This is a genomic window from Haladaptatus rarus (assembly GCF_054177585.1).
Genome location: NZ_JBPEHG010000022.1, coordinates 1 through 57,671 on the forward strand (window position 1 = coordinate 1; position 57,671 = coordinate 57,671).

Genomic DNA, 57,671 nt, shown 5'->3' on the forward strand with positions numbered 1-57,671 from the left:
AGACCGTATTCGCCAACGAGGGAACTCCGGTAAGCAATATACGGCGGGAGGACGCTTAAACTGTACGGCGCGTATCCCCGCCCTGAAGGGCGAGGCTTTGCGCCTGTTCCTACGTAAAACGAGGCGATGCGAGTTCGGTCGAGCAGAAGGTCGCCGGTATCCGGTCGGCACTCGCGGACACATTCGATAACGGGTATCCAGTCTGCCGTGACGAACTCATCGCTGCCGTGACGACATAGCCGCAGACAACGACGAAAAAGACGGCTCTGTTGAAAACCCTCAACCGGTGATAGGTTTCAGCGGTCGTGCTGCATACAGGGCGCAAATGCAGCACGCCTCTGATCTCGACCAAGGGGGGGTTGGGTTGCTCAGTGCGAGAAAACCTGTTTCAGATTCCAGCTGAATTGGTCGTTCAACAGTTCTCACGTCCATTATATCAATATATCATATTATTCATTTGAGTGTGGTGCTCACAGCAATTGACGACTGCAATTACACTCCATAGAATGTGAAAACGGCTCTTGCACGCCAAGAACGTGAGATAGAAGGACTTTATTCGTTCAAGCGTCGCTTGAGTGCGGCTGCACCCCCAATGCTGACGAGTGCTGCAATCACCCCGAATCCCGGTTGGTTCGTTTCCGTCGTGGTAGACTGAGCAGTCGACTCATCGTCTTCGCCGGCCACGAAACTATCGCTCGGTTGTGTTGTTTGGGTGCCGCCACCGCCGCTGGTCGCCCGCGACGTATCAGTGGTCATAATCGTGGTTGTCGACGTCGATGAGGCGGTCACGCCGAGATCGGCAAGCGCGGTGCGGAGCGTGACGATGTCGATGTTTCGGTCTTTGGCCATCTGAATCGCCATCCGGATTCGCTCCGGCGGGAGCCGTTCTTGCCACCAGCTGTGCCCACCCAGAATGCCGAGCGTGTCGGCAGCGGCGACCTCGTCGAGGAACGAACCGAGTTCGGGTTTCGTCATCTTCCCGCGGCGGAACATCGCCCTCGAGAGGTGGGGAAGCTGAATCTCGTTGGCATGGTGAATCTGGGCTCGCCCACCAATCGCGAGCCCGCCGTTCGCAACCGCAGTGTAGTACTCGCCCGCGAGTTCTTGGGTACGTCCCCCGTAGCCCCCATACGGCATGACGATGTTCGTAACAGTCACGCCGTGTTGTTCGAGTTGCTGTTTCGACTCGCCGAGTGCATAACGTAGTATGTCGTCCGTGTAACGTTCGGTGACACCGTCGCTGGCGGTGAACGCCTGCCCGACCGGTGAGTCGAGTTTCACGAACTCACCTCGTCCGTCGGAGCCTTTCCCAGCCACCGTGACGGTCGTTGAGTCAGATCCATCGCTGACGACGAGCGTATCGTCCGGAATTTTCCCGTGGAGATTGGTCTTCACGTAGAGTTTTTGATCATCTGGGTCGATGTCGCGCGTTACTTCGATATCTCCCAGTGCGCGGTGCTTGACTGAGTGGGACATGATTTCCCAGCCCGCGTCCTCAAGGGTTCGGAGTTGGGTGGCACTGAGATTATCGCTATTCCCGACACTGGCCGCTGGCACGGCTGAACAGCCAGGTACGCCTTCTTTGCGGTGGGCTTTCTGATATGTGTGCGTGAAGTCCTTGACGGGGCCATCGTCGTATGTGAACACCAGTTTGCCGTTCGTTTTGGCAGCAGTGACCGGCGTCCCAGCGACCAGTGTGGTGCCGGCGATGGCCATGCCGCTCCGGAGAACAGCGCGACGTGTCGTCACTGATGTGTTCTCACTCACTCGCGCTCACCCCGGTGAGTGCCGGTGCCCGCTAGCGAGCGGAGCGCTCGGACAACGCGCGTTTGCTCGGCGACCTGGCCACCCGTCAGTTGGATGGTGTGGACGCCGCTCGCCAGTGCTTTACCGGTTTCCGCAGCGAAATCCCAACTCGGTCGCTCGACGCGTTGGAAGTGGGTTGTCGACCAACGGCTGGGATGTGCGAGCAGATATACAGCCGGACAGTCGCCAGACTCGAGTGCGTGTCTCACATCGTCAGTCGAGTGGATTGCACCGAAGCCAGGGACGGACGCGTCCCAGTCGCGACCAGTATCAGAGAAGTACACCCGATCGCTGGTACCGTCGGCGGCGGCCTCGATATCGTAAGCTTTCCCAAGAAGGTCGTAATCGGCTGGCGTCCGGGCGTCCTTCCACATATCCGTATTCAGGTGTGGGGAGAGCGGGCTCCCATGCGAACAGACGGTGTCGATGGTAACGTGTTGGCGGAACGAGACGAGGTTGGCCGCGAACCGGGCGTGGGCCCGGTTCATGTCACCACGAGCTTTTGCCAAGTCCTCGTAATGATACCCAACTTCATGACCCGCCGTTTCCATTCTGCGCGCGATTGTGGGGTCGAACGTGCTCGTCCGGAAGTAGTACGTTGCATCGATGCCCAGTTCGGTTTCGAGTCCGGCCATCGCTACCGCATTCCCGATGCGCCGATCCACATCGTGGCGGAGCACGATCGACGGGGTTTCGATGGAGTCCGCGGTGAAGAACTCGGCCACGGTGTAGAAGTTGTAGTTCTGGTCGAGGGCCGTTTCTAGCAGGTGCCTATAGTCTGACAGGCTGAATCCGGCTAATTGCATGGGTACATGCCGAAATATTAGTGAAGGCTTATTTGTTATGTGGTAGGTACTAACGAAATAAGCGTGGCCTTCTCGCCATGTACCATTTCTTACAAGCTGCAACTAACTGTATAGGGACAGTCTTCCTCGCTCAATTCATTCTTTCAAACGTCAAACATTCGTATGTTTTCTTTCTACGGTCGCTCAGTCAGTTCTTGCAACCGATGGCTAACCAGGTAGGCTTTCCATTCTCTTCGAGATTAGGTTCGAAAACGGGAGACTGAACTCGGGCCAGTGAACTACCCCGCTCTACTGCGCTACTCGACCTTCGGCCTGCGTTGCTCCTTGAAGACGGAGGCTTAGCGCCTGCATTCAGCTAAAACACTGGGTGTACGAAAATGTCGGCAGGTGCTCATTCAAGAACCTTCCCAGAAGTGGCATTTGATCCGTTGGGAGAGGAACTCGAGTTGCCTCCTCTTGGACACAGAATTCTCATTTTGTAGTCAGAGAGGGCTTCTTCTGTTTGATAGCCGTGCGCTTCTGGTCGAGATGGGTCTGTCGCCAGAGTTCGATCGTCGTGAGAGCCGAGATAATCTGCATGTTATCAGTCTTCCCGCTCAGATGGGCCTGCTGGATGTCACGAATTGCGTCCGCGTCGAATAAACGCCGGTCACAAGCCGCTTCCAAGAGGTCGTTAATGAACTTCTTCATCTCCGGGTGTTGCCGATACCATTCTCCCTGCATGGTGTCCCGTGACTTGGTGAACCGGTTTTTCAGATGCGTTACGACGAACCCTGCCGCCTGCAATGGCAACGAGTACGTTGGTGGCAACCCAGTCCGGTCATACGGAATATGATTGACGTCTCCCCCGACTTCGCGCATGACCTGGAGTTTGAGAGGGGCGACACTGTACGGCGCCTTTCCGTTCGTAAACGGGAGCGTTCGCTGTCGATATGCATTCAGCGGCATCTTCGCAATGTGATCGAGGAACGCTCCATCAACAAACGGTACTCGCGTTCCGGTTTGACTACGATAGAGTTTGTTGCCTCGGAAGTGGCCATTGGCGATAATCCGCCAGTTCGCATCCAGTGTCTTGTACTCAGGGTTGTCGTATGGGCTGGTTTCTAAGACTCTCCTGAAAGATGCTTTCGGGGTTATATCTTCGGTGATGAGTGCCTTGACATCGTCCGCCGAGACCATACGCTTGAGCTCGTACACTGCCTCTACCGGGGTCTTTTTCCGAAGATAGTGGAGGTTCATCACGTCACCGAAGAACTCTCCTTGCCCGCTCGCTTCGAGTAACACATCGATGTGGGCTGGGATATCGTTCAATGCAGCAGGGAGGTTCACGTAGAACGACCACTGGTTCATTCCGTCCATGAGATCAACACCCTTCTTGATTGCGTCGAGGCAGCCTGACGCCGTGTACTCACAGATCTGATGGTCGATATCGAGAGCATCAGCAACGTTCGCTGCACCTTCACAGTCGTTCCCCCAATGTGAGGCGTATGTATACGCGTTGAATGAGTCGACTTCGTCGTTGAGGACTGCTGCCATGGTTCGGCTATCGAGACCACTCGAAAGCCAGAGTCCGACTTGTCCGCTGACGGAATCTACAGCGTTCGCTAGCGCGTCGCGGTATCGGTCAACTGCTTGCTCAACGTAATCGCTTTCAGACGCCAATCCAAAGCTGGGACTCCAGTACCGCTTGCGTGAGACAGTTCCATTAGCGTACTTGACATATGTTCCGGGGGCGAGCGAATGAACGTCCGTAAGAAGTGTCTTTTGCCCGATGACGTACCCCATCAACAGTACGTCGCTGACCGCTTGCCTGTCTAACTGCGGGTCATCGAGTTGGGTGAGGAGGGCTTTGAGTTCGGTTCCAAAGAAGAATCCATTCGCAATTGTGTAGTAACACGGGCGTGATGCGAGTTTGTCAGTCGCCACGACGAACGACCCGGTTTGATCGGCGCACGCCAGCACGAAGGGGCCATCGAGTTTCGGGAGCACGGTAGCCGGACGGTCGAGGACTGCTCGAACGATCTCGCCCATATCCATTCCAAGGTTGGCTTTGTTCGAAATCACCCCATGCAGCATGCCCATCCGTCTGCGACCTCGCCAGACGGTATGGCCAGCAGGATCTTTTTCACCATGATTGATGCTAGTTAGACCGTACCTTCGTCCAACGAGGGTCTCTTGCTGGTACCAGTCTTCGTGCTGCATCGACTCCGCCATCGCGTCGAGAGAGCGACTATCAACCGTACCGCCGGTTAATCCTGGCATGAACCGAAAATACATAGCTGCCTATATTGTTATGCATAAATTGAATGAATATTAGGATCCGGTTGTAGCATTCGATAGGCAAGAATTAATCAGGAGATAGCTGAAACAACAGACCTGATATCGAGAAGACCACTCGCCGTTACCAACCCTCCCCAGACAACCACCCCGAGCACAACAACCCCGGCAAGTGAGAGGATTCCCGAGATGTACTGGGTGGCAATCACGACCGCGATACTCATGCCAACGGTAACCGCGCTAATAGAGCTGATCGGGTGTAGGAGGCGACCGACGGTAAGTGACACTTCGCGATGCATGATGTAGAGGTTCGCCAACGTATAGATGCTAAACGTAGCGACGGTGGCCATGGCGGCGCCCGCCACTCCAAATTCTGGAATGAGCAGCACGTTCAACCCGCAATTGGCGATGGCCGTGGCCATTTTCGCAATTGCCCGTGAGCGTGCCCGTCCGAGATAGTCGAGCGCGTCCGTCGTGATGCTGTTGAGAGCCTGTAAGACGATGTACGCACTGAAGATTTGGAGGACAGGAACGGCGCCGAGATATGCCTGGCCAAAAATAAAGCGAACGGCAGGTTCGGCAACAAGAATGATTCCAGTTGCGGCAGGCAGATACAGGACGAGCATGTGCTGGAGAGTCGTTTCGTACAGGCGAGCTGCCTGCTCGAGTTGGTCATTGGCTTTCTGTTTTCCGTACGTTGGTGAGATGGTGAATCCCAGCGATCCCGCAGGAACGAGCATCGTCATCGAAATTTGCTTTGCCAAGGTGTAGTAGCCGACAGCGATCGGATTGAGGAAAAATCCGATAAGAAGAGTGTCAACCCTGTACGTGAGAATGTTTGCGCTCCGGGTCACTGTGAGCGGGATGCTGTATTCAAAAATTTTGCGGGGGAGGCTTGGTTCAAGGGACTCGGTTTTCTCGAACGTAGTGTAAAATCGCGTATACAGGATGAAGAATGCGGTGGCCGTGGCAAGGGCCGCAGCTACCGTATATCCTACCAGGACGCCGATGCCGCCCAGTCCAAAGCCAAGAACGAAGATGAGGGCAAAAATAATTCGACTCACATGTTGGACAGTCTGTGTGCCGGCACTCCAGACAACGCGGTCGAACCCCTGGAAGAGAACGCTACTAAACGCGGTGAACGAGTGGAAACCCATGTAGAGAACGCCGAGTAGGAGGAACGGCGTCAGGGCGGGGTTGTCGAAAAACGATGCGATGTGGGTGTGCATTAGGAGAAGGCCGATGCCAACGATGGTGAACAGAATCAGGCGATATTTGAGCGCGGTTCGAAGAATATGCGGAATTTGTGTGGGGTCTGATTCCTTGAATTCGGTGATGTAGCGCGCAGCGGATTTTGCGAGACCCAAGTCACAGAACAATTGAAACACACCGAGAATGGCGAGCGCAAGAAAGAGGAGGCCATACTCAGCCGGTTGCAGGAGAAACTGTGTCAAAAGAACCATCAGCAGTCCATTGGCGACGATGCGCACGACACGCGCCACGAACGTCATTTTTAGACCTATCCCGATATGATCCTGAAGCGTCATTTTATGGATTAGTGATATACTGGTTTATTTGTCTGGTCTCAGTATGGCCTGCGGCGCAGAGACGCCGATGTGGAGGTTCCATGATCTGCTGGAGGTAACTCGGCACAGTTCCTCTGGGAAGGGGGCTTGGGACAAGTATCGAATCGGGGGGTGACCGTGCGTTCAAAAGCCAGTGTTCGTCTACCAGGAATTAGCTGGACGCTGGTTCGTTGCATCATCTCAAGTAGTATAGTAATGACTTCTTAGTTTGTTATGTGGTTCCTACGCTCTGGTCAGCACCACATGACGGGTTCTCGTACGGTAACGGAGGTTACCTCCTCCGAATCGTCTCGCGTCCACGGGCTGTATACGCTCGTCTTCTGGGAAAATCGGACGAGTGCTATCGATGGGTTTCCGGAGCAATTCGCCGTGGTTGTGGTGGAGTCGCACGGCGAGAACAACATCATCTAGTGGGCGACCGCCAACTGTGCCGGGTCGGCTGTCACTGGACTGTGAGTCTTAGTGCCTACCTGCGCGACATCGGAGGTGTCCACGCCGGGTATTCGTGCCAATAGGACGGTGAACTGAAATTTGAAGGAACAAACTTCTCGCGCCTGAAAGCAATTCGTGGTGGTTCTGAGTCCAGAACGGGGGAGCTAGTAAATGTACGCTCTCTATTCAGCACGACGTTTGTGACAGCGACTGGGTAAGTCATCGCACTCGTGCTGAATACAAAGCGCAAGTCGGTCACTTCGATACTGTCAGGATTCGAGTGATTGGGTCGGTGGAGGGAAGCATCTTGACATCCTCCCCGCCCTGAAGGGCGAGGATTCCTCTCGTTGAAGTCTCAGTCGTCCTGAGATTCCACGGAGGCAACTTTCCCGCTCATAGCGGTACTCTGGTTTGTGTACTCCTCGTTGGTCGTTGTCTCCACCGCGATGGAGGGCGGGCTATGGTGTTCCCGCCAGTTGTGATTGTTCCACTTGAGGTACACGGGCCGTGCCATCGACCCAACCGCGTTGTTCTGCCGTCTCAGGAACGATTCCGACGCCACGAGATCCGCGTGCCCCTCGAACCCGCACGGACACGTCAGCGTGTCTTTATGGCGAACAGTCTCATCGCGCTTTCCACACTTGGGACACGTCTGACTCGTCCACGCTTCGGACGCTTCTTCGACCATGATACCGTACTCTTCGAACACGCTTTCGAGGCGATTGATGAACCGGCGGTACGCCCAGAAGTTGTGCGTCTTCTCGTTCACGCGAGGCGACCAGTGCGACGAGAGAACACCTTTGATGTCTCCGACGTACAGCATCGAAACCCCATCGTCATAGAGTTGTTCCACGAGGTCGCGCACAAGGCTGTCTTGAGCGTTATTTCGGCGGTTTGTTCGTTTTCGGTACAATCGGTCGATGCGCTTGCTGGACTTGCGCTGGTCTTCGAGGAGCGACTGGTAGTGTGCGATTCGTTCCGTGGTTTTGCGGAACTCTTCGAACAGGTCGCGTCCTTCATACAGGTATTGAGAGCCGGTCGATACTGTGCAGGCGACGAGGTTGTTCGCGCCAACGTCCAGAGCGGCTGAATGGTCAGCCAGTGGTGAGTCCAGTCGAGAATCAGGGACGGTGACTGGTTGGAAAGCCCTGAACGTATCTGCGAGTTCGTCGTACACAAGTTCGAGTCGACCCTGCTCGCCGTTCCACTTGGGGTTGCCTGCGACTTCGAGGCGAAGTCGTTCTCTGTACCCGAAGCCATATTCTTCTTTGAGTTCGGAGCCAATCGGGACTTCAAGTCGGGAACGCCTTCCGAACTTGATGGTATACTGGTCGTTGCGAACGTAGGTGCGAAGCACCCGTCCATCTTCCTCGCTGCCCCAGTATCCCGGTGGCGACGGTCGCTCTTCGAGTTTCCCGGCGTGATATTTCTCGTTGAGTTTGAAGAACGATCGCCACGATTCCGAATTTTTCCGAATGATTTGCTGGGCGACCGAACTGCTGAGAACGCCCTTGTACTTGCCTTCGAGACTGCCAGTATCGGCGTCCCAAACGCTTTCGTCATCTTCGAGGAAGGCTTGGCGGCGAGCGTAGTTCGTCTCGTTCCAGAGACTCGCAGAAGCGTCCAACCAGCGAACGAACACCTCACGCTCCTTGTTGGAGCGAGGGCGAACGTTGAACTGGTTGGCTCGCTTCATCACCAGTTCCTACGAAATGTTCGGTTGTAAAGGCATGGATTAGCGTGGGAGACTCGGCCCTGTCACCGTCCGGTTGATTGTGGAGAATATTGTCGGATTCATCCCCGCCCTGAAGGGCGGAGATTTCTCCTTGATTCTCCGTAACCGACGGAGACCGAAATTGCGCCGGTCTGTAGGATTCTCCACGAAAGCCCAGCAACAGATGTACTGCTTATTTGAGCGGTCCAGCGAGAGGTGCACCAATGACTGACGCGTTCGCAGACAGAACTCTCGCTGAGCACCGACGCGTTTTCGAGAGGATATGGTGGCAAAACCCCGAGCGACAGAACGAGATGTCCTCGTCCTGGTGGTTTTTCATCCTGTTTCCAGAGGGAGAGGAGGGCTACGGGCCGAAACAGCTCATGTTCTCGATAGCTGCCTGTGTGGGCGACGAGAGCCGTGTGAACGACCTCCCGCCTCAGGGAATGGACGCTAACCGCCCCGTCGTCGACGGTGTGGACAGATTCAACGCGACGACGGTCGGCTGGACCGGCGACGACGAAGTGGTCCACGACCACGTCGTCAGGCAACCAGCCGAAGCGGTGCTCTCTCGCAAGGACCAGCGTCTCGAAGCCTGGGCAGACCGCGAGGACGGCACCAGACGCGGAAGCGAAGTGGCAGCGCTCTCGGACCGCCTCCTCGGTCTGAGAGCCCACGTCGTCGGTGATGACGTCGAGGCGGAGTTCGAGGCGTGGGGCGACCTCGACTCGAAGATGACCTCACCACACCACTCACTGGATATCGACACACCGCTGGGTGGCGCCGAGGTTGTGGCCTGGCGCCGGATGGAGTTCGAAGGGGAGTTCGACCTGCCCGACGGCCCCGAGACGCTCTCCGGGTCGTGTTACTTCCAGCACGTGTGTTTCGACATGCCGCTGTTACCCTGGAAGTGGGTATGGGCGATCTTCCCGGATGGGACCTCGTTTTCGGTGTTGATCCCGTTTATCGGGCCACAACTGTTCCGACGGGGGTACAAGTTCTTCTCCTCGAACAGACTCGAACGCCTGACGATACCCCTTCGACAAGACGGATTCTGGAACTGGGGCTCGAAAGATGGGCACGTCGAGTTTGATACGGCTACTGTCGAACCACTCCTGGGCACTGGCGAGCACCCTGACTTCGACGTTCGCGTCGAGAATGAGGCGGGCGATTATGTGCGGTTCGTTGCCCGAACCTATGGCCATGCTCGAAACTGGCTCGATCGTCCGAGAGTCGGTGGTCGGCTTGCGTCTCACTGGAGTTACAACGAGTTCATGTTCCGGATGACCGGACTCACCGGACACGTCGGCGGCACGTCGATCGACGCCGAGTCGATGGGTACCGGATTCGGAACGTTGGAATATAGTACCGGGCTGGGACTGTGAACCACCGATCATTCCACAAGTTCGACAAGAGGTTTCGATATCCGTGCAAGATACAGAGCGCGTATCGGGTACTGACCACCTGCCAACTGGGAAGGGGTCTGTTCGACCGACACAGAGCGTGCGTGAATTGCCCTACTCTTCGGCCTGTCCAGCGGGTGTTGCCGTCACGTCGGTGTCGGTATTCCCGCCTCGATGCGTATGGTGCGCCTCAGTCGGTGGCGTCCCGGTTCGTTCGACGCGGACAACGAACCCTCGCAGGAACGCATCATCCTGCATCGAGGGATGCGCGATTCCTTGTCTCCAAGCCGTTCGATGACTTGCGCTCCGTGGCGAACTTTCGCCTTCCCAATACTCTTGCGAAGTTGCTTGTACTGTTCTCGAACGTCTCGAACACGCTTCCCGTGGAATTGCGTATCACGATCGGATAAGAACGTGCTGACAGCAATCCACTTCGACCCCATATCAACGGCGAGCACATCGTCGTATGCCTCGCTCACGGCCACAGACCGCGTACAAACGAGGTGGACGTACCAGTTGCCGTCGTCTCGGACGAGTTCGGAATCGCTGATGTACTCGTCTCTCATCAACGATTCGTCTTTTTCTGGGACGATAGCGGGACACCAAATCGAGTTCCCGTGACCTCGGTCAGGGTCGTAAATGGGAACTTTAAACCACCAATCAGACAGAATGGTATCGTCGTCCCGTTCGATGGTGATGCAGTCGTTGCGAAGGACAACTGGTTGGATGGAGTCCTTGCGTGGATTCTTGGTTGTGCGAACCTTGTCGGCTTGTTGAGCGGTCGCCGAATAGAGGTCGACGTCCTCGTCGCCGTGAACTGCGTGTTGGAACGCGGTCTGTTCACGGGTGAGGAGGTGCTCTTTCCGGTGCGTGAGCGAGTGGAGGCGAACACGGACGGTGGTCGTGACCGCTCGATACATCGGTTCGCTGTACTTCGATTAAGAGGATGAACGCCCATAAATTCACGGTGTGAGCAACCGGTGTTCCTATTGTCGTCGGTGGATTTTGTCGTGAGTTGTCGGATTCATCCCACGGCTAAAGCCGTGGGCTTTCTCCTTGAATCTCTGTAAGCGAACAGCGACCGTTCAATTAGACGAGAATCGACAACTCACATACACAGAATATGGGTGTGCAGATGGAATGCCAGTCGTCTTTCTCCATGGCACGCCCGGATCTCGCCGACTCGGAGAGCTTTTCGACACAGCGGCCCAGGAGCACGGAATTCGATTACTCGCGCCCGACAGGCCTGGTTATGGCCATTCCTCGCCGTGGCCAGCTCGCTCGGTACGTGACGCTGAAACGTTCGTCAGTACCGTCCTCGACGACGCCGACGTCCAGACCGCTGGTCTCATTGCATTCTCCGGTGGCGGGCCACACGCACTTGCGACAGCAGCGACACACACGGATCGGATCAACCGCGTCGATATCATCGGCGGTGCAACATCACCCGACGTTAGCGAGGAAACGCCCATGATACAGCAGCTTCTCGCGGGATTGGCGTCGAAAACGCCATTCGTCCTTCGGGGACTCTTCCGAGGACAGGCGTGGCTCGCAGATTACCTTGGCCCATCGTTCGTCGTCGCGCAATACACTGCAGAAGACACCGCCGAGTCGGTGCCCGACGATGCCGCAGAAATCGTCAAGGCGGATTTCATCGAGGCATTCACCCACCATCGCCGTGGCGCAGTCACTGAACTTCGTAATATAGCAACTGATTGGAACTTCCCGTTCGATGAAATCGGCACGGAGGTGTGTTTCTGGCACGGTGACAACGATACGAACGTACCAATCGCTAACGTTCGACGCCTCACAGCGCAGATGCCCACCGCCCAGTTACGCGTATTGGATGATGCGGATCACCTGCAGACGCTCCTTCGAAGTGTTCCGGACGTGCTGGAGGGGCACCGATAAACTGACGAAACGAACACCTTGGGCGTTCACGACGAGCATGCTGTTTTTCTGTCCCACTCGGTAACTGGGTGGTAGTCGGCGACAATGACGTAAATTATTTTATCTACGGAAAGATTATGACTCGCGAGAGTGTAGGAGTGTGTATGACCAAGTCACCAACTGATGGAGAAACCGGTTCAGAGCTGGCGTATGTCGAGCGGTGGAAGGAGCACACGACTAGCTTTGATCGAGTACGGTCGGTTGCGTTCGCACTGCAAGAACCACGGACAGCGGGGTGGATCGCCGACGAAGCACATGTTTCAGAGCCTACTACACGCGATCATCTTTCTCGTCTCGTGGATCTCGGGATTCTCGTCACCGACGATACGAGTGGCGGGCGAACGTACTACCCGGATCCGATTTACTCGCGGCTAACGGCACTCCGCGAACTCGTGGATGCGAATACAGCGGCCGAACTCGCTGAACAAGCCGCTGCAATACAGGGCGACATTGAGGCGTGGCAAGACGAGTACGGAGTGAGTGATCCGTCTAGCCTCCGAGCAACAGTTGCAGGTGAGGAACTCTCTGCTGACGAGGCTCGCACTCGACTCCGCCGAGCAGATGATTGGGCATCCGCGAAGTATCATCTCTCCCTGCTTCGAGATGCGATCGACCACTACGACACCTATACTGCTCGTCCCTCTGCCTCCGCATGACTGACCCGTTTGAATGGCCGGTTCTATCAACGTACCGAAGATCAGGACGCGATGCGAGAACGAGGGGCTCACTGTTGCGTCTTCGCCCGGATGGTGGGCCACCCACCCCAAACGAGTCGGCTGAGAAGCGCCATCGCATTCTTCGAGCACTGCGAGAACAACTTGACCGCCACCCGGCAATCACGAACGCATACGGCATTCCAGACGGGTATTATGCCGAAGTTCGGGCCACAATTGATCCCGAGTACTTTGGACGCGACGCTGACCAAGCGATGTTGCGGGTGTCATGGCAGCCGAATCCGACATTTCCACCGGGGACTGGGTTGGAAGACCGTAAACGGACGTCACTGAGCGCCAACTTTGCCTTCCATTACAGCGAATCTTCGGGGTTTGACTGTGGGTGGCATCTCGAACCGAACCCACACGTCAGTGGCCATCTCCACACTCAAGAACGAGAAACGCCAGATGAAAACTACGCATATTATGAGTTCACGCTTAACGCGACCTCGGCAGTCGGCGTGCTCTGGGAAGTACTCGACGCACTCGAAGCCCGTCTGCGAGAGAAGGAGAAATCGTAGAAGAGACCTATTTGACTAGCAGTGAACGCAAATATCTGAACTCCCGGTTGAATTATTGTACTTAATGACCATAAGAGGAGTGTGACATCCTCCCACGACTGAAGTCGTGGGCTTCCCACGCCCGGTTGCGTTGGTTTGGGAACCTCGGGTTTCCGACCCGACGCGCCGATGGGAGTGCCACGCCCCCGTTACTCCTATCCTGGGAAGGACTCAGAGGTACCTGCTTGTTTTGTGTCGGTCTGCGTGTCCGAGGGCTTACTTATTTGGTAAGGCAAACACCGAGTCAACTGCCAGTTTTCGGACTGTCAGAATCCGATGGGAAACCATCGAATCGACAAACCCAGATGCGTGGTGAGGGCACTCAAATCTATTGGTTTCAGTGTTTGAAACCGATGACGGCGATTCATCCCACGACTGAAGTCGTGGGTTTTCTCGCCTGCAACTCTATAACTGACGCACCGGGAACCGACGTGTGGGGGGAGAAAATACGAGTGCGTTCGACCGTGTTCGCTCGATCGCCCTGACGCTCTCGAAACCACGAACCGCCGACTGGATTGCCGATGAAGCCCTCGTCGCTAGAAACACTACCCGCGCCCATCTTCAGCGACTCGTCGAGATGAACGTTCTCCAGACTGTTTCGGGTGAGCAAGCAACGCTCTCTCAGCCTGACCCGCTCTACACGTGGATGCGAGCACTCCGTGACTTGCTGGACGACCGCGACCGCGATGAGCTTATCCAGTTGCGGACTGCTCTGCAAGAGCAGATTGAGTGACACCCAGTTTGACAACCCACCCACTAACGCACCCCCGGTCGAAAAATCTCCGAACGGCACACTCGGACACATCCAAATCGGCCACAGTGTCCCTGATGAGGCAATCACCAACGTTACATTCCAGTTCCGACTCTCAAAGGATCGCCTCAACAACCGGGGTATCAGCGCCTCTGATGTTGTGCTCTACCGATACCACGATGGAGAGTGGACCGCGTTAGCGACGACGGTCGCCGGGCAGACGGAGACGGGCATTCTCTTCCGAGCCGAGTCACCAGGGTTGTCTATCTTCGCCATCGGTACCCACCAGCCTACCGCCGAGATTCGAGTCGCCGATGCCACCCTTTCGACGACGGAAATCATGGCTGGCGAACAGATTACCGTGACCGTGGTCATCGAGAACCAAGGGAATGACACCGGCGAATTCACCGTCGATCTCTTCATCGATGATCAACGCGAGGACACGGTTCAGGTCACGGTCTCGCCCGGCAACACACAGACAGTCACCTTCCGCCCGCAGTTTGAGACGGCTGGCGAGTATGCACTCCGAGTAAACGATGTAGATGCTGGGCGACTGCAGGTCACACGAGAGACATCGTCTTCTAGCACCACAACCACTACTACCTCAAAAGGGACTGCGACGCCCTCCCCGAGTAGTGATACGAGCTCAATCCCGCTCACACAGGTCGGGATCGCTGGCACGCTGCTGGCTGTGATTGCTGGTGGGGCGTACGTGCTCCGGACACGTCGATGATGCAGTGAATCTCTTCAAATTCGACTATGACTTTCTATCTCTGATGAAGGTCGAAAGACAAGAGCAGACAGGGTTGAGTTCCCTCCAGCAGGCGGGACGTCAAATCGGCGATGTAACAAAAGCACTCGATGCACACCTTGCGGAGAGGAAGCCGACAACCACTGCATCAAAATGGAACCCGGCTGAAAACCCGTCTTACGGGGGTCAGCGGGCAACTGGGTGAGCGGTGGGTTTCTCGCTTTGCCCAGCCCCGTCAGCCGGAACGTACCCACGTGCCGGTCCGAATCGGCAGACCGGCGCATCAAAATCGGAGAAACACTGATACGATGCGATGACATGTGCCCTAAACTCGACAACCAAGGTGTGTGGCAGCATTTCTCCCCACTAAAGAGTAGGAAAGCGTCATTTATCACCATGTCGGGTCAGAACCTTCTTTCTCCGCTCTGCTCTGTATTGCTCACCGCGAGTCTCGCAGATCGAAATGCTGTCTGCAAAAAATCGGCCCGTTGGTCGGGAATAAGCACTTCCGGGGCTCAGTTATTCTCGCCGCAATTCACCCTCGGGATGACGTCAACGCCGGAGACGGTCGTCCCAGCCAATAGGTGACCGGTGAGCTGGCCGGCCACGGGGGCCGTCCGTGCACGAGAAGCCCGCATCGCGAATCCGGAACGTGACCAGCAAAACGCAGGGTAGTTCCCAGCGTGAGTGGCCACTACTTGGCATAGCGGATTCAGACATCCGCAGAGCGAATGGTTCGATTGTGTTGACATCCACCCACGACTGAAGTCGTGGGCTTTCTCCTCGATTCTCTGTAATTACACCTGCTGAGAACGTCAAATTCCCGGAAAGTTTTTATAAATATTGGTTGATTATGTGGATTGATGCCACACAACAAACCCACTAACCAGGGTTCGGATGAGCAAACTGGATCTACACTGGGATCGGGCAGACGACGGCCACTACTCAAGACACTCGGTGGATCCAGTCTCACGCTGCTCGCTGGCTGTCTCGGCGGGGGCTTCGGTGGTGGCGGTGACGATGGGCCAATCACGATTGGCTCGCTACAACCGCTTTCCGGGAATTTTTCACCCTGGGGAGAGGCACACTCCGCAGGCCTGCAATTCGCTATCGACGAGGTGAACGCCGATGGCGGAGTGTTAGGCCGCGATGTCAAGATTGTCGAAGCGGACACGAAGAGTGATCCTGCAGAAGGAGATTCGCTGTTCCGGCGCTTTGTAGAGCAAGACGGTGCCGTCGCGATGACCGGCCCGGTATCGAGCGACCTGGGAATCCGGACGGCACGGACGGCCGAGCAACTCGAAGTCCCGATCGTCTTTCACATGGCTGGCAGCCACAAAGCGCTTCGCAAGAGCTCACGGTACACGTTCCGCGCTGGGAGCCTCACAGCGATGATGGACATGCAAAACCAGATAAACCTCATCAAAGACCGAGGCTTCCAGAAGGTCGGAGCCATCATGGCCGATTACGCATGGGGTCAATCTGTCAATGAACAGATCAAAGAGCGCATGCCCAACAATATCGACCTGCACAGTACCGTCACGCCGCTCGGAGAGAGCAATTTCGGCACGTTCATCCGCGATATGCCGAAGGATCTCGAGATGATGATTGCGTCGGGCAATCCACCGGGACAAATAGCCATCCACAACCAATTGCGTGAACTCGGCTATAACCCAAAATTGACGACCGGTGCGGGCTTTCCACCATCGGTTCTGTTCGGCGGATTGGGGGCACAGAACGCAAAAACGTTCGGTCACATCCATATCGTCGACCCGTACGGCGATCAGTTCAAACAGGTGGCGACGCGGTTTGCCAACCAAAAGAACAAACGGATGGATACCCACGTCGGGCTGGGCTACGTTGCCGGGGAGTTGATCACAACAGCGATTAAAAACGCAGGAGAAGCCGACCCAGCGAAGATTGCGACCGAGATACGGAACATCGAACTGGATACGATACTCGCAGCCCCACTCAAGTACACCAAGTGGGGAGAGATTGACGATGTCGTCGCGATGATTAGCACCTTCGAGAAAGGCGGCCCGGACTATTACTCGGATGGTAAATTCAGCCTCGTCGAATACTCTCGCAGCGAGCCACTGAGTGCAGATATTGTGAAACCATATATCAAGAAAGATTGGTGATATCTCGCCGACCACCGTCGGTGCTTCTCCGCGAATCACTGAGAACGCCTCTCGAGTGTTTCCTCTCGATGGTCAACTCCGGAGGTACGACTGCTTGATACGGTCACTCGCCAGCAGTTCGTCTGCAGAATCCTCAGCAGCAACTCGGCCGTTCTCGAGGAGATACGCACGGTCAGCAAGGTTGAGGGCTTCGTGAACGTGTTGTTCAGTCAAAAGAACTGTCACCTCCTCGCTGATCGCTTCGACCTTGTCGAAGACTCGCCGTGCTAGCTTCGGTGCAAGCCCAACGGAGAGTTCATCCAGGGCAAGCACCTTGGGCTGTGCCATTAGCCCGCGAGCGATTGCGAGCATCTGTTGCTCACCGCCGCTCAGGGTGCCAGCGTTCTGCGTTCGACGCTCCGCAAGGACGGGAAACAGATCGAACACCTCCTCACGCGTCGTCTCGAATTGATCCCGGTGGCGGTACGCCCCCATTTCTAAGTTCTCCTCGACGGTGAGGTCATGGAACAGGTTTCGGGCTTCGGAAACGTGGACGAATCCTAACTCGACAATTTCGTCGGGGGTGAGCGTTGCTGTGTCTTGTCCAAACAACTCGATGGAGCCGTCATCGACCGCCAGCAGTCCAGACATCGTCTTCAGGAGCGTCGTCTTACCGGCCCCGTTCGGCCCGACGAGGGCAACGATTTGATCGTCGGTCGTAATCTCAATCGAGACGTCCCAGAGCACCTGTAACTCCTCATATGATACGTCGATATCGTCCACGTAGATCATGTGACCCCACCCAGATATGCCTGGACGACGCGCTCGTCGTCTCGTATCTCGTCAGGGGTTCCTTCTGCGATGAGCTGTCCCTCGTTGAGAACGAGGACGCGATCGGTACTGCCGAGGATGGCGTCCATGACGTGCTCGATCCAAAAGACCGAGATGTCGAGTTCGTCTCGGATTCGTTCGATTGTCTCGGTCAGTTCGCTGAGTTCTGCTGGTGTTAATCCCGAGCCGATTTCATCGAGCATCATTAACTTCGGTTCACATGCCAGCCCCCGAGCTAGCTCGATATGTTTCTTGTCGGCGATTGTTAGTTCACTAGCTTTGGTCTGTGCTTTGTCTTCCATCCCGACAAAGGAAATCGAACGATGTGCGAGTTCGTGTGCGTCAGCGAGGGATCGTTTCTCACCAGAGCCGAAGACCGCACCCGTCAGCACGTTCTCGAACACGGTCGACTCATTAAACGTCCGGACAACTTGGAACGTCCGGACGACGCCTCGGTGACAGATCTCGTTCGGCCGTTTCCCGGTGAGAGTCTCCCCACTGAGGACGACCTCGCCACCGTCGGGGTGGAGAATACCGGTGATCGTGTTGAAGAGTGTCGTTTTACCGGCTCCATTTGGGCCAATGAGTCCAACGATCTCCCCAGTATCAATGGTGAAACTGACGTCGTCTACCGCAATCAGCCCACCGAAGGACTTCCGTATACGGGAGACTTCAATCATTAATCAGGAATTGACCCTATCCGGTTTATAATTTTCCCTGCTATTGAATGTTGTAGGGACACAAACGGTGTTGAAGACGGCAAATACCGGGGGAAAATTTAAGAGTTGTAGAATACATGATTATTCAGGCACGTCCAACAGGGATGTCGAGGCAACCGATGGCGCTTTCAACACTACTCGAAATCACGATAGACGGGGTCGCACGCGGGATGCTATACGCGTTACTTGGGGCCGGTATAACGCTCGTCTTCGGCCTCGGGAGCGTGCTCAATCTAGCACTGGGTGTTTTTGCAATCATTGCGGTCATTACCAGTGTCGCCGTCCTTCCGACAGTCTCTCATCCGTTAGTGGCGGCGTTCGTCGGTATCGCCGCGGTCGGTGTTCTGAGCACGGTCGTCGACAAGGCGCTCCTCACGAGCGTGTACCGATCGGTAGGCGAAGAACGCGTTGTCGTCGGCATCTTCACGATGCTCGGGCTTGAAATCCTGTTGAGCGGCATTCTCTATGTCTACTACCCAGGGACGTACGCGCTCCCGTTCAATAGCGTCCAGATCCCAATTGGCGGCATCGAGGTACGGAGTTCGACCCTCCTCATCATCGCGGTCGCAGGGGCAATTCTGCTTACGCTCTTTCTATTTTTGCGTCGAACGTACCTTGGAAAAGCGACTCGAACTGTATTTCAAGACGAGACCGGTGCGTTGCTCTGTGGTATCGACCCGAGATCGATTCGCAGCCTGATTTTCGTACTCAGCGCGGTCCTGGCAGCCACTGCCGGCATTCTCTGGAGTCTCCAATCGACGGTAACCGTCTCTGCTGCATTCGAAATCACAATCTTCGCAATCATCGTCTCCATCGTTGGCGGCGTTCGGAATATCAAAGGAACCGTCGCTGCCGGTATCGTGCTTGGGCTTGTTGCCACGTACGCGAATTACTTCATCGGGTCGTATTTCTCGAGTGTGATTTTGTTCTCTGTCGCGGTCGCCGTTCTCATCGCTCGCCCGGAGGAAATAGCATGAGCAATCAAACCGCTGTCGACGAGGAACGACTGAGTGGGTCAACCGAGTTCCGGACAGTTGTGGCCATCGTGGCCATCCTCGCACTGCTTCCGGTCGCCTTCGATATGACTGCGACCTATATCGCACGGCTGCTCGTCCGATTCCTGATATTCGCATCGTTCGCGGTCGCACTCAATATCGTCTTCGGACACACCAATCAGTTGTTCCTGTTCGTCGGAGCCATAGCTGGTGTCGGGGCGTACACGACCGCGATTCTTGCCGACATCGCCGGTGTCTCGCCCTGGCTGGTTTTTCCAGTGGCGGGAATCGTCGCCGGAACAATCGGCTTGCTCGTGAGCTACGTCGCCGCTCGCCGGAAGATGACGGTGATCGTCATCGCGATTCTTACATTAAGCATTCAGATGGCCTTGAGCGAGATTTTCATCGGTGCAAGAGACATCACCGGCGGGAGTACTGGCATTCCCTTCAACGGGTTAGAGGTGCCGTTCATCGTAGACGCGCTTGGCGTGAGTCAAGAAGTCGTAACATACTACATGATGTTCGTGTTCCTCACCGGAATTCTCGTGCTCTACTGGTGGCTCCGGAACTCGAAATACGGACTGGCGTTCAAGGCGATTCGTCAGGATGAGATCGCCTCTGAGGCTGCCGGAATCAACGTCATCAAGTACAAAGTCATCGCCGGGGTCATCGGCGCGACGATAATTGGACTCGTCGGGCCACTGTACGCCTATTCAGGACAGTATATCCTCCCGTCGATGTTCTCGTTTCAAACCGTCGACGTCATCGTCCTGATCATGCTTGTCCTCGGCGGGATGCGGACACTCCTCGGGCCTCTGCTCGGTGCTGGACTCATCATCTATATCAACGAACTGCTCCAAGATGCCGGACAGTGGCGGACAGCCGTCCTCGGGGGCCTTCTAATCGTGCTCTTTGTTTTCTTCCGTGAAGGCATCGTTCCGAAAGCCCGAACCGCGTGGGACAGCAAATCCGTAAAATCCGTCGTCGCAACCGTTAGTGACCGTCGTGCGAATCGGTAACATCCTCTCCCGCGACCAATACCGGACCTTAGTGACAGCAGGTTACCATCAATCCTGACAAAAACGTTATTCTATTGCAAGGGTGTGAGTAGAGTACACATATGTCACAATCTAGTCGGCGTGGCTCGACAGCAGGAGCGATTCGATGAGCGAGATTTTCGAGGCGGTCGTCGAGTATCCGGATCGGATCCTCTACGACGGGACGATACGCACAGTTGACGCGGAGGATAGTGTGGTTGAAGCGGTTGCCATTCGAGACGGCCGATTCCTTGCTGTCGGTGACACCGCAGATATTCGCACGCTCGCAGGCCCCAACACCGTCGAACGCGACCTCGACGGACGAACCGTCATCCCGGGGCTCATCGACTCACACATCCACCTCCGACAAGTTGGGATGGATCTCGACCGAGTGACGCTCTTCGATGCGCGACGTATCGACGATGTCCTCGACGCGATTGGAGCGGAAGCCGATTCCCTACCCGACGGCGAGTGGGTACTTGCTGGATGGGGCTGGCACGAAAGTCAACTCGAAGAGAATCGGTTGCCGACGCGCTCACAGCTCGATAAGGTTGCTCCCGACAACCCCGTGTTCATCCCTCGCGGTGCTCACGTCGCGGTCGTGAATAGCGCCGGACTCGACCGGGCAGGAATCGATGCGACGACCCACGATCCGGACGGAGGCACCATCGTTCGCGACCCAGACACCGACGAGCCAAACGGCGTCGTCTTGGAAACCGCTCGGACGGAGTTGGTTGAGCCAGTACTGCCAGACCACGAGTACCAGGATTACATCGCCGATATCGAGCGAGCAATGGCTGAGTTAAACGCTCGCGGTGTCACCGCAGCACTTGAGCCAGGACTCGAGCGTGAGGAACTACGGGCCTTCCAGCAAGTTGCTGTCGAAGGTAACGCGACGGTGCGGACGGATGCACTGGTGCGGGTATACAGTGCCAAAGATGTGCGGGATGCTGGGAGCTACTTTTATCGGGGGTTTGGTGATGACCTGCTGAAGGTCGGTGGCGTGAAATACATGCTTGATGGCGGCGTTGAGGGTGCTCGTCTCTCCGAACCGTACCGCGTTGTCGAGAACGTCCAGGAACAAGACGATTATCACGGCCACTTCCTCTTGCCCGAGGGGGGAATCGACGAACTCCACGAGATGTACCGACTCGCTGCTGAGCGTGGCCACCAAGTACAGACACACGTCGTCGGTGATGCGGCTATCGACACGCTACTCAGCGCGTATGAAGCCGCAAGTGAGGTTCGAGATCTCACTTCCCTTCGGTGGACTGCGATGCATGTGTTCCTGCCGAAAGACGAACACGTCGAACGGATGGATGATCTTGGAGTGCTCCCGACCGTCCAGAACCATTCGACATATCTCGGTCGGAATATGGAACTGCTGTGGGGAGAAGAGCGGGCCGCTGCTGCGATTCCGATTCGGACACTGTTGGACAAGGGTAAGCGAGTCGGTGGGGGGACAGACGCGCCTGTTGTTCCGTGGTTCCCATTTGAATCTCTCTGGTGGATGGTGACGAGAGAGACGGTTACGGCAGGTATGCTCGGCCCCGAGGAAGCGATCACCCCGAGTGAAGCTCTGCGTCTGTGGACTCGTGATGCGGCCTACACGATGCACTGGGAGGACGAGATCGGGTCGATTGAACCAGGGAAGCGAGCTGATCTGGCCGTCCTTGACAGGGACATCATCACCTGTCCCGAAGACGAGATACGCGAGACGACCGTCGAACTCACCCTCCTCGGTGGGGAGGTTGTCTACACAAATAGAGACTGATAGACTCAGTAATCACTATGGAATGATAGCTTCACTCGATGGCTTCAAGGACAACTTCTTTAGCCTCGAAGTCCTCGACGAACGCTCCCCGCCCGCCGACGGTGAACGTCCCTGACCGAGATTCGATGATGAGTGAGTTTTCAACCGGGAAGGAGTTATTGACTGGCTTCACCATTCCCTGGCGCACACCGACCACCCGACCATCGATCTCGTCGAGTTCTCCATCTGAACGTGTGGCTCGCCCACGAACCCGGGCGTCGAATTCCGTGCCAGCGCGAAGCTGAAGCGTTGCCTGGAGGACGGCGTGTCGGAAGTCAGTATACGTCCCGAGCTCGTCGTCGGGGTCAGTGACGTACACTTCCTCAGCACTCGGCCAGTAGTTGCCGAAAAACGACCCTGCCATGACCGGTGCGAGGTATTCCTGAGTGAAGGTAATAGCTCGCTCGTCGCTGTTCGATCGGGAACTCATCTTCGACGGTGCGAGCAAGCTCGAAACCTGATCAGCGACTACCATCGTTGGCATGGGTTCTCGCCATGCCCGGGCAACGCTCGCGAGTCCATCGAGCGCTACATCAGCGTCGGACTCCATCCCAGTGACGACGAGTAACACGAGGATATCTCGGTCAACGACCGTGCGAAGTTCTTCGCTCACTTCTGAGAGAATTGCGTGCGGAACCGAGAGTATGACCTCTTCATCGGCATCAGACACAAGCTTCCGGATGCGCTTGAGAACGGTTACCCGAGATTTGATGGTCTCGAACCCCTCGGTCTGTGGTGCTGTCCGTGAGTACCGGGATTCGAGTTCTGGCCGCATCGTCTCCAGATCCTGTGAGAGCGCACCCAGCACCTTCTCCGGCGGGTTTGCGCGGATGGTCGTCGGCACTGTGTGATCGTTCACCGAGACGAATCCACGGCGTTCAAGTTCCTCACTGGCGCTGTAGACGTACCGCTTGGACACGCCAGCATCATTTGCAATTTGGCTGGCCTTCGCCTCGCCGTGTTCGAGTATCGTCAGGTACGTATCGACCTCCTTGTCCGAGAGTCCAAATTGGTGGAGCACCTCGACAAGTGGTGACTTACTCATAGCGCCTCCTTTCGCAGGAGTGCACTTACCTTCCTCGGTAATGACGTTTCTCGGGTGATGAGGGGCCTCATCTTCTCACTCGCCTCGTAGGATGACCACGTTGTCAACCTGGATTTGGTTCTCGACCGAGACATCCTCTCCAGTGAGTAGGTCGGTCGTCCCGACCGACTCGATACCGACAGTGTGTGGCTGTGAGTCGAAATTGAGGAGGACAATCAACCGCTCGTCACCGGCTTCAGTTTCACGCACATATGCGATAACAGCGTCACTGTCGCTGTCATAGTCAACACGCTCAACGTGGTTCGATTGCAACGCCGGATGCTCTCTGCGTGCACGAACGAGCAACCGATGGAAATCGGTGAGGTCGGCGTCGCCGTCGTGCCAGCGCATCGTCCCGCGTGATTCCATGACGCCTCGCTCCTGTCCGTAGTAGATCATCGGGACGCCGGGAAGAGTGAACGTGGCGGCTGCAGCCGCTCGGAGTGCTGCCTCCCCGTACTCTGCGAGATAGCGTGACTCATCATGATTTTCGACATACCGCATGTGCAGTGCGGCATCAGGGAAGCCTTGCCAGCGAGCATCGGCGAGGGCGTCGAACAGGGCATCGGCGGGTTCGTCACCGGCCCCGATTTCTCGGAGGGTTCCGTAGAGCGTAGTATCGTAGTGGACGTCGAACTCGTTTTCATGATAATCAGGGCGACGAGGGATGGTTTCGTCCATCAAGAGGAACTCAGCATCCGTGGCTTTCACCCGGTCACGAACTTCCTTCCAGAAGCTATGTGAGACGCCCCATGCGACGTCACACCGAAAGCCATCGACGGTCGATGCCCACTCTTCAACCACGTCGAGCATCCACTGACGAACTGAAAGCGAGTCGTAATTGACGTTCGGGATGCGAGTCCAATTAAAATAATAGCCGGGTGCGTCGTCGCCCGCCCAATCAACATCCGAGATTTCTCTTTCGGTGGGCATCCGTTCGTAGTAGTCGGCGTACTCATCGACTCCGGCGGCGTGGAGTTGGAAGGCAGGGTGGTCGCGGGAGGTATGGTTGATGACGAGGTCGAAGACGACGCGAATGCCCAACTCGTGGCAGCGCTCGACGAGTGAGGTAAACGCTTCGCGGGTGCCAAGGTCAGCCGCAGTGTCGAAATAATCAGTGATGTGGTAGCCGTGCTTGGTCGGACTAGCAAGTACTGGCGTCAACCACACAGTGTCGACGCCAAGCGACGGAAGGTACTCCACCCGGCGTTCGAGTTCCTCGAACGTCGTGTCGAGCGTCTCACCTGCAAATGAACGAACGAATATTTCGTACAACACTGCGTCGTTCGCCCACTCCGGTGGGTCATTCGGCCGCGAGACGGAGATGTCGCCGTCTGCAGCATCGAGGACGATGGTATCAGCGACGCTGTGGCGCTCCGCGACTGCGACCGCGTGAATCCGAGCAAGGGCGGGGAGGTGCGATTTGGGAACACGGAGTTCAGGGCCGTCGATTTCAACCGCAACCGTATCAAGTTCGTCTCGGTCGTCGAGATAGAACTCCACATCAGGAGAGGATCCGTCGGGTGCTGCTTTTGCCGTCGCAGTCACGACGATCTCATCACCATCGGTGGTCGCATCGAGGTGGACGAGCGGTCTTCCTGGCCCATCAACAGTTGTTTCAGCACGACTCGACCGTTCGAAGTCATTGCCGACGATGAATATAGCGTCGTGGTCGTCGGGCACGAGGTCGAATTCGATCACGTACGCGTCTTTCTCACGGCGCGGTCGACTCTTTCCGAGCGTGTAGTCGTTGAATGGGGCGATCACTGAGATTTCGTCCGGGTCAGCTTCGCCGAGGTCTTCTACAGGGAGTTCGAAGCGCGCTGGGCGTCGTGGGTCGGGGAATGCTCGGACGGTTTGTTGGTGGATGCCGTCAGGCGCATCAAGTTCAAATCGATAAACGCCCGGTTCGTCAGGCATAAAGTGGACTACCGGGTCGGCACCGATGGTAACTTGGCTGTCTTCGGGTCGTTCAACCACTGACCACGAGAAGGTTGCACTCGGATCTGGGTTACGCGGGGCAAGTTCGACCGACGCGCCGACGTGAGCGAATCGTGGCGGGCCGGGATGGTGGGTGCGTGGGCGCTGCATACACACAGGGTGTGAAGCGACCTGCTTGATAGTTACGTTTGAGGAAAATCTGTGAAGGAGTATTTCACCAAACCTTATTACGACTGGTACGCATTACCGATTCGAATGACGTTGCGCGATTCCCTTGATGACTACAAACGATGTGGCGACGACGGGACGATGTTTCCCGGCGAACGCCGCTCTACCTCGGGATTGTTCTCCGGACTTGACGGCCGATTGGTTCACATCGGACACGACGGTGCCCTCCGAGACTTTGGGTATCCGCTTACAGGGCTCAATGGTGTCGAACGCTCACGGTTGGGCCTACGTCGAAATGACACTGAGCACACTGAAGACAGTAAGAATAGTGACGCCATCACGTGGTTCGACGAATGTCCAACCCAGTCACAGTCGTATCACGGCGACACAGCGCTCGTCGTCACGGAGCACAAATTGGATGATGGCATCGTCTTTCAATACGATTTGACCATCTGTGATGCGCATCTGACGCGATTCGAGGTTGACTTTGAAACCGACGTCGACGATGACTTCGAAATCGTGGCATTCGTCGGTCTCGCTCCCGAGGCCCAGGAAACGCGAATTGGCCAGCTCCGCCATGACGCTGCGGTCGAGGTGTATCATGCCGCCGAACATGACTTCATCGGGAGCACTACAGGGTTTATCGACGTTCAGGGTGAGGTACCTGCCACTTTCGCGGAGATACTCGGTGATAACCCAATCGAGATCCCGAGGGAGACACCAGACGGCCGGTACGAGGAGAGTCGCCTCAGTGGAAATCTTATTTGCAGCCTCCCAACTGAGGGCGGTGCGGCGACTCTCGTCTCGCTGTTGACCGACCAGACCGAAACCTCACGAACGGACGCGCTTGCGCGACTCGAAACGGTGACTGAGACACATGCGAGTCGCGCGGCACTCGAACGTGCGGCTGCAGATCAGATTTCAGATCTACAATTGACGCGACTTCCGCGCGCCATGGGCGCGACAGCCGACCTCCGGGTGATCGACCTTCTCTCCGGGCCGACGGGTCTTCGTATCGCCGGGCCCGATTTCGACCCCTTCTATGCCCATTCCGGTGGCTATGGCTACACGTGGTTTCGCGATGACGCGGAAATCTCACGATTCCTTCTCGACGTCGACCGACAGTTCGATCTCGGGTTTGAAGACCAACACGCTGCCGTCGCTCGTATCTACTGCGATACTCAGCATGACGACGGCACGTGGCCCCACCGTGTCTGGCCACGTGATGCGACCCTCGCACCGGGGTGGGCGAACGGTCGGCTCGAGGCTGGCGACGACGTGGACTATCAGGCCGACCAGACCGGAAGCGTCGTGGCCTATCTTGCAACATACCTCCGGGTGCTCGAAGACGACCGAGCCACCGGTATTAGAGACGACAAAACTGCCCTCGCGTCCGAAATCGCCACGACGATCGAACACGCACTCGATGGACTGGATGACACACTCGCAGCTGATGGGCGACCGGTTGCCTGCCAGAATGCGTGGGAGAACGCAACCGGCCGATTCGCACACACGACGGCGACCTTCCTCGAAGGCTACGCGGCGGTCGCGGCAACAGACCTCTCTACCGAGACCACCGAGCACGCTGCTGCACAGGCCAATCGGGTATACGACGCCCTCGATGACCTCTGGGTAGCTGACCGGGGAATCTATGCACTCCGGGAACAGGACGGCAATCTCGATACACGGTGTGATTCGGCCACGCTCGCGCTAGCAAGTGCACACCGGACATACGACCGTGTCGGTAATCTCGACACCCAACGACTCGACCGTTTGGCGTCGCATGTCCGAACTGTGGTCGAGGAACTCGAACGCGATACCGGAACCGTCCGCGGGCTGATTCGGTTTGAGGGTGATGACTGGCGAATGAACGGGCAGGATGCCGAGAAAATCTGGACTGTCTCGACTGCATGGGGAGCCCACGCCGCGACAAACATGGCCGCACTCCTTGAGGACAATGGCGAAGATTCCTCGGCGTTTGAGTCGATGGCTTCCGACCTGCTATCGCTTGTCCTCCCGGACGGGGTGCTCTGTGCATCGACCGGGTATCTTCCAGAGCAAGTGTTCGACGATGGGACGCCTGATAGTGCGACGCCGCTTGGGTGGCCCCACGCGCTCCGGTTAGCGACCATCGCTGCGATGGAGGAACGCGGGACGCTCCGAGCGACGCCGATGAGTAACTGAGAAAGGGCAAAGCGCTCTTCCTTCGAACGCCGTCAGGCGATTACGCGAATTGTGCCATCCGTTCGTTCCGTGTCAGCGACTCGCCGGTTTCGATATCGAACAAGTGGACATTGGACTGGTCGAAGCCGAGGGCAATGGTGTCGCCAGCAGCCGGGTTCACATCTGAATCGACGCGCGCGACGAAGTCCGGGGCCAAGTCGAGATACAGGTAGTTATCGCTTCCAATGGGTTCGACTACCTCAACCGTGGTGGAGAGTGATCCGTCGTCAACGAACACATCTTCAGGACGGATACCGAACCGAACGCGTTCGGCGGTGAGTCGTCGAACGCTCTCGGCGGTGGAACCAGTGAGTTCGTAGGCAAATCCGTCGTCGTTCCGGAGCAGGACACGGTCTTTGTCGTTGGTCACGTCGAGGTCGAGGAAGTTCATGCTGGGCGATCCAACGAAGCCACCGACGAACATGTTAACCGGGTTCTCGTACACCTCCTTCGGGCGGCCGGTTTGCTGGAGTTCGCCGTCGTCCAGGATAGCGATACGGTCACCCATCGTCATGGCTTCCTCCTGATCGTGGGTGACGTAGATAGCAGTAATGTCGAGTTCGTTCTGGAGACGCTGGATTTCGGTTCGCATCGTGGTTCGGAGTTTGGCATCGAGATTCGAGAGCGGTTCGTCGAAAAGAAACACGTCTGGTTCGCGCACGATGGCCCGACCGAGTGCGACCCGCTGTTTTTGCCCACCCGAAAGTTCACCAGGTTTATCGTCAAGCAATTCTTCGATATCCATCATCTCGGCGGTCTCGCGCACCTTCCTTCGGCGTTCGTCCTTCGAGAGATCAGTGCTCATCCGGAGGCCGAATGCCATGTTTTGCTCGACCGTCTTGTGCGGATAGAGCGCGTAGTTCTGGAACACCATCGCCACATCGCGGTCGCGCGCGTGAACATCAGTCACGTCTTCGCCGTCGATGTAGATCTCCCCGGAGGTGGGTGATTCGAGGCCCGCGATCATCCGGAGTGTCGTCGATTTCCCACACCCGGAAGGGCCGACGACGGTGACGAACTCTCCATCGTCGATTTCGAGCGACAGATCGTCGACGGCGACGATTCTGCTGTTATCGAACTCCTTTCTGAGGTTGTTGAGCGTAACAGTCGCCATTACCAGCATGGGTGGGAGTCCCACGGTATAATTCTTGCCCTCTTGAGAAAATGGATGATGTATTCGTTCGTCACTGTTCCAAAATAGGGCCGTGTTTTTGCCTGCGGTGTTAGGCTGGGAATATATTCCAGATTCCTTATAGAGATATGAAGCAGATATAGATTATCAATAATATACAATATGGCAAGCGAGGGGTTTAAATCGTGATTCTAGGTTATAAATTTCTCAAATTTATCGAAGTAAATACGATATATACGCGGTCTACTCCCATATTCTGTTGGTTGCGGCGGGTGAATCCGAAGTTTTAAGGTGTGAAAAAGTAATTCATCCCATATTCATCCATGACAATGAATCGCAGAACAGCACTCAAGTGCATCGGTGTTGGCACCCTCGCTACGACGGCTGGCTGTGCGACGGTTCAAGAGCAAGACAAGACGACGTCTGGCAGCAATGATAACAGTGGTAACGATGAGACCAGTGGGGACGCGACGACCGAGTCGGGTCCAGCTGGAACCGCAAAGGCGTGGTACTCATTACCCGAGAGCGAGGAAGGTGTGCGCAAGCAGACCATCAAGTCGTTCAATGGTAACTCGAAACACACCATCAAGGGGTCGGACATCTCCGAGCTCGAAAAGAAGACGACTAGTGCGATCCCTGCTGGACAGGGACCGCACGTCTTCGAATGGGCTCACGACTGGGTTGGCGACTACTACCAGCGTGACTTCATCGTCGACCAGAGCGATCAGCTCTCGGTCAGCCTCGATAAGTTCACCGACGCGGCCGCGGGTGCGGTTCAGTATGATGGAGGGGTGGTCGGCCTTCCACACTCTGCTGAGACGGTTGCGCTTATCTATAACAAGGATATCGTTGACGAACCCCCGGAGACGGTCGCCGATATGAAGTCGGTGATGAAAGAGCACCATGACCCCAGCAACAACAAGTACGGGATGGGCTATCCCGTCGATCCGTATTTCTCCAGCGCGTGGGCACAGGCGTTCGGTGGCTACTTCTTCGACCCGGAGCAAGATCCGATGCTCGGCTTGTCAAAATCGGAGACGGTCAAAGGATTCCAGTTCCTTATGGATAACTTCAAACCCTACATGCCGAAGGATCCTGGCTACGAAGCCCAGGCGGCGACGTTCGCTGATGGCAATGCGGCGTTCGCCATCAACGGACCGTGGTATCTTGCCACGCTCAATAAGAAGGGTGTGAATGTCGGGGTCACGAAACTTCCTAAGCCGAAAGGCGGGAATCCACGACCCTATACTGGTATCACGCTGTGGTACTTCTCGAAAAAGATGGCGGACGGCGGTGCAAGCGCTGCTGCCGGTCGATCATTTGCCGAGTGGTACACCACGAACGAGGACCTTATCCTGCGGGCCGCAAAGGAGCAGGGGTCGATTCCAGTGCTCAAAAGTCTCGCCGGAAGCGATGACCTTCCATCGAAGGTGCAAGGCTTCTCGAAGGCAGTTCAGCAGGGCTATCCGATGCCGACCCATCCCAAGATGAACAAGGTATGGGGGCCGCTCAAAACCGCCATCACGAAGGCGTTCAACGGCGACGCAAGCGTGGAAAAGGCGATGAAGCAGGCCGAGAACTCCATCCGTAAAAACTGGGACTAGATCATGAACACTGGTTCGCGTGTCGGACAGCGATTCGAGGAGATTCCGTTTTTGGAGCGTGAGGATGCGTCGCTACTGCTTGTCCTCCCGGGACTGTTCGTCTTCTCGGCGTTCATGTTTTTCCCGGTATTATATCTCGTTGGTATTTCGTTCACAAACGCCAAACCAGCGAATCTCTTCACGGGCGAGGGCTTCGCGTCGATTCTAACGTTCGGGGAGGCATCATTCATCGGGTTCGAGAACTACGTGATGGTGCTGACCGACCCACAATTCTGGAACTCGTTCGGCATCACGTGGTTGTTCGTCGCCACGAGTGTGGTGCTCAAGGTGGTGCTCTCGATAACTATCGCACTTGTGGTCACCGGCGACCGCGTTCGCGGAAAGCGAATCATGCGGTCGCTCATCATCATCCCGATGGGTCTCCCCTCCATCTTCACTATCACCGTCTGGCGGGGTATCTTCAGCCCAGCGGAGTTCGGGCTGGCAAATCAGGTGCTTAGCTCGCTTGGATTTGGGAGTGTGTCGTGGCTGAGTGAGCGCTGGATGGCGTTTCTGGCATACAACATCACCGAGGCATGGCTAGCGTATCCGTTCATGGTTCTCATCACCGTGAGTGCGTTACAAGATGTCTCTGAGGAACTCCACGAGGCTGCCAAAGTTGATGGCGCAGGCTACTTCGCGCGGTTCCTGCACGTCACGCTTCCGTCCATCAAGCGGCCCGTGTTGTTTGCCTCCATCCTGACTGCTGCTGCGTCATTCCAGCAATTTCTCATCCCGTATGTGTTCAACCAGGGCGGGCCCGCTCGACAGAACGAGCTCATCGTCGTGTATGGCTACCGCGAGGCATTTGGCTTCGGCCAGTACGGCGAAGGTGCGGCGATCAGCATCATTGCGATCCTGTTTATCGGGGCGTTCATGTGGTTGAACATCAAGCGAGGGCGACTCGCTGACGGGGTGAGCGACTCATGAGTCTCCTTGGCAACGTCATGCGGAGCATGGCAGAGGACGCGATTCGTGTCGCCCGCACGCCGGTTGAGTCAGCCCGCGACGCAAGACACACCGTCGAAGGCGTCCGCGCAGGGCGAATTTCGCCGATCGAACCGATCAAAACGCTTGGTGCCACACTCGGCGCGTTGATCTTCGTGTTGGCGCTGTTGTTTCCGATTTATTGGATCCTCATCTCGGCGCTGTCGGGAAGCGGTGGCTCCATCTACTCGTCAAGTGGCCTTCGGCTCCTGCCGGATCAGCCGTCACTCCAGCCTTTCCTCTGGGTCGTTGGCGACCTCATCATCCCCTCGTATCGCATCGGAATCGGAATCCCGTTCACGAATTCCGCGGTCGTGTTCACCACGTCGAAACTGGTGTTCCTCGACGTCTCGAAGTACGGCGTCACCGATCCATCCGATTTCAAGATGTTCCTCTGGAACAGTGTGACGGTCGCTGTACCAACAGTGATTATCGCGATGTGTCTTATCGTGCCGGGAGCATACGGCCTTTCGCGCCGGAAATTCATCGGTCGCGAAAAAATCCTATTCGGCTACGTGCTGTTGACACAGGTCGGCGGCGGCTTGGGCATCGCGCTCCTTATTGCGCTTTACGCCGCGTTCGTCCAAGTGGGGTTGACAAACAACAAATTTGCGCTGGCAGTATACTACGCCGCGACTGCGGTTCCGTTCAACACATGGCTGCTGAAGACCTATATGGACGGTATCCCCGTCTCGTACGAGGAAGCTGCCATCGTGGATGGTGCGCCCGCCTGGCGAGTCGTGACCGAAGTCATCCTCCCGCTTTCGAAGGCGGGGCTGGCAACAGTGTTCATCTTCACGTTCCTGACCGGCTGGACCGAGTTCGTCGTCGCACAGACCCTGCTATCGACTGAAAACTACACACTCCCGGTTGGCCTGTTCTCACTTGTCAGCGAGTATTCAGTTCCCTGGGCACGATTCTCAGCATTCGCGCTGACGTTCGCCACGCCGCTTGCGCTCGTGTATCTATTTGCTCAGCGGTATATCGAGGGCGGGCTCTCGTTCAGCGGGATGGAAGGCTGACCAACCTGTTTTCACGTACGATTCACGTCTCAACGCTACACCACTGTATCGCGATTTCACAGCCGTGAGGCCGTGAAGGAGGTCACTACTGCAGCGAGCATGATCAGGCGCCTGTGGGATGTGACCGTGAAGGTTGGATGTATGCTAGATTAGAGATTCCGCAACGCACGCAGATCTCCTCTTTCAACCGCTTCGCGCAAACGCCTCAGTTCAGCAAGGTATGCACGCTCAACTCTCCGCGGTGCATATTGAATCAAACCAGATGGGCTGACATTTGCTCTCATTCGGTTCCTCAGTGCTCTCTGGGATAGACGCCGTGTCCTGCTCTCGCCACCCTGTAACTGACGCGTGCGGTATACAACTCCCTGCAGGTCTCCAGACCGTGCCTTCTGAAGCAGTCTGGCACTCATCGGATCTCCGAGAATCTCTAGCTGTGCTATCTTTTGTCCCACCCACTCGTTCGACATCTGAACAGCTCGTCCGGAAGCAAGTCGGGAAGATCCGCCTTTGTGTTCGATAACGAGTAATTTACTCCCGCGAGTTCCGATGTCATCAATCCCTCGGCCGAACTCTGGAATCCATTGCTGTGGAGTATTCCAATCCTCGATTGTGATGTTCTCCCTCAGGGCTCGAGCACGGCCACCCTCGACTCCCATGTCGTGGGACTCTCGTATCCTTGCATTCCTCTCGGTGGCTCTACTTGGTCTATCTTGTCCGCGTCTGATGCGCTCGACCTCAGCAGGTGAGCGTTGGCGATGTGACCCAGAAGACGTTCCAACAGTACCTGATATTTGCCCTGAGGTCGCAGCCTCGTCGCCTCTAATTCCTGTGCGTCGATCCAGATCCCTCAGTGCTCTTTGGGGATCAGTTTCCGCCAATTTCTGAAAAGCCTCCCACTCTCGTCCAGTGTAATGAAGATCCTCTGGAGAAATATCGTTATCGTACATCCATTCTAGTCGCTCCCGGAGTCATTGTTCCGCTGCTGTGCGTGCACCACTAACTCCTGGGGAATCTCCTTCCATTTCGTCCGCCACCGACGATGAGTCCGGCTCCGGCTCCGACTCCGGCTCAGGTGTTCGTCGAGATGGGCTCTCACTCTCGACACTACGAGACGGCGACACAGCCTCTTCAGGGAATTCCCCACCGCGAACCAATTCGGGCGTATTGGGAACATGAGATGGCTCGGGAATCGATCGACTCGTGGTTCCTCCAATCTCCCCAACATTCTCTACAACTTCTCCTGTCGATCGCATTCCACCGGCTACTTCGTCTGCCGCACTCGTTCCCCGGCGCAACAGCCTCGACAGCCCGGGAATCCGCTCCATAAACTCGCGAACAGCGCGAACTAGCTTCCCGCTATATCGGACGGCCTGCCCAGCACCGACGATTCCGCGTGCAATCCACTCCTCTGGGCCAAGGAACATCAACGCGATCTCTACGATGACACGTCCTGCGATTTCGCCGACTGTCTGTCCTTTCATGAACGTCGACCGACGCATGAAGTCCTCGTGGAACCACGACCCGGACTGATTGCCTGCGATTCTACCCAATTCGGCCCCATGAACGGTGAAGAATGCTGGATCGTTAGCGATGGCTTGGAGTAGCTCTTGCAGTCCGATTACGATCTGTCTCGCTTGCTCTAGCTGCTGGCGCCGTCTCTCTCCGTGTTCCGGGTCGGTGAGGTATCGGATCGCCTCCTCTCCCCCGAGTCGAACCCACGTCAGTGGAGAAGTGTACTGGACAAGCTGAAGGGTCTGAGCGATGCCTAATACATTGTCCCAGAGTTGTTCCCCTGCTCCAACCGCTGTCCCGAACTGAATACCAAGGTCGAACGACACCGGGTCAGCTGTTACCTCTAGCCGGAGGCGCTCATAGTCGTTCGATGGGATTTGCTCGCAGCTGCAGATAGAAACGTGGTAAATGCGCTGCCTGCAAGGCCAGCACCCATAGCAGCGCGTTCATCGGCGCCACTCAGTAGATCGGTCGGCGCGGGGAGAACCCCTTCGCGCTGTAGACGTGCAATCTCGTTCACGGTTAGATCGCTTTCGATACCGAGGGACTGTCGCTCGGCGAGTTCGGTTTCCAAGCGGCGGAGGTTTTCGTCCGCCGCGGCAATCTCCGGAGACGATTCCTGTGGCTGCTCGAGTCGCCACTGACGTACTGACTCAATTTCTTCGCTGAGTTCCTCTCCGGTGAATTCCCCGGGGTCCTGCGTCGTTCGCGTTGCCTCAGGAAGAGTCGGAGCGGTGTTCGTCTGCGCACTCGGGCGTCCCGTCAGTCGTTGTAGTTCCGCTAGTAACAAGTCTCGCTGCGCGTGCAGCATCTCCATCTCCACTGGTGAGGGCGACCCGTTAAAAATACGGTCTTCTATCTGTTGAAGCTCTGTCTGAATCTCCTCTCTGGTAAGTCCTTGACGTTGAATCGCTGGCGGTGTGGAGCTTGATACCCCTACAAAACCAGACGACGATAAGATTTGGCGACTCGCTCGATCGGCTTCGCTCTCCAGCGACGCCGAGCGGTTGACTTCCTGTGGCTTCCCGGTTGGAGGCAGACGATGTTGTTGAACGACATGAGTCAGTTCGTGGGCAATTAGGGAGCGATCGCTTGCCGACGCGTTCGACCCAAGCCAAATATCATTGCCGAATGAGAAGGCTCTAGAAGCTAACATTCGGTTCGCCTCCTCTGCCGGCTTACCATCGTGAAGCCTCACGTCGTTGAAATTCTCCGTGAAGCGTTCTTCCATTAGTGTCCGAAGCCCCACTGGAATCGGCTTTCCGGTCGTTTTCCCGAGAAATGGATGAACCTCAGAGGGAAGGTCTCTTCTATCGGTTCTTTCAGTCGGTGCTGTAGATTACGCCCTCTGTTTCACAGCCCGCTGAACCGCTTGATTTCCGAGTGTCTGTTGCGTTCGAACAAAGGGATGTCCCTCCTTCACCGCTGCACTGACTCTACCATGCCGCTTAGTGTCCGCCTCCGACTGGGACGTTCGAGGTGACGCCGGGTTGCGTGCTTCTTTTGCTGTTTTGTTTGAATCTTTCACGATTGCTTCCGTCTCATTTAGTTGTCTCAACTCCCTCCTACTGTCTCTGCCCTTGATACTCCCGAAATCCCTGCCTCTGACCAGCTTTCCGTTCTTGTGCACATCCCGCTGCGTCACCCAGAGGACACCATGGAAGTGAACCACAACCAACCCCGGTCTATGAACGTCGTCGATTTCTTTCGATTGAACCTGGCGACGGTGTCCTCTCTGTCTTCGATCTAGGTGGTTGCATTCTCTAACGTCGAATCTGTCGCCTTGGCCAGGGCTGCTTGATTCAAAGCTTTTTATCAAGTCTGTGGATGTCTATCTAATTCTGTGAGTCGATATTCACACCTCTATTTGTCTGCTGTTTGTAACTAAGTCAGACAGAGTATATATGCCCCCAACCAAATTAAGATTATCTCAATTTTCTCCGATCGGTTTTCTTTTTTGTTAAGTATACCGTACACCGTTGAACGATTGTCTGCTTACTCAGTCGATGTCGTTTGGATTGCAAGTATGGAGATAATCGTCGAAAGATGGCTGCTGCGACCGTGATTCTCGGTGAAAAATCGAGACGACTCGTATGACGAATTCGGCGACGCCTCTTCGAAGTATTCGATTATAATTTGAGCAGTAAGCTGCAATCAATAGTGGCATTGTTGTCATTGGTGCCATTGCTAGCAATGATATCACGGACAGCAAGGATTGGAATGTCGACACTGAAACCACCTTCCGAGACCGTGTCACTGCTCGCCCACCTTCGAGAAGTACCGTTCCATCTACCTACTACGATGCTCGCGACGGATATACACAGATTTACGACCAGTACTGTCGACCATTCAGGATTGCCAACTGGCCTGCAACACCGGACTCACAGTTTCCCTGCTACCGCTATCGAGAGGACGTATTCATCCCAACGTGAACGTGAAACTAGACGGTGCCGACGGCACCGTTGCTGATGAACATAGCGACAGACACCAGACGATCTCAAACCGTTGGTTGCGCTGGCATTAAGGGTCGTAGTCGAAAGAATATACCTCATGTACCCCTACCTGAGGTGATTAATTATTGGGTGAGTAAGGATATGTGCTTTCTGCAACTGGTTCAAAAAACAGCAAATACCGTTCCGAATGCTCCACTGAGAGCGATAGCTGCTTCATCGCCAACTCCTTCCCAGTCGGTATTCCAAATTCGCTTCGTCGTTCCAACGGCCACCCCCCGCTCCATACAAGTTGGTTTTTGCCGTTACGGAATTGCCGAAGTGTAGTCGTCCGCCGACTCACACCATCGAACACCATTTTCGATGCCGTTACAGTATTCGGCGTTAGGCCTTCGAATGCCGTTACGCCCGCAAATGCTGTACACAACCACGCTACTCACTGATTAGCATTTTTGCGGGGAATATCATAGAAGGTAATCGAAATGAGTAGGATTCGGTCGTTCACGTTGAATCTATAGACGTACCACACACCCGGCACATGTCTGGTTGCCAACCCACCGTGGTAACGACCGGCTGCTCCTCCCGACAATGGGCACAATATTCTGTTCCACCAGACATACAAACTCTATATCAACTTTGATTATAATAAATGATTCCCCCAAATGATTCAGATCATCTAAATTTTGTATATCCACGTATCCAACATTAGTGGCTGGTATGCTCTGAGGTAAATAACACGACCGCAACGCCACGAACGCCGCCTAGGAAAACGTTTGGCCACAATAGTGTGGTCGTGAGCGAACTGCCCATGTATGAAAAAGCCACATCAACGTGGGAGGAACGCTTCAGACCAAGCATCAACCGATCTAGACCGGTCAGCGATAAAATAGACCGAGAGAGCGACCATCTACTGGGCAGGGGGTGGAAGGGGTGGAAGTTGCGACGCCCCAGTCGTGGTGAAACTCCATGGTGAGTCGATGGTGGCAAATCGGTTTGACTGGGGCGTCTCCACGACAGACACGTGTGGTGCCTATTGACGTTTCACTCTTGGTTTGCCTGTGCTTCGTACAACCATTCCAGTGGTATGGGGTCGCGGAGTCATTCCATCGTTGACAACCGACCCAGATAGACCAAGACTAGGATAGCGGAAAATAATTATGACCAATCTCTCAAAACACGATTGCATGTGATCGGAAGTCCAACCGATACCGAAATATTGTACCACTGGCCTATCGCTTGACCCCCGCCTGAATACGATAATATACGCTACTGGTCCTTCTTGAAAGATTGCGGGGCAGACGCAGTCTCGAAAACACGAACGAGACGCTGCATTCTGTCGGGATCGTACTGCGTCAGGTCATACCGGTTTCCGTTGTTGCGATCGCTGTAGACACCGATCACGTCCAACTCCACGAGGAGCGAAAGCATGTTGCCGAGCATTTGGGGCGAGATCCGAGGAGACTCGAGGATTTGTGCCAGTTGGGCTGTCGATGGGTAGTTGCGTGGACATGCCTCGAGAACGTGCTGAACAGTACCGCAGTAAGCATGCAACAACCCGTACTGTGACGGCTGCGTTTCGTTTATCGCTGCGAGTTGGGGCCGAAGCGGTGGGGACACAACTATATTATTATATATCCATATATTAAATTTTGTTTTTCACATACTCATATACTATACTCTGGGATGATAATAACCAAATTGGTGGTCCCGATTTACAGGAAAAGCAGGCCAAGTACCTCGGGGTCACGTCCCGAGGCGGTCGCCACGGTTATAAAATTATAGTATTCTAATCCAATCGACATGGTGCGTAGGGTGGGAAGAAATTCGATATGGGAATTTTTGGGAGCATAGTGGATGCAAAGCACGAACATCAATTCGATGAGGTTCGGCAATGGAGTGAAGAAATCGGCTCCGTAAGTTCTGCTCCTGTCTTCCGGATGAAACCTCGATTTGAACAACAGGGTCTGCTATAGCCAAAAACGGCTACCCTCAGACGGTCTCGAGGTCGTATGTGTCGGTAAGCTTTTGTCGATCGATTTTCCCAAGACTCGTCGTCGGTAACTCCGTCGTTATCGTGTAGTGAGCAGGACGTTTATAATCCGCAAGCTTTTGCTCACAGAAGTCACGCAACTCAGCCTCGGTCAGATCAGCATCCGCCGTTGGACTGATGAACGCATGACCGACCTCGCCCCATTGTTCATCGTGTACTCCAATCACAGTTGCCAACTGGACGTCTGGATGGTCGGTTAACACGTCCTCAATTTCCGGCGGATAAACGTTGTAGCCGCCGGAGATGAACATATTCTTCTTTCGGCCGTGGAGGCGTAGTCGTCCATCTTCGTCAAGCGATCCGATATCGCCCGTTTGGATCCACTCATCATCAACGAACGCCTCCTTCGTCTGCGCATCATCGAGATAACGTTGCATGACGCCATCGCCACGAACGACGACTTCCCCACTCTCACCATCCGGCAGAAATTCACCATCGTCATCGATTGTTCGTACCTCGAAGCCAGGGAACGGTTTTCCAGTCGCCGCCACTAGTTGCTCGACACTGGCACCGAGCTCGGTCAACGTCACGAACCCACCGGTTTCTGTGAGCCCCCACCCGGTGGCAGCATGGTCAGCAGCGTCGGCCATCCCACCGAGAATCTGTTGCGTCGGCGCTTGCCCCGCAACAACTGCCACCCGCAAACTAGAGAGATCGGTCGTTTCGTAGTTCGGGTGGTCGAACAACATCCCCCACATCGCGGGCACATTGCCGACGAAACTGATCGATTGCGTCTCGATGAGTTCGAGTGCGGCTTCAGGATCGAACGCATCAAGAAGGACGGTCTCGCTTCCGCTGACGATTGCTGTTCCGACGAGTTCGGTCGCCCCGCCGACGTGGTTTGTCGGCAGATGCGCGAGGATAGTATCGTCGTCCGTAATATCCCAGACACTGCTGATGGCAGTCCCCTGGAAGACGACATTTCGATGTGTGAGCACTGCACCTTTCGGATCGCCTGTTGTCCCACTGGTGAAGACGACGAGAAGTGGGGTATCAGGGTCAGTACACCCGTTGGCATCATCGTCAGCTATCCGCTCCCCAGCACTCGTTACGACACTCCATTCGTAGTCCCCAGCAGACGGGAGAGCAGTCTCAAATCCTGACTCATCGACCCAGTATTTCGTTGGGATATCGTCGAAGCCTGCCACCTCGTTGAATATGGCCGTGAAATCAGTATCACGATAGTGTGCTGCGCCAACGAATGCTGCAGGATCTGTTTCCGCTAATACGTGGGCATGGTCTGCTGGTGTTCCTCTGAGGTCGAGTGGGACTATTGTTGCGCCGAGTTTTGCCACACCGAGATAAGTGACCAAATACTGGGGCGATTGCGGAAACAGCGTTGCCACATACTCACCGGGTTTCACACCATTGTCTGCAAGATAAGCCGCAACACGGCCTGCAGCCTCATTCAGTTGTGCCCACGTCCCTTCCTCTGCTGTCGCGTCACGAAGACCGAGTGGCGTGTATGCATAGGCACGCTCATCCGGTGTTGCTGCGGCTTTGCGCTCGACATACCAATGGAAGAGTCCTGATCGTGAATCAGTTCGGTCGTAGTCGTGTGTATATGCTGGTGGCATGGTTACTGTGTTGCGGCACGTGTTTTCATCAGTAGATTCGTTGTGTACGTGACGACCTGCTCGTCGTCCTGGTTTCTCCCGCGGATATCGAGCGTCACGATCCCTGATTGCGCATTCCGGTCGCGTTTCTCGCGAACTTCAGCCGTGAAATGGACGGTATCGCCGATGAATACCGGTTGTCGGAACCGAATCTCATCCATTCCAGCATTTGCGCGGATGCCGGTCGGTTCGTTCCCGTACAGGAGACCTTCAGCCAATCCGAGGAGGAACGTTCCCTGGACGACTCGCTCTCCAAACTCTGTCTCGGCAGCGAATTCTGCGTCAGTATGGATTGGGAGCCAACACCCGGTCGTATTCGCATATCCAACGACGTCTGACCCGGTGATCGTGCGGCCAATTGTGGTTGCTGTCTCACCAACCTCGATTTCGTCGTAAAAGCCAGCTAGTAACTGGTCTGGCATAACTGTACATCTGTTCAAACTTACTATAGTGTACCGTTCGCGGTTATTTACGATGGAGAGCGGCTCACTAACACTGTGCTGTATTTCCAGCGACGAGAACGAGCGGATCGTCACTATTGACGGAGTACACGACGTTTCGCCGATTGAGCCACGCGTCGTATTCTGTTGCACTTACCGTCGCCGGCGATGCCGGCGATAACTGTGCACCGACCGTCGTCCACGATCGCTGTGCGACAGTCGGGCAGTTCGGTGGGGCAGTCTCTCCACGCACCCATTCGTAAATCGGCGTGTACCGAGCAGTGGGGCCAGCATAGTAGCTCGACGCAAGCGACGCGATATGCCCGTCGCTTGCCCACTGACTCGGGACGTGGTGTGCAGCAAACGTCGTCGTCTGGAATTCGGCCGGCGACACTGTCGATTGTGCTGGCGTGGCTGAGAGACCAATGAAAGCGAGCGGTGCACTGATGATGAGACAGAGCGCCAGGAGGGGAACGATCGCCCGCCGGAACCCACAGAATCTGGCGGATGGGCGCGACCGTCGACGACAGATACCGACAGCAGCGAGTGCGGCGAGAATCGCGATAGCGACGTGGAGATACACCTGCCCGCGAGTAGCGATGGCATGATAGTCGACAACGAGCTTGCCGCTCAGCGCGAATTCGACGAGGACAAGCGGCCCGAACAGGAGTGTGATCGTGATGTCGTCCGATGCAGATCGCTGCGACGCGTATGGCGCTCCCCAGACAGCGACGAATCCAACGAGTGCCAACGGCGCGGTCAGCATCACTGCAAGCGGTTCTGTGCGTGCAGTTCCGGGGAAAATGGCCAGGAACAGGTTCGCAATGACCACAATCCCAGCAGCGATGAGCATCGTACTGAGAACGACGCGTTGTACGGTCGCAGTCGTCCGCGGAAGCCAGACGGTCAGTGCGACGAGGATGATGAGCCACGCAACGAACAGCCCCGGCAGGGAAGCCACTCGTCCGATGACACCGAGTTCGGCGATTGGGGAATAACCACTCAGATACGTCCAATACCCGACGAGGATGCTCCCGCCGAGGAGACTACCACGAATGGTAGGGCTGTAGAGCGACGAGGCGAACATCGCCGTCACGACGAGGGCGCCAATGATTGCCGCCATTGTATGCGTAATCGGCAGGAGCCCGACCAACAGCACCGAGAGACCTGCCCATCGGAGTTGTCCAGTGTGCACTGTTCGGTGGAACACGATTGCAAGGACGATAACGAAGAGCAGGCCGAACACGTCGCTTGTAGCCGCGATTGAATGACTGAGATAGATACCATCGACTGCGAGGAAGACTCCCGCGAGGATCGCGGTCTGTCGAACGTATTTCGGCTGCCATCCGAGTCGTTCTGCCGAGCGTTTTGCGATCGCAGCGACAGCAAGACATGGAATAGAACCAACGACCGCAATCAATGGCTGGGTGATAGCGAGCGGGTCAACACCCGTTACGGTGCTAATCGTGGCGACAAACGTGGTGAACACGAACTCGTCGGGGGTGAGTCCTGCGTTCGTCGGGAGAGAGCCACTCGCGAGACTCTCCTGGGCGAGCGCAATGAAGTGATAGCTGTCGACCCCGTACGGGAGGGGTGTCCAATAGAGCGGCAACGTCCGCATTGCGACAGCGACACAAAGTAGCGCGAGTATCGAGATGACGAACCGACGTCCCTTCCGAATCCGTCTTATTTCGCGATGGACTGGCGACTGTCTGCGCTGGCCCCACGGGCTCGTGGGGAAGTGCCCGACCGCTCGAGTCGTGATCATCCCGATAACAGCTGCTCGAGAACGTATCGTCTCGACGACCACCGTCGGACTGGTACGAAATACCGCCGCCGTGGCAAAGGCAAGAATGGCGAATATCTCGGTGAGCGACCAGCGCGTGAGCAACTGATATCTCATGCATTCACCTGCTGGTAGGTGGATTGACTGACGAAACGTGGGGAGTCGTTCGCCTTAGGTGGAAAATTGGGGAGAGAGATAGGGACAAAAATGATCCGCCGTTCCACTGGAGAGCGACCGAACGATCGCAGACCTACCGGAAGGGAACCAACGTTTGGGAACATTCGAGCTGAACACCTATCTTATCAGGTAATAAAGGTTTTTCATATAAAATAGAATATTTAGAAATTTATTATTTCTGGTATAACAAATATACATGAAATGATATTTCTAGTCTTTTCGCTATTCTGACCCCTCCACCGGTCTTTTCGCCCAATACTAGCACTTCCACTCTATTTTCTGTCATTATTATTCCCATTTCCGATAGGTTAAAACCAGACCAAAACATGGTCGAAATTGTGCACGTGGTATGCGGTCTCTGAGTAGGGATATCTGGTTCGTCAGAGAGGCGTCTCAGACCGCCTCAACTGGGCCCGAAAGACGGTTTCAGAACCGCCACGAGTCCAACGGCCTCGAGAGTGGTTTCTCGATGCAGTCGACTTACTCGAGGACTGTTGACCGACGACGCGGTAGCAAGCTGTGGATGGGGGTGGTTCTCCGATGAGAGGACGCCGTACGTATCGACAGTTGCTACTCGTTCGCTGGTCACGCCGCGACAAGCTTACAGTCGGTATCATCGCTGTGACGAGCGCGTTTCTGGTGGGCGCGACGCTGTTGTTACTCGCCATGAGTTCTCAGACGGCCGCAGTGGCGTTTCAGTACACGAACTCGATGTCGGTCTCCCACTACGATGATCTTTCTGCGGCCGAGGATGCGGCATCACCGTCAGATATCGTCCTTCCCACCGCGACCGTGACCGTCAACGGTTCCGAGAGTCGAGTCGTCGGCGTTCCCGATTCGGCGCCGACGGTGTTGTCAGAGTTATCCGTCTCGTGGAAGACGGCTCGTATTCCACCGCCTCCACAGGACGGTTTCGTAAAGGGGTCAGTCGCCGAGCCGAGAACCCGTCAGTTCGAGGGCTCAGCCCACAGCGTTCGTCTCCAGGTGGTTCCATACACGGATTCGGACTCGATCTTCCCCCACTCGTGGTACGTTGGGACGCCATCGACCGTTCGATCGCTTGGTGTCGACGGTGCGTTCGTCGTTCATACCGATGGATCGGGCGGCGGGCTCCAAGATGGCAAACAGGCGGGAACGATGAGCCCCTCGCTGTTTCCGTACTTTCTGACGGGCATTCAGGGCATCGTCCACGTCCTCCTGACGGTCACTATTGGGGCGTCTATCCTCATCATCATCGTTCTCTATAACGTGACGAAAATGAGCGTGCGAAACCGACTCTCGACGATCCAGCTTATCCGGTCGACGGGTGGGACGCCGCGTCAAATCCTCATGCTGTTCGGTATCCGTGCCGGAATGATCGCTCTCGTCGGCGTGCTGCTCGGCTACGCGATCGGTGTCGTCGTGACGCGGTTCCTGGTCAATGCGGTCGTTTACGCTGGCGTCCCGATCTCGTTGAATCCGACCGTGACGGCCGAGAGTATCCGTGTTATCGCACCGATTTTCTTTGGGTTCGTGTTTGTTGGGGCAGAGGCTGGCGTGGCTGCTGCGTGGCCCACGGTCACGCAATCACCTGCCAACTTAACCACATCTGAACGCACCCCAATACAGCCAGCCACGAATACTACACATCTCGGTCGCCTCCGAGCAGCGTTCACGACGACGCTCCTGAATTGGCGTGCCATCGTTCCGGCCACCACGACGCTCACGATCTTCGCTCTCATCATCCTGCTCTCCGGGTCACTGGTCGGTGCACTCGCACCGCTGGCGAGTTCCTCGAGTGGAACCGTTTCAGAACCGGGAGCGCCGTACCCGATGGCGAGTCGAATCGACGCACAATACGCCTCTGTCCTTCGCTCGCAGGGACTCGTGGCCAGTCCCGAGATTTTGCTCGTCCAAGTCAAAGATGGGAAGCCGTTTCTCGTCCGGGGGGCGGAGTATGCACCCTTTGCAGCCGTTTCAGAAGCCTCGCTAATTCGAGGGCGAGAACCAAATTCGAAGTACGAAGCGGTTATCGGTCGTGATCTCGCGGCAACGCTCGACATCGGCATTGGGGATTCGATCACCATTGGGGGCTCGACCTCGCCGTCCATGACGCGTGTGGCGATCATCGGCATGTATCAAGCGCCGGGCATGCTTGACGACCAACTCGTCGTCCCACTGCCGACCGCACATGACCTTTCAACGAAACCAGGGACCGTCCAGTTCATCCGGACGGCTGGCGGCACGCCGAACCTGTCGCAGTCAGGAGCTGTATCCGATACCGGAATCGCTGTCACCGGGATCAAACTGCCCACGAGCGTGACGACACAACGACCGATTCCCGTCGAAGTCGACGTCCAGAACTTCGAGACCACCGAACAGACGCGTCGACTCACAGTTCGTGCGGGGAAGGCCTCGGAGTCGCGGGTGCTTACCCTCGGCCCGAATCAACAGCGACGAATCACGATTCCGATCGAGATGAACCAGACGGGAACGCACGTCCTTCGTGTGGGGTCGCAAACGAGACGTATCACCGTCTATCGACAACTACCACTGTCTCTGGCGACTGTTCCTGATGCGGCACCGCCCGACGCGGTAATGGCCGTTCCTGTGACGACTGTAGATGGCGCTCCGGTCTCTGGTGCGTCGGTACAGCTTGGCGAGCAAACAGTGCAGACGAACGACCGTGGGATTGCACCTGTCCAGATTCCATCTGACAGTGGCTCGTTCAACCTCACGGCAAGCAAGGGCAACAGAACACAGACGAAGCAACTCACTGTCTCGACGGATGCAACACAGACGTTGGTCGCGACGATCGACGTCCATCCGAAAGTCGCAAGCGTCTACTCTCGTCCAACTGCCGAAGTGACGGTACTCAACCCGTGGTCTCGTGAGTTCACCCGTCAACTGACAGTCGTCAACCCGTCAGGATCTCAAACACGAACCGTCACGCTCGCACCGCGGAATGTGTCGACGCTCGATATCCGCGTTGGCAGGATGACACCAATAACGGGGCTGACTGCCCGTTCGGACCGTTCCTTCAATTCGCTGAATTTTGCTTTGAGTTGCATTTTGTTTCTCCGTGTCGAATCTCATTCGGAAAGTGGAAACGGTTAAACCCACGGGAGACCAACATATTCGATGTTGGTGCGTGTGCCAGTGCGCGTCCCGTGCGCAACCGTACCACATTTTCCATATCGAGATTTCGACCTATCATGCTCCAATGCATACCACCTTTATGAATCTTTACATTGATATATACAGTCTAAAATCTAATAAATTTCTAGCTTGATAAAATATCGACAGCTTGGCAGAACAACCGCGCTAGTACCTTCCAAACGGCTCATGCTGGATTCGCTTGGCTCGTTGATAGTCTGCTCGTCTCCTGCACGTATTCGTATATTTTCTATTAGTAAACTACTCCCCTCCTCAGTAATAATACTGCAGGTTCGTTCACCGAACAAAAGGCCGGTGTAACACCCAATTAACCAAGTCGATTGTCAACTAGTATCAATTTGCACAGTATGATGATAGTAGACAAACAGACGTTGTTTCGAATACGAAACAACACGAGCAAAAATCGAGGCGCTGTTACAAAGCCCACTCAGATGAGTTCCCCAATCACCCCGGAAGGAACCTGGAGGCAGTGAGCCATGCAAGAACACTCCAAACAGCAGTTCGAAGGGAGTCCCATCTCCCGCCGGACGTTCGTCCGACTATCGGCCGCAACGGCCGGCGCACTCGCACTTCCTGGGAATGCCATCGCGGACGTATCCTCGTCGAAGTTCACCGATATCTACGCCTACATCGTCAATCACGTCGACGAGGAGTTCGAGATTCCAACGCTCCTCTTGCTCGACGATGCAAGCGGGTTTGCCGCGCTCGAAAACCGTGGACTTGACCCCGTGACCACGACCGAGCCCAGTGTGGCCGCATATGTCTCCCTCACACGCGACGAGGCGACCGACGTGGCCACCATAGAACAGGTGAGCCAATTTCGGTTCTCCCCCGGTTCCAATCCGTTCTGGCTGCTCGATCATTATCCACGCGGGGTGTTCCCGGACACTCACGACGCGGTCGACTACATCGACTACGAGCAGATGATCGACGGAATGGGTCACCTCCAATCCCAACACGAGAATCGCCTCCGATTCTACGGGATAGGAGAAAGTCCAGGTCACTACAACGCCTTCCTCGGGACCGATGATCCAAAGGAGGTGTACGTCGCCGAAGTCACCAACGACATTCACGACGAGGAAGCCTTCAAAGCAAAGGAAAAGGCACTGTTCGTCCTCTCGATTCACGGTGACGAGCGATCAGGCGCCGAAGCTGGCACCCGGTTCATCGAACAGGTACTCGAGGGAGCAGAACCCGAAATCGAGGCGCTCCTTGACGACGTGGTGCTGGTGTTCGTCTATGCGAACCCGGACGGCTGGGTGTCGCGGAATCCCCAGTACAACCTCATCGATGAACTCGGTCACAACTCCTTCAAACGACAGACCGCAACGGGTGTCGACCCCAACCGCCAGTACCCGACAAACGGGTGGATCAACCCAGGCTATCATCCGGCAGAACCGAACGGGTTGAATCTCGTCGACGATGACCCTGGCATCGACGCCGACGTCACATCGGAGTACACAGAGACCGTCCCTGACTCACTCGCAATCGTCGAGCACCTCCGCACGTACGACAACCTGCGCGTGGGATCGGACCTGCACGGCAAGTTCTGGTCGAGTGACTTTATCAACGGACTCATCGTCAACGATCAGTACGACCACGACCAATTCCACGACCTCTACGAGTGGAATCTGCGAACCCAGACGCGGGTTGACTCAGCACTGAGCGGTCTCTTAGAAGAACACCAAAGCGACTTCGAAGATCTGAACCAGCGGTATGGGTACCCCGGAGCGCCTGTCCCCGACGTGGCGTACTCGTATGGGACGATCCTCGACACCATCGGCTACACGACGACTGGGACGCTCATCTCCTGGATGAGCCAGCCCGAGGAACAGGGCGGGCTCGGCATGCAGATCATGGCCCACGAGATGGGCTGGGACAACCGGATATTTGAGCGCCGGCCGTACGAACCGTGGCTCACGAACCTCTGGGTCATTGGCTACCAAGAGGTCATCCGGGCCACCACCGCCCACGCCGTGCGATCCGTGCAAGGGACAATCGAAGCGGACACAAAAGCGGCCTATGTAACGACGGACGCACTCACACGGTCGTCAAATGACCTGACGACGGTTGGCAGCGACCGACGGCAGTTCACGACAACGCTGACTGTAAGCCCACAGTGGCAATCAACCTCGTTCGACGTTCCATCGCAAGCACAGTCACTCTCGGTCACCGTAAGTCCAGACGGGAACGCAGTCGCCCAGCTTCGGAATCCAGGCGGGCAGGTCGTCCGATCGTTCAACTCAACAGCCGCAGGAATCGACGACCAGGCCAAGCAAACAGCTGAATGGACGGTGCTGAATCCCGCTGCAGGCGAATGGACAGTCGCCGTGAAGACACAGGGCGGGCAAACGACGACTGCGACAGTGACCGTCACAACCCTGTTGACCGAGGGTGACGACGATGTTGCCACGCCAGATCCCGTGGAGGTGCTTGGCTACCAGCAGCGTGGCTACACGGTATCACCGCTTGCGTACTTCGAAGATTATCGCGACTACCTCTCACGCTCAGGGAACCTCGCATCGGCGACCCATGACCAGGGTTGGTCAGACGGAAATCGATCTGACGATGCTACCCTGATGGACGGAGTGACAGTCACAGACATCGCGAACGGCGCTCTTCTCAACGGACCGAATTCACTTGCCGTCGAGAATCTCGTTGTCACCCACGCTGAAGGAATCGATACTCCCGCCTACGTTGATGCGATCGACCGATTCGTCGAGGCGGGCGGGAATCTCGTCGTCACCGACCGCGGTGTGGGGCTCCTCGGTGTGCTGGAGAACTCGCTCGCTGCTGGGATTGGCCCAGCAGATATCGACGAGATCACGATCTTCAGTGCGTTCCTCGGTGAGCGGAACGATGACCATCCACTCCTCGCAGATACGCGGCCGATCCAGCGCGAACTGTGGAAGCCAGCGCCGCTTGGCTACCCGATCACCTTCTCCGGTGAAGCACCGATGACTGTCGTCGATGTGGATGCCTTCGAGCAGGCGAATGGGACAATTGCGGGAATAACGTACGCGAACCCGTTCTACGGAACGTCTCCGTACGTGGGCGCGGGGTCACTCACCCGTCACGATGGGACGGGAATCCACGTGATCGGTGGCCTCCTCCCGCCAGCGAACCAGTCCCACCTCCATCCATTCGGAATGCTCGAGTACACGCCAACGTTCCTCGGGCATACCATGCTGACAAATGCGCTTGGATTCGTTCAGAACAGGTTCGTCGACGGCGACCTCACCGCCAGGTTCGGCGACTAATCCTCCCTACGGCATCTTTCCGAGTAAATAAGCACTGTCACTAAATCATCAAACACGTCGTTGGTACCACACTCGGTCAAATGAGTGTCGTCCTCTTTCGCTGAGCGTGATGCTGAGGCAATCAGCTACATATTAATGGGAAGAAATATTGAATACACGTCTTGCCCTCGTGCTTCTCGCTGGATAGGAACCACTCACCACGTATATTCACTCATACGGCGTTATAGATAGTGACCATGCCGATAAACATCACAAACATCCTCAAGCAAGGCTACAGTCGAACCACCAAGCGGAATGGACTCATGCTCATGGGGATCATCTTCGTCATTTCCGTGCTCAACGGCGTGTTGGGAATCGGTATCAGCCGATGGGTCGCGATGCAACGGTTTACTCCGGGTGGTGTCCAGGCAGAGCCAATACTGCTCGTCCCGCCATTCGTCGGCGGTATCGTCTCGTTCGTGCTAGGAATCACGTTGCTCGTCGTGAGCATTACAGCCATCCGTGTGTTCGTGAGCGATGAGACCGAACGCCTCCCCCGTGAGTACTTTACTCGAAATATGGTCTGGGCCGCGATCAACTTCATCGTCGGTGCGATCGTCTTCGGGATTATCGTTGCACTGGGCTTCGTCGCGTTGATCATCCCGGGAATCTTCCTGCTCGTGACGTTAGCCTTCTGGACGGTCTACGTGGCCGTCGAAGATCAGAACTTCATCACGGCATTCCGGAGCAGTTGGGGATTGACCCGAGGGTACCGCCTCACCCTGTTCGTGCTGGGCGTGGCAGTGATGCTCATCACGATACTCGTGAGCATCGTCTTTGGGCTCGGTGAACTCGCAAGTGGGAGTCTCGCTGGCGACATCGTCGCATTGGTGTTCGCACAGGCGGCCAGCGCAATCACGACGGTCTTCTCGACCGCTGTGCTCGCGACAGCCTACACCGAACTCAAAACGCAGGATGATGAGGAACGCGGTGAACCGACAACTGAAGAATCGCCCGCTGGCAGTCCTGCTGCCTGAAACGGTTTTTTCGAATAGTACTGTTTCTCGTCACTGGCGGTCAGTGAATTACTGCGGGCTATCAAATTCAGGCGTAAGTGTCCATGACGCTAGCCGCCTGATTCGAATCGGAATCGAAGTCGCGGATCACGAGGGAGAGATGTGAAAACGCTGAACCGGAAATTCACGACGCCCCGGTCGTGGCAATCTCGATGGCAGTGGTGGCGTCTAATCGTGGCGACCGGGGCGAATTGGATGACAGGCGTTCGCTAGCGGTTGGTGAGAGTTCGCTCGTGGTTTACTGGTGATGCGTGTTCGTCCCTCCCGCGAAAGGGAGGGTAATGGGATACGGAGCCGGTAGCTACCGACCCAAGTCAACCAAGAGTAGATTGATGAAAAGTCATTGTGACCAATCTCTCAAAATATGATTGGGGATAGTTGAACAATACATACAATTGATCCAATTTCCAAGATAGTCAGAACTGTCCACGAACGTAGAAAGCAGCGTGAATCAAGAGTATATTGTTCGCAATATATTTAATTCCTTAACCCCACATATTTTTATGACTCTATTTGCTGAAATCGTAGACCATCTCATTGCAGTATTGATCGTCGGTCTCGTCAGTCGAGCGTGCTGGAAGCTCATCCAAAACCCTGAGAAGAACCATCGAGAGCTCGTGCCAGCCTGGGAACGGCGAGTGACAACTGTCGTCGGTGTTCCACTGCTATTAGTCGGCCTCTCGACGATGGTCGATGGCCCGCTCGCTGTTTCGTTTAATGCACTAACACTCACCCTTCTCGGAGCTGTGCTGTCAGCCTACCCCGATTTCACGCCGTCGGGAGCAGCGTGAAACCCCATTAACCGCGTCCACACTGAATTGACCTCCTCCCGCGCCTAAAGTCGCGGGAATCCCACCATGGGATTTCTGGCCGTCCGAGACGACCCTAAGGTTTCAAGACGCATACGTTCCAACCGTCGATTGCTGGGTGTCAGCATCGACTTGGCTATCTTGTGGAGCGGTCAAACGCTCCCCGTCCTCGGCCGAGTCATCGCCGTCCGTGTGTTCTCTTGAACGGCTCTCTCTGCCGAGGTAGCGATCTGCAATATTGAGCGCAGCGTTTACGTCTGCTTGGTACTCTCCGACCCAACACCCATCGGAGGAACACTTGAACATCGCCTGACGAGGGCGGTAGCCAATCTCGTGGCAAACGTGGCACTCCTTCGACGTATTTCGGGGATTCACCATCTCGACACGAATCCCTTTTTCGGCGGCTTTGTAGCAGAGTTGGGCGTGTATCTTCGCAAAGCCCCACCCGTGCAACCGCCGATTCATGAACGCGCCGTAATCCATGCTCTCGCGGATGTATGTTAGGTTTTCAAGAACCAGTACAGGATTCTCGAATTGATCGGCGTAAGCGACGGCCCCCGACGTAACTGTGTGGATGATATCGTCAATCTGTTTCCAGAGTTTGTCGCTGTAGGATTCTGCGATACGTTCGCTTCCACGTTGCTGAAGGCGTCGAGTCGCCGTGAAATACGTCTCTCGGAGTTGTCGAACTTTCCGTCCCTCGTCGTTCCAGAGGCTGGGTGCAGTCGGGGAACCGCGCTCGTCACGGTGACACACCGTTACCAAAGAGGCTTCCCCGATATCTACCCCAATCGGCGTTTCTGCCGAACTGGATTCTGATTGTTCTTCGATTTCTCGCGTGGCGACGATGTGGAAATACCACTCGCCGTCGCGGTCGAACAGCCGACACTCGCCCATCTTCGCATCGCCCGCATACAATGCCTCAAGCCAATCCCGCTGTTCGGGGTTGATTTGGGCAGGTATCCAGAGGTGGTAGTCGTCGTGATGTGGAATTTTGACGTACCACTCGATGGCGTTCTGTGGTTTGTGGTCGAGTTGCGGGCCTTCGTTCGTAAACCGAACAGGGTGGTCGTCATTCAACTCCTTGGCGTCGTAGCTTCCACCACAGAGTTGCGGGACATACTTCTTGAGCACATTCTTCGCGTAGCCGCTCAAGTCGTAGTTGACCACTACGTCGTTTGCCGCCGACTGTGTGGTACAGTTAGCGTTGAACGCAGCTTTGAGCGCCTGTTGGTAGGCATGTTTCGTCTCACAGAGTTTCTGATGCTTGTGAGTATTCGGGTTCACAAGCTTGAGTTCGAATGTCTCTGTGAGCTCAGTCATGTTATTCGTCCTGTTCTGTTGGCTCTGAAGTACGGATGACTTTCACATCCGCCCCACGCCATCGCTTTGGGACGGTGACGTGGGCGCTGTTCCCAAATGGTTTGACTTCGCCATCAAGGACTTCCTCGCCCTCAATCTCAAACCGATTCACCATGTGATGGATATCCATCGGATATACTTAATAATATCGGTTGGAAATCCCGCCGGGTACGATATCAGAAAATGGACGCACTATGCCTACCGCTCGACCTCCGCCTGAAGACGGAGGTATGCGCTATCGATCTATATCACGGCTCAGAAGAGTTCGTCGAAGGTGCGATCGCCGTCTGCATCTTCGTTCTGATCGGTTGGATCTACTGGGGCGGCGTCAGCGTAGAACGTCTGTTCGCGGAGCTCAGCGAGTGTCGTCCCGTCATTTGCTACGTCTATTGTGTCCGGCTCGTCATAGACAAGCGCGTCGTGGATCGCTGGCAGGAGGCTCAGGCGTGGCGTGTTTTCGTGGTGCTGCACAGTCTAGAACGTTCTCCACCCCACCCAAGTATTAAAGCAAGGGCCAACTCATTGTGAGTCAATGACTACCAGAGTAACTCAACCAAATTCCACTGACGTGGTCGTCATTGGCGGCGGGATAATGGGAACCAGCACTGCGTTCTTTCTCTCACAACAAACCAATCTCGATATTACCCTCGTCGAAAAAGACGGAATCGCAACCGGGTCGACAGGTGATTCCTCCGCAATCCTCCGCCATCACTACGGCGACCAAACAATCTATAGTAAAATGGCGTGGTGGAGCCACCAGTTCTATCGGAACTTCGAGGATGAAACTGGGGAAGTAATCGCCCACGTCGACAATCCATTGGTGCGATTTGGCCAAACCAATACTGACGCGGGCACCTATGCTGCGGCTGGCTACGAGACGCTCCAGTCACTCGATATCCCAGTCACCAGATACGAGGATGCGGAACTTCCAGAGAACTTCCCGATGATTGCCGATGTGGACTCTTTCGATTTCGGCATTTCAGATGATGCAGCAGGATACTCCGATGGCGCTGATGCGGCCAATGGCTTTGCCAGAGCTGCACAGCAAAATGGCGTGACGGTCGTCACGGGTATTGGCGTCGAAACGATTCGTGTCGAGGAAGACTCTGTTGTCGGGGTCACAACCGACGATGGCGACATTGATTGTAAGACTGTCGTCGTTGCAGCCGGCTCGTGGACACCACGATTAGGGGCAGATGTCGGTGTTGAGATACCCATCACGACGACTCGCGAGCAAATACTGATCCTCGAACCCCCTGAAGCGTATAAAGAGATATATCCGTCACTCGTCCCGACCACAGCACTTCCTGGGGGAGAGTGGTACATCCGCCCCGACTTCGGAGACGGAATCCTGGTCGCGACACATCACACCGACGACGAAGTGAACCCTGACCACTACGACGATAAACCAGACGAGGAGACGATTCTCGAGCTCACAGAACAACTCTCGAGCATGATTCCAGAATTGAGCAGGGCCGGGTTACGAGGGCAGTACTGTGGCATCTACTCGACGACACCGGATCACGACTTTATTCTCGATGAAGCAGGCCCAGACGGCTGTTTTTTCGCGTGTGGGTTCTCCGGTCATGGCTTCAAGCACGGCCCTGCTGTCGGGAAAATCATGACTGACCTAATCATTGACGGAGCTACGGATATGGTCGACGCCGAGTTCTTCTCTCTCGAGCGGTTCGACGACTCACCTCACGGACACGGGAAAGCCGCAGACGACGTGTAACAGGTCCTGACGAGCAATGCCAGACGTAACCACCATCCAACCCAACAGCACCGTTGAAAAATCGCTCGAACAGAATGAGCTGACAGCAGAAATCGACGACGTTCGCGTCCTTGGATTCCCAAAACACCTCTTTGAGTTCGATGTCGAAATCGAACGGAAACTCCTCGAAAACCGCGAGACGACTATGTCCGTTACTGTCGACCTGCTCACCGGAACGAGCATGAAAAACGACATGTATCCATCGCTCGAGTCACGCTCGTTCACGGCGACATCTCTCCTCAACCCGCGTGTGGATAGATCAACAGCGGCAGAAACCGCCCATTCGATCGTGCGACGACGAGTCAACAACTGGTATAAAACATACAAAACGCCACAAATCACGATCGCGAGAGACGACCAGGTATTCAAGCTATTCTGGGTTGTGCCATCCACAACAGCATCGACTGTGACCTTGATAGATACGATCACAGGGGAAGTGTCTGCACAAGATATTCAGCTCGAGGACGCAGCACACGTTGAAAACACATCACAACTCGGGTGACGGGAATATGTCGTGCCCGCTGGTGACCTAGTCACTCAGCGGTGGAGAGATCATCCAATCGTGTTTTCGAAAGATAGGTCGAGACGATTTCGGCATCCGTGGCAGCCACTAGCTGGTCGGAATCAATATCGTGCGTGGACGATTCAGCAGACCGTCGGCGTTCGTTCGCTAGATCAATCTCCTCCTGAAGCGGTTTCGCAATTTCGTCCAGTTCCTGTTTGATCACGTCTTGACGGCGCTTCGGCGGTCCAGTGAAGAGGCTGACGACGATGATCGCCAACAGGGCGAAGCTGAATGCAGGCAGGAGCTCGTAGATATCGAAAATCATGAACGGACCTCCCGACAGTTGGTTCCACGCAACTGTCGTGAGGAGACCGGTTACCATGCCGGCGATCACGCCTGGCCCTGTCGTTTTTTGCCAGTACACGGACGTAAGCAGCACAGGGCCAAGTCCGGCACCAAGTCCGGCCCACGCAAACAGGATTGTGGTATGGACTGACCCCGGCGTCAAATACGCCCACACCCCGGCAAAGATGCCAATGCTGATAACTGCGATGCGGTTCGCCAGCAGGATTTTCGCATCGCTCGCATTGCGGTTGATGATCCCGTTGTACACGTCCTCACCGAACGCACTCCCAGCGACCAACAGCTGTGAGTCAGCTGTGCTCATGATTGCAGCAACACTTCCCGCCAAGAGGAAGCCGGCAAGCCACGGTGGAAGTGTCTCGAGAATCATTCGTGGTGCAACCAGGTCTTGGTTCTCGATGCCGGGAAGCATGACCACGGCGCCCAATGAAATGACCGGGATACCGATCAATGCGATAAGCATGAAGACGACGGCGACGACCATTGCATAGCCAGCTTTCGACGGGCGTTCCATCCCCATGTACCGGACGACGCCATGAGGTTGCCCGAGCCCGCCCAACGCAATGACTGCGATGGTCGAGAAGACGAGGAACTCATACGGTGTGCGACCACCAGAAAAGGAGGTCATTTCTGGCGAGGCAGCGGCGTTGAACTGCGTCATGAGTTCGCTCGGCCCACCGACGGCAACCAACACAGCAATCGGAACAACGATCGCGAATGCGGTCATCAGCAATGCCTGAAGCACGTCAGTGAATGACGATGCCGTGAACCCGCCCATAACTGTGTAGAGGACGACGATGACCAATGCAATCAGGAATCCAGCATCGTATGAGAGGTCGAACCCAACTGCAATCGCACTTGCTCCAGCGAGTAACTGTCCCGCGATATAACCAGTCATGAAGACCCCGATAACGAGCGTGCTCGTAAGTCGGATGAGATGACGGCTATCACTGTGTCGTGCAGAGAGAAATCCGGGTATCGTTAATGAGTTGAGAAGCCGCGAATACCGACCGATACGTTTAGCGAGGAGGCCCCATGTGACAATTCCTAATGGAATCTGCCACACCATCCACCAGAGCGACGACACGCCATTTGCATAGATCAATGCCGGAAAGCCGACAACCAACCACCCGCTCCATAAGCTCGCCTGTTCGCTTAATGCGCCGGTCACGAGATTCAGCTTCCGACCACCAAGTAAGTAGTCAGATGCCGATTCAGTTAATCGACTGCCATAGACGCCAATCCCAATGAGGACGAGAAGGTAGATGACGAATTCTGCAAGAATAATTGCACTAACCATGGTCGACACCGTCTTCGGAGCTGGATGTTTGTTGTGCGGTTCCGAGGAGCTGTTCGTCTGTTTCGTGGAAATAGTAGACGTATGCGAGTGCTGTTCCGAGCCAGACGACAACGTTTGCACCGAAAAATAACAGGAGTTTGCTCCACGTTAGCATGATGCACAGATTGTACTACGTTCTCATATAAGTTAGGGTAAAAATTTATGCAGTGAAAGTAGCGTGAAACTACCGAAAACAAGAGTTCGAGAACCGAATTTCTACAGATGGAACAGTGCGAGTACCTCGGGGCGTGACCCCAAGGCAATTCATTGAGTAACATCCTCTCTGGCGTAAACGTCGGGCTTTTCGTACCACAATAGCTGAGTGCCTAGTTGCGCGAACAGATATTACGCCAAATCTGTATAGACATCTCGGAAGTCTAAGAGCAAATCGTCCCGTGCCGTGAAAAAGTCAATTCCTGTCTTCTGTTGTTCAGGCGTGCTGTTACTGTCGAGATCGTGAAATACATCTCCAAGGAATGTCCTAAGCATCTGTTCCAGTTCTGGATAGCTCGTCTCGTAGTGTGTTTTATTGACGACCAGGAATACCTGTCCATCTGATTCGGTAAGCGTATAACCGCCATCCATTGGGTGGTCGGCTGTCGGATGTTCTCGACGGGCACTTTCATAGAGAGCGATGAGCGTCTCCAATCGATACAGACCCCCACTGAACTCTTCGCTGTCGGCGATGACTGTGTATCCAATATCGTCGAGACTTCGCCCGACGGTAACAGTCCACCAGTTTCCGATTACATGGTCGAATTTGAAGCGAACCATGACGTACCCAATGAGAGTGTGATCTTTTGACTTTTCACTAAATCCACAATGCTCGAATTCGAATATCTAATCACCACGCTGTATCTCTCTGTGGTCTTACCTACCTACGAGGTCGTCTGCAAAGGAGAGTTTGAACTCGATTCGCTTTTCAAAGAGCAATTTCCCATTTTCAGGAAGTGACTCTCCGTTTGCCTCAATGAACGCCTCAGCCGCCCAATACGCGTAGTCAAATTCCTCCTCGAATGCCCAGTTCCGACCTGGTTCTACCTGTGCTTCGTACACCTGCTTCGCCGCAAGGGGATCTTCATCCCCACCGAGAGGCTTGGCACGAACCCCATCATAGGCGACGCCACCACCGGGGACAATGAGAACGGAGTCTCCGAGAACATCGAGTTCGTGGTCATCAAGTTCGCCATCCGCGAGGAATTGCTCACCCGAAACGAATACAATCTGTTTTGCTGCTGACTTCTCGTGGCTGCCACCTGCCATGGCTGCAGGAACAGCGCTGAGGATGATGGAAATCGTGAGTGCGATCGATACCAATCTACTTGTTAACCGTTGAGTCATATTATATATTTTATCTAATCAAGAATAAACATATGTGATTAGTTTCACTAGTGCTAATACGAGAGAGGAGCCGTCGACACGGGAGATGTCGATCAGTTGATGATTTTGGCTCATGAGTGAAAAATAGTCGAGCACATGCCCGCGTCATTAGCACGAGAGGGGATCGATGCGAGTGTGAATAGCAACAAAAATTCCACAATTCACAAAGGTCG

44 protein-coding genes and 2 pseudogenes are annotated in these 57,671 nt (G+C 55.5%); 22 read left to right on the top strand and 24 right to left on the bottom strand.

Annotated features, from left to right (window positions below):
* Window positions 1–552: 552 nt before the first annotated feature.
* From ACR3FE_RS24995 to ACR3FE_RS25010, 4 genes are all read right to left on the bottom strand, one after another.
* A complete protein-coding gene (locus ACR3FE_RS24995) occupies window positions 553–1,767 on the bottom strand; it encodes a polysaccharide deacetylase family protein (RefSeq protein WP_458210562.1) in 1,215 nt (404 codons plus the stop codon).
* Complete coding sequence (locus tag ACR3FE_RS25000; protein ID WP_458210563.1) at window positions 1,764–2,612, bottom strand: polysaccharide deacetylase family protein; 849 nt, start codon at window positions 2,610–2,612, stop codon at window positions 1,764–1,766. The genes ACR3FE_RS24995 and ACR3FE_RS25000 overlap by 4 nt, the downstream gene beginning before the upstream one ends.
* A 471-nt stretch (window positions 2,613–3,083) precedes the next feature.
* Window positions 3,084–4,874 carry an asparagine synthase-related protein gene (locus tag ACR3FE_RS25005; protein ID WP_458210564.1) on the bottom strand — a complete coding sequence of 597 codons (1,791 nt, stop codon included), beginning with the start codon at window positions 4,872–4,874 and terminating at the stop codon, window positions 3,084–3,086.
* Window positions 4,875–4,963: 89 nt separating this feature from the next.
* Complete coding sequence (locus ACR3FE_RS25010; RefSeq protein ID WP_458210565.1) at window positions 4,964–6,436, bottom strand: flippase; 1,473 nt, start codon at window positions 6,434–6,436, stop codon at window positions 4,964–4,966.
* A gap of 282 nt (window positions 6,437–6,718) precedes the next feature.
* On the opposite strand from ACR3FE_RS25010, the gene ACR3FE_RS25015 reads away from it, so the two are divergent.
* Window positions 6,719–6,886 carry a hypothetical protein gene (locus ACR3FE_RS25015; RefSeq protein WP_458210566.1) on the top strand — a complete coding sequence of 56 codons (168 nt, stop codon included), beginning with the start codon at window positions 6,719–6,721 and terminating at the stop codon, window positions 6,884–6,886.
* 376 nt (window positions 6,887–7,262) lie between these two features.
* On the opposite strand, the gene ACR3FE_RS25020 is transcribed toward ACR3FE_RS25015, so the two are convergent.
* Window positions 7,263–8,603 (bottom strand): RNA-guided endonuclease InsQ/TnpB family protein, encoded by a 1,341-nt coding sequence (locus tag ACR3FE_RS25020; RefSeq protein ID WP_458210567.1) that lies wholly within the window; start codon window positions 8,601–8,603, stop codon window positions 7,263–7,265.
* A 242-nt stretch (window positions 8,604–8,845) separates the two neighbouring features.
* On the opposite strand from ACR3FE_RS25020, the gene ACR3FE_RS25025 reads away from it, so the two are divergent.
* Window positions 8,846–10,006 carry a hypothetical protein gene (locus ACR3FE_RS25025; protein ID WP_458210568.1) on the top strand — a complete coding sequence of 387 codons (1,161 nt, stop codon included), beginning with the start codon at window positions 8,846–8,848 and terminating at the stop codon, window positions 10,004–10,006.
* A gap of 284 nt (window positions 10,007–10,290) precedes the next feature.
* On the opposite strand, the pseudogene ACR3FE_RS25030 reads toward ACR3FE_RS25025, so the two are convergent.
* Window positions 10,291–10,944, bottom strand: a pseudogene (locus tag ACR3FE_RS25030) (RNA-guided endonuclease TnpB family protein); the annotation flags it as partial.
* Between the two features lie 220 nt (window positions 10,945–11,164).
* Here ACR3FE_RS25030 and ACR3FE_RS25035 point away from each other — a divergent pair.
* From ACR3FE_RS25035 to ACR3FE_RS25060, 6 genes are all read left to right on the top strand, one after another.
* The gene (locus ACR3FE_RS25035; RefSeq protein ID WP_458210569.1) at window positions 11,165–11,935 is read left to right on the top strand and encodes an alpha/beta fold hydrolase; all 771 of its coding nucleotides are present in this window, start codon (window positions 11,165–11,167) and stop codon (window positions 11,933–11,935) included.
* Between the two features lie 143 nt (window positions 11,936–12,078).
* Window positions 12,079–12,630 carry a winged helix-turn-helix domain-containing protein gene (locus ACR3FE_RS25040; RefSeq protein WP_458210570.1) on the top strand — a complete coding sequence of 184 codons (552 nt, stop codon included), beginning with the start codon at window positions 12,079–12,081 and terminating at the stop codon, window positions 12,628–12,630.
* Window positions 12,631–12,704: 74 nt separating this feature from the next.
* Window positions 12,705–13,208, top strand: a complete 504-nt coding sequence (locus ACR3FE_RS25045; RefSeq protein ID WP_458210571.1) for a hypothetical protein — start codon at window positions 12,705–12,707, stop codon at window positions 13,206–13,208.
* 472 nt (window positions 13,209–13,680) lie between these two features.
* A complete protein-coding gene (locus ACR3FE_RS25050; protein ID WP_458210572.1) occupies window positions 13,681–13,980 on the top strand; it encodes a DUF7342 family protein in 300 nt (99 codons plus the stop codon).
* Window positions 13,973–14,731 carry a PGF-pre-PGF domain-containing protein gene (locus tag ACR3FE_RS25055; RefSeq protein WP_458210573.1) on the top strand — a complete coding sequence of 253 codons (759 nt, stop codon included), beginning with the start codon at window positions 13,973–13,975 and terminating at the stop codon, window positions 14,729–14,731. The genes ACR3FE_RS25050 and ACR3FE_RS25055 overlap by 8 nt, the downstream gene beginning before the upstream one ends.
* Window positions 14,732–15,612: 881 nt before the next feature.
* Complete coding sequence (locus ACR3FE_RS25060) at window positions 15,613–16,890, top strand: ABC transporter substrate-binding protein (protein ID WP_458210574.1); 1,278 nt, start codon at window positions 15,613–15,615, stop codon at window positions 16,888–16,890.
* A gap of 72 nt (window positions 16,891–16,962) precedes the next feature.
* Here the strand turns inward: ACR3FE_RS25060 and ACR3FE_RS25065 are convergent, their stop codons facing one another.
* Window positions 16,963–17,661: an ABC transporter ATP-binding protein gene (locus ACR3FE_RS25065; RefSeq protein WP_458210575.1), complete on the bottom strand. Its 699-nt coding sequence runs from the start codon at window positions 17,659–17,661 to the stop codon at window positions 16,963–16,965.
* Window positions 17,658–18,380, bottom strand: coding sequence for an ABC transporter ATP-binding protein (locus ACR3FE_RS25070; RefSeq protein WP_458210576.1), 723 nt, complete (start codon window positions 18,378–18,380; stop codon window positions 17,658–17,660). Before ACR3FE_RS25070 ends, ACR3FE_RS25065 begins: the two co-directional genes overlap by 4 nt.
* Window positions 18,381–18,538: 158 nt before the next feature.
* On the opposite strand from ACR3FE_RS25070, the gene ACR3FE_RS25075 reads away from it, so the two are divergent.
* From ACR3FE_RS25075 to ACR3FE_RS25085, 3 genes are all read left to right on the top strand, one after another.
* Complete coding sequence (locus tag ACR3FE_RS25075) at window positions 18,539–19,396, top strand: branched-chain amino acid ABC transporter permease (RefSeq protein ID WP_458210577.1); 858 nt, start codon at window positions 18,539–18,541, stop codon at window positions 19,394–19,396.
* Window positions 19,393–20,433 carry a branched-chain amino acid ABC transporter permease gene (locus ACR3FE_RS25080; protein WP_458210578.1) on the top strand — a complete coding sequence of 347 codons (1,041 nt, stop codon included), beginning with the start codon at window positions 19,393–19,395 and terminating at the stop codon, window positions 20,431–20,433. Before ACR3FE_RS25075 ends, ACR3FE_RS25080 begins: the two co-directional genes overlap by 4 nt.
* Window positions 20,434–20,578: 145 nt before the next feature.
* On the top strand, window positions 20,579–22,225 hold the full coding sequence (locus tag ACR3FE_RS25085; RefSeq protein WP_458210579.1) for an amidohydrolase: 1,647 nt from the start codon (window positions 20,579–20,581) through the stop codon (window positions 22,223–22,225).
* A 31-nt stretch (window positions 22,226–22,256) separates the two neighbouring features.
* Here ACR3FE_RS25085 and ACR3FE_RS25090 read toward each other — a convergent pair whose 3' ends face one another.
* Entirely contained in the window at window positions 22,257–23,309 is a 1,053-nt protein-coding gene (locus tag ACR3FE_RS25090; protein WP_458210580.1) for a TrmB family transcriptional regulator sugar-binding domain-containing protein, read from the bottom strand.
* Between the two features lie 75 nt (window positions 23,310–23,384).
* The gene (locus tag ACR3FE_RS25095) at window positions 23,385–25,439 is read right to left on the bottom strand and encodes an alpha-amylase family glycosyl hydrolase (RefSeq protein ID WP_458210581.1); all 2,055 of its coding nucleotides are present in this window, start codon (window positions 25,437–25,439) and stop codon (window positions 23,385–23,387) included.
* Between the two features lie 105 nt (window positions 25,440–25,544).
* On the opposite strand from ACR3FE_RS25095, the gene ACR3FE_RS25100 reads away from it, so the two are divergent.
* Entirely contained in the window at window positions 25,545–27,641 is a 2,097-nt protein-coding gene (locus ACR3FE_RS25100; RefSeq protein WP_458210582.1) for a DUF7997 domain-containing protein, read from the top strand.
* Between the two features lie 40 nt (window positions 27,642–27,681).
* Here the strand turns inward: ACR3FE_RS25100 and ACR3FE_RS25105 are convergent, their stop codons facing one another.
* Entirely contained in the window at window positions 27,682–28,794 is a 1,113-nt protein-coding gene (locus tag ACR3FE_RS25105) for an ABC transporter ATP-binding protein (RefSeq protein WP_458210583.1), read from the bottom strand.
* A 341-nt stretch (window positions 28,795–29,135) separates the two neighbouring features.
* Between ACR3FE_RS25105 and ACR3FE_RS25110 the strand changes: the two genes are divergently transcribed.
* From ACR3FE_RS25110 to ACR3FE_RS25120, 3 genes are read left to right on the top strand one after another with little or no spacing between them, the layout of a single operon-like run.
* Complete coding sequence (locus ACR3FE_RS25110; RefSeq protein ID WP_458210584.1) at window positions 29,136–30,416, top strand: extracellular solute-binding protein; 1,281 nt, start codon at window positions 29,136–29,138, stop codon at window positions 30,414–30,416.
* Window positions 30,417–30,419: 3 nt separating this feature from the next.
* Window positions 30,420–31,385 (top strand): carbohydrate ABC transporter permease, encoded by a 966-nt coding sequence (locus tag ACR3FE_RS25115; protein ID WP_458210585.1) that lies wholly within the window; start codon window positions 30,420–30,422, stop codon window positions 31,383–31,385.
* Window positions 31,382–32,464: a sugar ABC transporter permease gene (locus ACR3FE_RS25120; RefSeq protein ID WP_458210586.1), complete on the top strand. Its 1,083-nt coding sequence runs from the start codon at window positions 31,382–31,384 to the stop codon at window positions 32,462–32,464. Before ACR3FE_RS25115 ends, ACR3FE_RS25120 begins: the two co-directional genes overlap by 4 nt.
* Window positions 32,465–33,432: 968 nt before the next feature.
* Here the strand turns inward: ACR3FE_RS25120 and ACR3FE_RS25125 are convergent.
* The 3 genes and pseudogenes from ACR3FE_RS25125 to ACR3FE_RS25135 form a co-directional block, all read right to left on the bottom strand.
* Window positions 33,433–34,302 carry a hypothetical protein gene (locus tag ACR3FE_RS25125; RefSeq protein WP_458210587.1) on the bottom strand — a complete coding sequence of 290 codons (870 nt, stop codon included), beginning with the start codon at window positions 34,300–34,302 and terminating at the stop codon, window positions 33,433–33,435.
* A 17-nt stretch (window positions 34,303–34,319) separates the two neighbouring features.
* Entirely contained in the window at window positions 34,320–34,793 is a 474-nt protein-coding gene (locus ACR3FE_RS25130; RefSeq protein WP_458210605.1) for a hypothetical protein, read from the bottom strand.
* A 234-nt stretch (window positions 34,794–35,027) separates the two neighbouring features.
* A pseudogene (locus tag ACR3FE_RS25135) lies at window positions 35,028–35,225 on the bottom strand (eCIS core domain-containing protein); the annotation flags it as partial.
* Window positions 35,226–38,255: 3,030 nt separating this feature from the next.
* Here ACR3FE_RS25135 and ACR3FE_RS25140 point away from each other — a divergent pair.
* The gene (locus ACR3FE_RS25140) at window positions 38,256–38,399 is read left to right on the top strand and encodes a hypothetical protein (RefSeq protein WP_458210588.1); all 144 of its coding nucleotides are present in this window, start codon (window positions 38,256–38,258) and stop codon (window positions 38,397–38,399) included.
* A 16-nt stretch (window positions 38,400–38,415) separates the two neighbouring features.
* Here the strand turns inward: ACR3FE_RS25140 and ACR3FE_RS25145 are convergent, their stop codons facing one another.
* The 3 genes from ACR3FE_RS25145 to ACR3FE_RS25155 all read right to left on the bottom strand — a co-directional run bounded on the left by ACR3FE_RS25145 (window position 38,416) and on the right by ACR3FE_RS25155 (window position 42,435).
* Complete coding sequence (locus ACR3FE_RS25145) at window positions 38,416–40,053, bottom strand: class I adenylate-forming enzyme family protein (protein WP_458210589.1); 1,638 nt, start codon at window positions 40,051–40,053, stop codon at window positions 38,416–38,418.
* Between the two features lie 2 nt (window positions 40,054–40,055).
* Window positions 40,056–40,514: a MaoC family dehydratase gene (locus ACR3FE_RS25150; RefSeq protein ID WP_458210590.1), complete on the bottom strand. Its 459-nt coding sequence runs from the start codon at window positions 40,512–40,514 to the stop codon at window positions 40,056–40,058.
* Between the two features lie 67 nt (window positions 40,515–40,581).
* Window positions 40,582–42,435 (bottom strand): sodium/phosphate symporter, encoded by a 1,854-nt coding sequence (locus tag ACR3FE_RS25155; protein WP_458210591.1) that lies wholly within the window; start codon window positions 42,433–42,435, stop codon window positions 40,582–40,584.
* Window positions 42,436–43,035: 600 nt separating this feature from the next.
* On the opposite strand from ACR3FE_RS25155, the gene ACR3FE_RS25160 reads away from it, so the two are divergent.
* The 4 genes from ACR3FE_RS25160 to ACR3FE_RS25175 all read left to right on the top strand — a co-directional run bounded on the left by ACR3FE_RS25160 (window position 43,036) and on the right by ACR3FE_RS25175 (window position 50,757).
* On the top strand, window positions 43,036–45,591 hold the full coding sequence (locus ACR3FE_RS25160; protein ID WP_458210592.1) for an FtsX-like permease family protein: 2,556 nt from the start codon (window positions 43,036–43,038) through the stop codon (window positions 45,589–45,591).
* Between the two features lie 536 nt (window positions 45,592–46,127).
* The gene (locus ACR3FE_RS25165; RefSeq protein ID WP_458210593.1) at window positions 46,128–48,911 is read left to right on the top strand and encodes a M14 family metallopeptidase; all 2,784 of its coding nucleotides are present in this window, start codon (window positions 46,128–46,130) and stop codon (window positions 48,909–48,911) included.
* 236 nt (window positions 48,912–49,147) lie between these two features.
* Window positions 49,148–49,927 carry a DUF7847 domain-containing protein gene (locus tag ACR3FE_RS25170; RefSeq protein WP_458210594.1) on the top strand — a complete coding sequence of 260 codons (780 nt, stop codon included), beginning with the start codon at window positions 49,148–49,150 and terminating at the stop codon, window positions 49,925–49,927.
* A gap of 542 nt (window positions 49,928–50,469) precedes the next feature.
* Entirely contained in the window at window positions 50,470–50,757 is a 288-nt protein-coding gene (locus tag ACR3FE_RS25175; protein ID WP_458210595.1) for a hypothetical protein, read from the top strand.
* A gap of 102 nt (window positions 50,758–50,859) precedes the next feature.
* On the opposite strand, the gene ACR3FE_RS25180 is transcribed toward ACR3FE_RS25175, so the two are convergent.
* The 3 genes from ACR3FE_RS25180 to ACR3FE_RS25190 all read right to left on the bottom strand — a co-directional run bounded on the left by ACR3FE_RS25180 (window position 50,860) and on the right by ACR3FE_RS25190 (window position 52,608).
* Window positions 50,860–52,098 carry an RNA-guided endonuclease TnpB family protein gene (locus ACR3FE_RS25180; protein ID WP_458210596.1) on the bottom strand — a complete coding sequence of 413 codons (1,239 nt, stop codon included), beginning with the start codon at window positions 52,096–52,098 and terminating at the stop codon, window positions 50,860–50,862.
* 1 nt (window position 52,099) lies between these two features.
* Window positions 52,100–52,252 (bottom strand): DUF2080 family transposase-associated protein, encoded by a 153-nt coding sequence (locus tag ACR3FE_RS25185; RefSeq protein ID WP_458210604.1) that lies wholly within the window; start codon window positions 52,250–52,252, stop codon window positions 52,100–52,102.
* A gap of 140 nt (window positions 52,253–52,392) precedes the next feature.
* Window positions 52,393–52,608 (bottom strand): hypothetical protein, encoded by a 216-nt coding sequence (locus tag ACR3FE_RS25190; RefSeq protein WP_458210597.1) that lies wholly within the window; start codon window positions 52,606–52,608, stop codon window positions 52,393–52,395.
* 61 nt (window positions 52,609–52,669) lie between these two features.
* On the opposite strand from ACR3FE_RS25190, the gene ACR3FE_RS25195 reads away from it, so the two are divergent.
* Both ACR3FE_RS25195 and ACR3FE_RS25200 read left to right on the top strand, forming a co-directional pair.
* Window positions 52,670–53,872: an NAD(P)/FAD-dependent oxidoreductase gene (locus ACR3FE_RS25195; protein WP_458210598.1), complete on the top strand. Its 1,203-nt coding sequence runs from the start codon at window positions 52,670–52,672 to the stop codon at window positions 53,870–53,872.
* A gap of 16 nt (window positions 53,873–53,888) precedes the next feature.
* Window positions 53,889–54,413, top strand: coding sequence for a hypothetical protein (locus ACR3FE_RS25200; protein WP_458210599.1), 525 nt, complete (start codon window positions 53,889–53,891; stop codon window positions 54,411–54,413).
* 31 nt (window positions 54,414–54,444) lie between these two features.
* Here the strand turns inward: ACR3FE_RS25200 and ACR3FE_RS25205 are convergent, their stop codons facing one another.
* The 4 genes from ACR3FE_RS25205 to ACR3FE_RS25220 all read right to left on the bottom strand — a co-directional run bounded on the left by ACR3FE_RS25205 (window position 54,445) and on the right by ACR3FE_RS25220 (window position 57,435).
* Window positions 54,445–56,079, bottom strand: coding sequence for a sodium/proline symporter (locus ACR3FE_RS25205; RefSeq protein WP_458210600.1), 1,635 nt, complete (start codon window positions 56,077–56,079; stop codon window positions 54,445–54,447).
* Window positions 56,072–56,233: a hypothetical protein gene (locus ACR3FE_RS25210; RefSeq protein ID WP_458210601.1), complete on the bottom strand. Its 162-nt coding sequence runs from the start codon at window positions 56,231–56,233 to the stop codon at window positions 56,072–56,074. Before ACR3FE_RS25210 ends, ACR3FE_RS25205 begins: the two co-directional genes overlap by 8 nt.
* A 230-nt stretch (window positions 56,234–56,463) precedes the next feature.
* Window positions 56,464–56,892, bottom strand: coding sequence for a hypothetical protein (locus tag ACR3FE_RS25215; RefSeq protein ID WP_458210602.1), 429 nt, complete (start codon window positions 56,890–56,892; stop codon window positions 56,464–56,466).
* A gap of 96 nt (window positions 56,893–56,988) precedes the next feature.
* Window positions 56,989–57,435 (bottom strand): hypothetical protein, encoded by a 447-nt coding sequence (locus tag ACR3FE_RS25220; RefSeq protein ID WP_458210603.1) that lies wholly within the window; start codon window positions 57,433–57,435, stop codon window positions 56,989–56,991.
* Between the last annotated feature and the right edge of the window lie 236 nt (window positions 57,436–57,671).

Coding starts and splice junctions, on each gene's coding strand:
- ACR3FE_RS25095 (WP_458210581.1), bottom strand. CDS start 25,439: ATGCAGCGCCCACGCACCCACCATCCCGGCCCGCCACGATTCGCTCAC.
- ACR3FE_RS25000 (WP_458210563.1), bottom strand. CDS start 2,612: ATGCAATTAGCCGGATTCAGCCTGTCAGACTATAGGCACCTGCTAGAA.
- ACR3FE_RS25155 (WP_458210591.1), bottom strand. CDS start 42,435: ATGAGATATCAGTTGCTCACGCGCTGGTCGCTCACCGAGATATTCGCC.
- ACR3FE_RS25130 (WP_458210605.1), bottom strand. CDS start 34,793: ATGGAGATGCTGCACGCGCAGCGAGACTTGTTACTAGCGGAACTACAA.
- ACR3FE_RS25200 (WP_458210599.1), top strand. CDS start 53,889: ATGCCAGACGTAACCACCATCCAACCCAACAGCACCGTTGAAAAATCG.
- ACR3FE_RS25160 (WP_458210592.1), top strand. CDS start 43,036: ATGAGAGGACGCCGTACGTATCGACAGTTGCTACTCGTTCGCTGGTCA.
- ACR3FE_RS25170 (WP_458210594.1), top strand. CDS start 49,148: ATGCCGATAAACATCACAAACATCCTCAAGCAAGGCTACAGTCGAACC.
- ACR3FE_RS25140 (WP_458210588.1), top strand. CDS start 38,256: ATGGGAATTTTTGGGAGCATAGTGGATGCAAAGCACGAACATCAATTC.
- ACR3FE_RS25115 (WP_458210585.1), top strand. CDS start 30,420: ATGAACACTGGTTCGCGTGTCGGACAGCGATTCGAGGAGATTCCGTTT.
- ACR3FE_RS25145 (WP_458210589.1), bottom strand. CDS start 40,053: ATGCCACCAGCATATACACACGACTACGACCGAACTGATTCACGATCA.
- ACR3FE_RS25150 (WP_458210590.1), bottom strand. CDS start 40,514: ATGCCAGACCAGTTACTAGCTGGCTTTTACGACGAAATCGAGGTTGGT.
- ACR3FE_RS25010 (WP_458210565.1), bottom strand. CDS start 6,436: ATGACGCTTCAGGATCATATCGGGATAGGTCTAAAAATGACGTTCGTG.
- ACR3FE_RS25185 (WP_458210604.1), bottom strand. CDS start 52,252: ATGGTGAATCGGTTTGAGATTGAGGGCGAGGAAGTCCTTGATGGCGAA.
- ACR3FE_RS25205 (WP_458210600.1), bottom strand. CDS start 56,079: ATGGTTAGTGCAATTATTCTTGCAGAATTCGTCATCTACCTTCTCGTC.
- ACR3FE_RS25180 (WP_458210596.1), bottom strand. CDS start 52,098: ATGACTGAGCTCACAGAGACATTCGAACTCAAGCTTGTGAACCCGAAT.
- ACR3FE_RS25060 (WP_458210574.1), top strand. CDS start 15,613: ATGCCACACAACAAACCCACTAACCAGGGTTCGGATGAGCAAACTGGA.
- ACR3FE_RS25120 (WP_458210586.1), top strand. CDS start 31,382: ATGAGTCTCCTTGGCAACGTCATGCGGAGCATGGCAGAGGACGCGATT.
- ACR3FE_RS25075 (WP_458210577.1), top strand. CDS start 18,539: ATGGCGCTTTCAACACTACTCGAAATCACGATAGACGGGGTCGCACGC.
- ACR3FE_RS25035 (WP_458210569.1), top strand. CDS start 11,165: ATGCCAGTCGTCTTTCTCCATGGCACGCCCGGATCTCGCCGACTCGGA.
- ACR3FE_RS25105 (WP_458210583.1), bottom strand. CDS start 28,794: ATGGCGACTGTTACGCTCAACAACCTCAGAAAGGAGTTCGATAACAGC.
- ACR3FE_RS25100 (WP_458210582.1), top strand. CDS start 25,545: ATGACGTTGCGCGATTCCCTTGATGACTACAAACGATGTGGCGACGAC.
- ACR3FE_RS25065 (WP_458210575.1), bottom strand. CDS start 17,661: ATGATCTACGTGGACGATATCGACGTATCATATGAGGAGTTACAGGTG.
- ACR3FE_RS25215 (WP_458210602.1), bottom strand. CDS start 56,892: ATGGTTCGCTTCAAATTCGACCATGTAATCGGAAACTGGTGGACTGTT.
- ACR3FE_RS25195 (WP_458210598.1), top strand. CDS start 52,670: ATGACTACCAGAGTAACTCAACCAAATTCCACTGACGTGGTCGTCATT.
- ACR3FE_RS25025 (WP_458210568.1), top strand. CDS start 8,846: ATGACTGACGCGTTCGCAGACAGAACTCTCGCTGAGCACCGACGCGTT.
- ACR3FE_RS25040 (WP_458210570.1), top strand. CDS start 12,079: ATGACCAAGTCACCAACTGATGGAGAAACCGGTTCAGAGCTGGCGTAT.
- ACR3FE_RS25085 (WP_458210579.1), top strand. CDS start 20,579: ATGAGCGAGATTTTCGAGGCGGTCGTCGAGTATCCGGATCGGATCCTC.
- ACR3FE_RS25020 (WP_458210567.1), bottom strand. CDS start 8,603: ATGAAGCGAGCCAACCAGTTCAACGTTCGCCCTCGCTCCAACAAGGAG.
- ACR3FE_RS25015 (WP_458210566.1), top strand. CDS start 6,719: ATGACGGGTTCTCGTACGGTAACGGAGGTTACCTCCTCCGAATCGTCT.
- ACR3FE_RS25080 (WP_458210578.1), top strand. CDS start 19,393: ATGAGCAATCAAACCGCTGTCGACGAGGAACGACTGAGTGGGTCAACC.
- ACR3FE_RS25165 (WP_458210593.1), top strand. CDS start 46,128: ATGCAAGAACACTCCAAACAGCAGTTCGAAGGGAGTCCCATCTCCCGC.
- ACR3FE_RS25210 (WP_458210601.1), bottom strand. CDS start 56,233: ATGCTAACGTGGAGCAAACTCCTGTTATTTTTCGGTGCAAACGTTGTC.
- ACR3FE_RS25175 (WP_458210595.1), top strand. CDS start 50,470: ATGACTCTATTTGCTGAAATCGTAGACCATCTCATTGCAGTATTGATC.
- ACR3FE_RS25005 (WP_458210564.1), bottom strand. CDS start 4,874: ATGCCAGGATTAACCGGCGGTACGGTTGATAGTCGCTCTCTCGACGCG.
- ACR3FE_RS25070 (WP_458210576.1), bottom strand. CDS start 18,380: ATGATTGAAGTCTCCCGTATACGGAAGTCCTTCGGTGGGCTGATTGCG.
- ACR3FE_RS25110 (WP_458210584.1), top strand. CDS start 29,136: ATGACAATGAATCGCAGAACAGCACTCAAGTGCATCGGTGTTGGCACC.
- ACR3FE_RS25090 (WP_458210580.1), bottom strand. CDS start 23,309: ATGAGTAAGTCACCACTTGTCGAGGTGCTCCACCAATTTGGACTCTCG.